Source organism: Streptomyces hygroscopicus subsp. hygroscopicus, from assembly GCF_030269125.1.
Taxonomy (GTDB): Bacteria; Actinomycetota; Actinomycetes; order Streptomycetales; family Streptomycetaceae; genus Streptomyces; species Streptomyces hygroscopicus_C.
Window position 1 is genome coordinate 1 of the sequence record NZ_BSSM01000012.1, and the last position, 57,387, is coordinate 57,387.

General features: G+C 72.0%; 53 protein-coding genes (1 of these 53 only partly in view). 41 read left to right on the top strand and 12 right to left on the bottom strand.

The window, feature by feature from the left end; genetic code table 11:
• The 3 genes from QSK45_RS24825 to QSK45_RS24835 form a co-directional block, all read left to right on the top strand.
• Positions 1-1,301, top strand: a 1,301-nt coding sequence (locus QSK45_RS24825; protein ID WP_285560514.1) for a vitamin B12 dependent-methionine synthase activation domain-containing protein, incomplete at its 5' end; no start/stop codon positions are given.
• 183 nt (positions 1,302-1,484) lie between these two features.
• The gene (locus QSK45_RS24830) at positions 1,485-2,186 is read left to right on the top strand and encodes an HAD family hydrolase (protein WP_285560521.1); all 702 of its coding nucleotides are present in this window, start codon (positions 1,485-1,487) and stop codon (positions 2,184-2,186) included.
• A 437-nt stretch (positions 2,187-2,623) separates the two neighbouring features.
• The gene (locus QSK45_RS24835; RefSeq protein ID WP_285560523.1) at positions 2,624-4,228 is read left to right on the top strand and encodes an ABC transporter substrate-binding protein; all 1,605 of its coding nucleotides are present in this window, start codon (positions 2,624-2,626) and stop codon (positions 4,226-4,228) included.
• 119 nt (positions 4,229-4,347) lie between these two features.
• On the opposite strand, the gene QSK45_RS24840 is transcribed toward QSK45_RS24835, so the two are convergent.
• Entirely contained in the window at positions 4,348-5,019 is a 672-nt protein-coding gene (locus QSK45_RS24840; protein ID WP_285560525.1) for a response regulator, read from the bottom strand.
• Between the two features lie 14 nt (positions 5,020-5,033).
• Positions 5,034-6,092, bottom strand: coding sequence for a RecB family exonuclease (locus QSK45_RS24845; RefSeq protein WP_490993615.1), 1,059 nt, complete (start codon positions 6,090-6,092; stop codon positions 5,034-5,036).
• 177 nt (positions 6,093-6,269) lie between these two features.
• Here QSK45_RS24845 and QSK45_RS24850 point away from each other — a divergent pair, with 177 nt between their 5' ends.
• The 3 genes from QSK45_RS24850 to QSK45_RS24860 all read left to right on the top strand — a co-directional run bounded on the left by QSK45_RS24850 (position 6,270) and on the right by QSK45_RS24860 (position 9,707).
• Positions 6,270-7,919 carry a site-2 protease family protein gene (locus QSK45_RS24850; protein ID WP_285560529.1) on the top strand — a complete coding sequence of 550 codons (1,650 nt, stop codon included), beginning with the start codon at positions 6,270-6,272 and terminating at the stop codon, positions 7,917-7,919.
• Positions 7,920-7,987: 68 nt separating this feature from the next.
• Positions 7,988-8,890: a tRNA (adenine-N1)-methyltransferase gene (locus QSK45_RS24855; protein ID WP_285560531.1), complete on the top strand. Its 903-nt coding sequence runs from the start codon at positions 7,988-7,990 to the stop codon at positions 8,888-8,890.
• Between the two features lie 235 nt (positions 8,891-9,125).
• Entirely contained in the window at positions 9,126-9,707 is a 582-nt protein-coding gene (locus QSK45_RS24860) for a hypothetical protein (protein WP_285560533.1), read from the top strand.
• 25 nt (positions 9,708-9,732) lie between these two features.
• On the opposite strand, the gene QSK45_RS24865 is transcribed toward QSK45_RS24860, so the two are convergent.
• Positions 9,733-10,035 (bottom strand): ferredoxin, encoded by a 303-nt coding sequence (locus QSK45_RS24865; RefSeq protein WP_285560535.1) that lies wholly within the window; start codon positions 10,033-10,035, stop codon positions 9,733-9,735.
• Positions 10,036-10,554: 519 nt separating this feature from the next.
• Between QSK45_RS24865 and arc the strand changes: the two genes are divergently transcribed.
• From arc to prcA, 6 genes are all read left to right on the top strand, one after another.
• Complete coding sequence (arc, locus tag QSK45_RS24870) at positions 10,555-12,321, top strand: proteasome ATPase (protein ID WP_285560536.1); 1,767 nt, start codon at positions 10,555-10,557, stop codon at positions 12,319-12,321.
• Positions 12,322-12,554: 233 nt separating this feature from the next.
• Positions 12,555-14,066, top strand: a complete 1,512-nt coding sequence (gene dop / locus QSK45_RS24875) for a depupylase/deamidase Dop (RefSeq protein WP_395482548.1) — start codon at positions 12,555-12,557, stop codon at positions 14,064-14,066.
• 172 nt (positions 14,067-14,238) lie between these two features.
• Positions 14,239-14,457, top strand: a complete 219-nt coding sequence (locus tag QSK45_RS24880; protein ID WP_011027899.1) for a ubiquitin-like protein Pup — start codon at positions 14,239-14,241, stop codon at positions 14,455-14,457.
• Positions 14,458-14,503: 46 nt separating this feature from the next.
• The gene (locus QSK45_RS24885; RefSeq protein ID WP_285560544.1) at positions 14,504-15,109 is read left to right on the top strand and encodes an endonuclease VII domain-containing protein; all 606 of its coding nucleotides are present in this window, start codon (positions 14,504-14,506) and stop codon (positions 15,107-15,109) included.
• A complete protein-coding gene (prcB, locus tag QSK45_RS24890) occupies positions 15,061-15,906 on the top strand; it encodes a proteasome subunit beta (RefSeq protein WP_285560547.1) in 846 nt (281 codons plus the stop codon). Before QSK45_RS24885 ends, prcB begins: the two co-directional genes overlap by 49 nt.
• Positions 15,907-15,969: 63 nt before the next feature.
• Positions 15,970-16,719 carry a proteasome subunit alpha gene (prcA, locus tag QSK45_RS24895; protein WP_285560549.1) on the top strand — a complete coding sequence of 250 codons (750 nt, stop codon included), beginning with the start codon at positions 15,970-15,972 and terminating at the stop codon, positions 16,717-16,719.
• A 61-nt stretch (positions 16,720-16,780) separates the two neighbouring features.
• On the opposite strand, the gene QSK45_RS24900 is transcribed toward prcA, so the two are convergent.
• The gene (locus QSK45_RS24900; protein ID WP_285560551.1) at positions 16,781-17,809 is read right to left on the bottom strand and encodes a LacI family DNA-binding transcriptional regulator; all 1,029 of its coding nucleotides are present in this window, start codon (positions 17,807-17,809) and stop codon (positions 16,781-16,783) included.
• Positions 17,810-17,930: 121 nt separating this feature from the next.
• Here QSK45_RS24900 and QSK45_RS24905 point away from each other — a divergent pair, with 121 nt between their 5' ends.
• The 16 genes from QSK45_RS24905 (at position 17,931) to QSK45_RS24980 (ending at position 34,535) form a co-directional block, all read left to right on the top strand.
• Positions 17,931-19,190, top strand: coding sequence for an MFS transporter (locus QSK45_RS24905; protein WP_285560553.1), 1,260 nt, complete (start codon positions 17,931-17,933; stop codon positions 19,188-19,190).
• A 9-nt stretch (positions 19,191-19,199) separates the two neighbouring features.
• Positions 19,200-20,561 carry a Pup--protein ligase gene (gene pafA, locus QSK45_RS24910; protein WP_285560555.1) on the top strand — a complete coding sequence of 454 codons (1,362 nt, stop codon included), beginning with the start codon at positions 19,200-19,202 and terminating at the stop codon, positions 20,559-20,561.
• A 149-nt stretch (positions 20,562-20,710) separates the two neighbouring features.
• Complete coding sequence (locus QSK45_RS24915; protein ID WP_285560559.1) at positions 20,711-21,712, top strand: FKBP-type peptidyl-prolyl cis-trans isomerase; 1,002 nt, start codon at positions 20,711-20,713, stop codon at positions 21,710-21,712.
• A gap of 85 nt (positions 21,713-21,797) precedes the next feature.
• Positions 21,798-22,169: an FKBP-type peptidyl-prolyl cis-trans isomerase gene (locus tag QSK45_RS24920; RefSeq protein ID WP_285560561.1), complete on the top strand. Its 372-nt coding sequence runs from the start codon at positions 21,798-21,800 to the stop codon at positions 22,167-22,169.
• A gap of 148 nt (positions 22,170-22,317) precedes the next feature.
• Positions 22,318-23,340: a helix-turn-helix transcriptional regulator gene (locus QSK45_RS24925; protein WP_285560563.1), complete on the top strand. Its 1,023-nt coding sequence runs from the start codon at positions 22,318-22,320 to the stop codon at positions 23,338-23,340.
• Between the two features lie 14 nt (positions 23,341-23,354).
• On the top strand, positions 23,355-24,374 hold the full coding sequence (locus QSK45_RS24930) for a helix-turn-helix transcriptional regulator (RefSeq protein WP_285560570.1): 1,020 nt from the start codon (positions 23,355-23,357) through the stop codon (positions 24,372-24,374).
• 133 nt (positions 24,375-24,507) lie between these two features.
• On the top strand, positions 24,508-24,801 hold the full coding sequence (locus QSK45_RS24935; RefSeq protein ID WP_285560572.1) for a hypothetical protein: 294 nt from the start codon (positions 24,508-24,510) through the stop codon (positions 24,799-24,801).
• 75 nt (positions 24,802-24,876) lie between these two features.
• Positions 24,877-25,071, top strand: a complete 195-nt coding sequence (locus QSK45_RS24940) for a hypothetical protein (RefSeq protein ID WP_046424376.1) — start codon at positions 24,877-24,879, stop codon at positions 25,069-25,071.
• 233 nt (positions 25,072-25,304) lie between these two features.
• On the top strand, positions 25,305-25,592 hold the full coding sequence (tatA, locus tag QSK45_RS24945) for a Sec-independent protein translocase subunit TatA (RefSeq protein WP_285560578.1): 288 nt from the start codon (positions 25,305-25,307) through the stop codon (positions 25,590-25,592).
• A gap of 45 nt (positions 25,593-25,637) precedes the next feature.
• Complete coding sequence (gene tatC / locus QSK45_RS24950; RefSeq protein ID WP_285560581.1) at positions 25,638-26,579, top strand: twin-arginine translocase subunit TatC; 942 nt, start codon at positions 25,638-25,640, stop codon at positions 26,577-26,579.
• Positions 26,580-26,674: 95 nt separating this feature from the next.
• Positions 26,675-29,527, top strand: coding sequence for a DEAD/DEAH box helicase (locus QSK45_RS24955; RefSeq protein WP_285560583.1), 2,853 nt, complete (start codon positions 26,675-26,677; stop codon positions 29,525-29,527).
• 315 nt (positions 29,528-29,842) lie between these two features.
• Positions 29,843-31,501, top strand: a complete 1,659-nt coding sequence (locus QSK45_RS24960; RefSeq protein ID WP_285560585.1) for an ATP-binding protein — start codon at positions 29,843-29,845, stop codon at positions 31,499-31,501.
• The gene (locus tag QSK45_RS24965; protein ID WP_046424381.1) at positions 31,498-31,902 is read left to right on the top strand and encodes a roadblock/LC7 domain-containing protein; all 405 of its coding nucleotides are present in this window, start codon (positions 31,498-31,500) and stop codon (positions 31,900-31,902) included. Before QSK45_RS24960 ends, QSK45_RS24965 begins: the two co-directional genes overlap by 4 nt.
• Positions 31,899-32,399, top strand: a complete 501-nt coding sequence (locus QSK45_RS24970; RefSeq protein WP_285560588.1) for a DUF742 domain-containing protein — start codon at positions 31,899-31,901, stop codon at positions 32,397-32,399. The genes QSK45_RS24965 and QSK45_RS24970 overlap by 4 nt, the downstream gene beginning before the upstream one ends.
• A complete protein-coding gene (locus QSK45_RS24975; protein WP_285560590.1) occupies positions 32,380-33,000 on the top strand; it encodes a GTP-binding protein in 621 nt (206 codons plus the stop codon). The genes QSK45_RS24970 and QSK45_RS24975 overlap by 20 nt, the downstream gene beginning before the upstream one ends.
• Positions 33,001-33,038: 38 nt before the next feature.
• On the top strand, positions 33,039-34,535 hold the full coding sequence (locus QSK45_RS24980) for a cytochrome P450 (RefSeq protein WP_490993616.1): 1,497 nt from the start codon (positions 33,039-33,041) through the stop codon (positions 34,533-34,535).
• Positions 34,536-34,544: 9 nt separating this feature from the next.
• Here QSK45_RS24980 and QSK45_RS24985 read toward each other — a convergent pair whose 3' ends face one another.
• On the bottom strand, positions 34,545-35,492 hold the full coding sequence (locus QSK45_RS24985; protein WP_285560592.1) for an RluA family pseudouridine synthase: 948 nt from the start codon (positions 35,490-35,492) through the stop codon (positions 34,545-34,547).
• Positions 35,493-35,686: 194 nt separating this feature from the next.
• On the opposite strand from QSK45_RS24985, the gene QSK45_RS24990 reads away from it, so the two are divergent.
• Both QSK45_RS24990 and QSK45_RS24995 read left to right on the top strand, forming a co-directional pair.
• A complete protein-coding gene (locus QSK45_RS24990; RefSeq protein ID WP_285560596.1) occupies positions 35,687-36,268 on the top strand; it encodes a GNAT family N-acetyltransferase in 582 nt (193 codons plus the stop codon).
• A 56-nt stretch (positions 36,269-36,324) separates the two neighbouring features.
• A complete protein-coding gene (locus QSK45_RS24995; protein WP_285560598.1) occupies positions 36,325-37,257 on the top strand; it encodes a 5'-nucleotidase in 933 nt (310 codons plus the stop codon).
• A 25-nt stretch (positions 37,258-37,282) separates the two neighbouring features.
• On the opposite strand, the gene QSK45_RS25000 is transcribed toward QSK45_RS24995, so the two are convergent.
• Complete coding sequence (locus QSK45_RS25000) at positions 37,283-38,128, bottom strand: siderophore-interacting protein (RefSeq protein ID WP_285560600.1); 846 nt, start codon at positions 38,126-38,128, stop codon at positions 37,283-37,285.
• 120 nt (positions 38,129-38,248) lie between these two features.
• Positions 38,249-39,178 (bottom strand): 5'-3' exonuclease, encoded by a 930-nt coding sequence (locus QSK45_RS25005; protein ID WP_285561043.1) that lies wholly within the window; start codon positions 39,176-39,178, stop codon positions 38,249-38,251.
• A 246-nt stretch (positions 39,179-39,424) separates the two neighbouring features.
• Between QSK45_RS25005 and QSK45_RS25010 the strand changes: the two genes are divergently transcribed.
• From QSK45_RS25010 to QSK45_RS25025, 4 genes are all read left to right on the top strand, one after another.
• On the top strand, positions 39,425-40,510 hold the full coding sequence (locus QSK45_RS25010) for a quaternary amine ABC transporter ATP-binding protein (RefSeq protein ID WP_285560602.1): 1,086 nt from the start codon (positions 39,425-39,427) through the stop codon (positions 40,508-40,510).
• Positions 40,503-42,317, top strand: coding sequence for an ABC transporter permease/substrate binding protein (locus QSK45_RS25015; protein WP_285560604.1), 1,815 nt, complete (start codon positions 40,503-40,505; stop codon positions 42,315-42,317). The genes QSK45_RS25010 and QSK45_RS25015 overlap by 8 nt, the downstream gene beginning before the upstream one ends.
• 409 nt (positions 42,318-42,726) lie before the next feature.
• Positions 42,727-43,299: a helix-turn-helix domain-containing protein gene (locus QSK45_RS25020; RefSeq protein ID WP_285560605.1), complete on the top strand. Its 573-nt coding sequence runs from the start codon at positions 42,727-42,729 to the stop codon at positions 43,297-43,299.
• 120 nt (positions 43,300-43,419) lie between these two features.
• Complete coding sequence (locus QSK45_RS25025) at positions 43,420-44,139, top strand: helical backbone metal receptor (protein WP_285560607.1); 720 nt, start codon at positions 43,420-43,422, stop codon at positions 44,137-44,139.
• Here QSK45_RS25025 and QSK45_RS25030 read toward each other — a convergent pair.
• A complete protein-coding gene (locus QSK45_RS25030; RefSeq protein WP_285560608.1) occupies positions 44,051-45,220 on the bottom strand; it encodes a TDT family transporter in 1,170 nt (389 codons plus the stop codon). The genes QSK45_RS25025 and QSK45_RS25030 overlap by 89 nt on opposite strands.
• Positions 45,221-45,291: 71 nt before the next feature.
• Between QSK45_RS25030 and QSK45_RS25035 the strand changes: the two genes are divergently transcribed.
• Positions 45,292-46,224, top strand: a complete 933-nt coding sequence (locus tag QSK45_RS25035; RefSeq protein ID WP_285560609.1) for a LysR family transcriptional regulator — start codon at positions 45,292-45,294, stop codon at positions 46,222-46,224.
• A gap of 389 nt (positions 46,225-46,613) precedes the next feature.
• On the opposite strand, the gene QSK45_RS25040 is transcribed toward QSK45_RS25035, so the two are convergent.
• Entirely contained in the window at positions 46,614-47,300 is a 687-nt protein-coding gene (locus tag QSK45_RS25040) for a gamma-glutamyl-gamma-aminobutyrate hydrolase family protein (protein ID WP_285560611.1), read from the bottom strand.
• Between the two features lie 106 nt (positions 47,301-47,406).
• Positions 47,407-48,144: a FadR/GntR family transcriptional regulator gene (locus QSK45_RS25045; RefSeq protein WP_285560613.1), complete on the bottom strand. Its 738-nt coding sequence runs from the start codon at positions 48,142-48,144 to the stop codon at positions 47,407-47,409.
• Positions 48,145-48,238: 94 nt separating this feature from the next.
• Here QSK45_RS25045 and QSK45_RS25050 point away from each other — a divergent pair, with 94 nt between their 5' ends.
• From QSK45_RS25050 to QSK45_RS25060, 3 genes are read left to right on the top strand one after another with little or no spacing between them, the layout of a single operon-like run.
• Positions 48,239-49,597: a glutamine synthetase family protein gene (locus tag QSK45_RS25050; protein ID WP_285560615.1), complete on the top strand. Its 1,359-nt coding sequence runs from the start codon at positions 48,239-48,241 to the stop codon at positions 49,595-49,597.
• A 46-nt stretch (positions 49,598-49,643) separates the two neighbouring features.
• A complete protein-coding gene (locus QSK45_RS25055) occupies positions 49,644-51,017 on the top strand; it encodes an aldehyde dehydrogenase family protein (protein WP_285560616.1) in 1,374 nt (457 codons plus the stop codon).
• Entirely contained in the window at positions 51,014-51,796 is a 783-nt protein-coding gene (locus QSK45_RS25060; protein WP_285560618.1) for a 3-oxoacyl-ACP reductase, read from the top strand. Before QSK45_RS25055 ends, QSK45_RS25060 begins: the two co-directional genes overlap by 4 nt.
• Before the next feature lie 44 nt (positions 51,797-51,840).
• On the opposite strand, the gene QSK45_RS25065 is transcribed toward QSK45_RS25060, so the two are convergent.
• The gene (locus QSK45_RS25065; RefSeq protein WP_285560620.1) at positions 51,841-53,043 is read right to left on the bottom strand and encodes an amino acid deaminase/aldolase; all 1,203 of its coding nucleotides are present in this window, start codon (positions 53,041-53,043) and stop codon (positions 51,841-51,843) included.
• A 1,317-nt stretch (positions 53,044-54,360) separates the two neighbouring features.
• On the opposite strand from QSK45_RS25065, the gene QSK45_RS25070 reads away from it, so the two are divergent.
• From QSK45_RS25070 to QSK45_RS25080, 3 genes are read left to right on the top strand one after another with little or no spacing between them, the layout of a single operon-like run.
• Positions 54,361-55,146, top strand: coding sequence for a hypothetical protein (locus tag QSK45_RS25070; RefSeq protein WP_285560626.1), 786 nt, complete (start codon positions 54,361-54,363; stop codon positions 55,144-55,146).
• Positions 55,143-56,345, top strand: a complete 1,203-nt coding sequence (gene mycP, locus QSK45_RS25075) for a type VII secretion-associated serine protease mycosin (RefSeq protein WP_285560628.1) — start codon at positions 55,143-55,145, stop codon at positions 56,343-56,345. The genes QSK45_RS25070 and mycP overlap by 4 nt, the downstream gene beginning before the upstream one ends.
• Positions 56,346-56,356: 11 nt before the next feature.
• On the top strand, positions 56,357-57,094 hold the full coding sequence (locus QSK45_RS25080) for an SseB family protein (protein ID WP_285560630.1): 738 nt from the start codon (positions 56,357-56,359) through the stop codon (positions 57,092-57,094).
• 1 nt (position 57,095) lies between these two features.
• Here QSK45_RS25080 and QSK45_RS25085 read toward each other — a convergent pair whose 3' ends face one another.
• Positions 57,096-57,387: the 3' portion of a DUF1844 domain-containing protein gene (locus QSK45_RS25085; RefSeq protein WP_046423594.1), read on the bottom strand. It continues 65 nt past the right edge of the window; only the last 292 of its 357 coding nucleotides appear in the window; its start codon lies beyond the right edge, outside the window; it ends in the stop codon at positions 57,096-57,098.

Genomic DNA, 57,387 nt, shown 5'->3' on the forward strand with positions numbered 1-57,387 from the left:
TGCTGGCCACCGTGCGCGGCGACGTCCACGACATCGGCAAGAACCTGGTCGACATCATCTTGTCGAACAACGGCTACAACGTGGTCAACCTGGGCATCAAGCAGCCCGTCTCGGCGATCCTGGAGGCCGCCGAGGAGCACCGTGCGGATGTGATCGGGATGTCCGGGCTGCTGGTGAAGTCCACGGTGATCATGAAGGAGAACCTGGAGGAGCTGAACCAGCGCGACCTGGCGGGCAAGTACCCCGTCATCCTGGGCGGGGCGGCGCTGACCCGGGCGTATGTGGAGCAGGACCTGCACGAGATCTACCAGGGCGAGGTCCGCTACGCCCGCGACGCCTTCGAGGGCCTGCGTCTGATGGACGCCCTGATCGGCGTCAAGCGCGGCGTGCCCGGTGCGAAGCTGCCCGAGCTGCGGCAGCGCCGGGTGCGGGCCACCCCGGTCGCCGAGGTGGCCGAGCGCCCGGAGGAGGGCCACGTCCGCTCCGACGTCGCCACCGACAACCCCGTGCCCGCACCGCCGTTCTGGGGCACCCGCGTCGTCAAGGGCATCCAGCTCAAGGAGTACGCGTCCTGGCTGGACGAGGGCGCCCTCTTCAAGGGCCAGTGGGGGCTGAAGCAGGTCCGCACCGGCGAGGGACCGTCGTACGAGGAACTCGTCGAGACCGAGGGCCGGCCCCGGCTGCGCGGTCTGCTGGACCGGCTCCAGACGGAGAACCTGCTCGAAGCGGCCGTGGTCTACGGCTACTTCCCCTGCGTGTCCAAGGACGACGACCTCATCGTCCTGGACGAACAGGGCAACGAGCGCACCCGGTTCACCTTCCCGCGCCAGCGTCGCGGCCGGCGCCTGTGCCTGGCCGACTTCTTCCGTCCCGAGGAGTCCGGCGAGACCGACGTCGTCGGCTTCCAGGTCGTCACCGTCGGCTCCCGCATCGGCGAGGAGACGGCCAGGCTCTTCGAGGCCAACGCCTACCGCGACTACCTCGAACTGCACGGCCTGTCCGTCCAGTTGGCCGAGGCCCTCGCCGAGTACTGGCACGCCCGCGTCCGCACCGAACTCGGTTTCGGTGGTGAGGACCCGGCCGACATCGAGGACATGTTCGCCCTGAAGTACCGCGGCGCCCGCTTCTCCCTCGGTTACGGCGCGTGCCCCGACCTGGAGGACCGCGGCAAGATCGCCACGCTGCTGGAGCCCGAGCGCATCGGTGTGCACCTCTCGGAGGAGTTCCAGCTCCACCCCGAGCAGTCCACGGACGCGATCGTGATCCACCACCCGGAGGCGAAGTACTTCAACGCCCGGTGAGTCCTCCACCCAGGGCATGACACAACGCCCTCGGGGCCCCCGCCGGGGTGCTTTTCGGCATACCCCGTCCCATGGGTGATAAACGAAGCGCATCGACGGGCGGAGTCGTACACTGGTCGGTCCACCGCAGGCCGGTTCCCGCATGGGAGCCGGCCTGATCGTCCCTCAAGGAGGTGCGCCCGGATGACCAGCACGGTCCCCGCGCTCGGAACCCGTTCGGCCGAAGGCTCCGCCCTGCAGGCGGTGCTCCTCGACATGGACGGCACCCTGGTGGACACCGAGGGCTTCTGGTGGGACGTCGAGGTGGAGGTCTTCGCCACCCTCGGCCACACCCTGGACGACTCCTGGAAGCACGTCGTCGTCGGCGGTCCGATGACCCGCAGCGCCGGCTTCCTCATCGAGGCCACCGGCGCCGACATCACCCTCGCCGAACTCAGCGTCCTGCTCAACGACGGCTTCGAGGACCGCATCAGCACCGGCCTGCCGCTCAAACCCGGCGCCGCCCGCCTGCTCGCCGAACTGCACCAGCACGGCATCCCCACCGCCCTCGTCTCCGCCTCCCACCGGCGCATCATCGACCGTGTCCTCACCGTCCTCGGCGCGCACCACTTCGCCCTGTCCATCGCCGGTGACGAGGTCACCCGCACCAAGCCCTTCCCCGACCCCTACCTCCTCGCCGCCACCGGACTCGGCGCCCACCCCGCCCGATGCGCCGTCGTCGAGGACACCTCCACCGGCGTCGCCGCCGCCGAGGCCGCCGGCTGCCGCGTCGTGGCCGTGCCCTCCCTCGCCCCCATCGGCCCGGCCGAACGACGCACCGTCGTCCCCTCCCTGGAACACGTGGACCTCGCATTTCTGCACAGCCTGATGACGGAAATGCCCTAGCCGTTCACCCAGCGTGCAATGGCCATTGGTCCGGGCAGTCAAATATCCACGGAAGTACATCCAGGGAAATTCGCGGCAAGCCCGCACGGCCGAATTCGACGGGCCCTTCGGATAGTTGACTGTGTGACGTTCGCCACCGTCACGGGCCTCGACAATGCCGGGCGAGTGTGCCGACCGGCCCGGTTCGACCAGGATCGGCGGGCCCTTGTGTCCCGATTGGTGAGACGCTGCACTAATCCTGCCGCTGTCGGGTTTTCGGTGTGTCCACGCCCGGTTTCACAGCGTGATGAGGGGTCAACTCACGCGCTTGTGAACGCCCCTCGGAGCGCGGACTAATCTCGTCGCGAGAACATCGCCGAAGAAACCCCCGTGTTCCGCCGCGCGCCACCCAAGCATGCCGGAAACACGGACCCGAACAGCTCTGGAGAAACCCCCGCATGAACCGCAAGACTTTGGTGCTGCCGGCGGTGGCCGGCCTGCTCACCCCGGTCCTCGCCGCGTGCGGCGGATCGGGCAGCGGGAGCAAGGGCGGCGACGCCATCGTCGTCGGCACCACGGACCGGTTCACCGTCACCAAGGACGCCCCCGCGCCCATCGACCCGGCCTACGCCTACGACGTCGGCACCTGGAACCTCCTGCGCCAGACCGTCCAGACCCTCATGGCCGAGCCCAAGGGCGAGGGCGACCCGGTCCCCGACGCCGCCGAAAGCTGCGGCTTCACCGACAGCGGCAGCGAGCGCTACGCGTGCAAGCTGCGCGAGGGCCTCACGTTCGCAAACGGCGACCCGGTGACCGCCCAGGACGTGAAGTTTTCCATCGAGCGCGCCCTGCACATCAAGGCCGACAGCGGTGTCTCCTCGCTGCTGAACACCATCGACACCATCGAGACGCAGGGTGACCGCGAGGTCGTCTTCCACCTCAAGACGGCCGACGCCACCTTCCCGTACAAGCTGTCCACCCCGGTCGCGGGCATCCTCGACCCCAAGGACTACCCGAAGGACTCCCTGCGCGACGGCTTCCACCTGGACGGCTCCGGCCCGTACACCTTCCAGGCCGAGGTCAAGGGCGACGCGATCGTCAGCGTCACCTTCGCCAAGAACCCCCACTACAAGGGGGCTCAGACGGTGCACAACGACAAGGTCGTGGTGCGCTCCTACGCCGACGGCGACGCCATGGGCGCCGCCATCGACAAGGGTGACATCGACGTCATGACCCGCACCATGTCGCCCGCCCAGATCCAGAAGCTGGACTCCGGCAGCGACGAGAAGGTCGACCTCGTCGACATGCCGGGCCTCGAAATCCGCTACCTCGCCTTCAACACCGGCGCGCCCACCGTGAAGTCCAAGGCCGTACGCCAGGCCATGGCCCAGCTCATCAACCGGGGCGAACTGGTCTCGAAGGTCTACGGCACCGAGGCCGAACCGCTGTACTCGCTGGTCCCGGCCACCGTCACCGGGCACTCCAACTCGTTCTTCAACAAGTACGGCAACCCCAGCGCCGCCAAGGCCAAGGACCTGCTGACCAAGGCCGGCATCACCACCCCGGTGAAGCTGACCATGCACTACACCACCGACCACTACGGCTCGGCCACCAAGCAGGAGTTCGAGGTCCTGCAGAAGCAGCTCAACGACAGCGGCCTGTTCGACGTCACCATCCAGGGCCACCCCTGGGAGACCTTCCGCCCGGCCGAGGAGAAGGGCCAGTACGACGTCTACGGCATGGGCTGGTTCCCGGACTTCCCCGACGCCGACAACTTCCTCGCGCCGTTCCTCGACAAGGACAACTTCCTCAACTCGCCGTACTCCAACAGCACCATCCAGCGCACCCTGATCCCGCAGTCCCGCCGCGACGCCAACCGCCTCTCGGCCGCGGACAGCCTCACCGCGATCCAGGACATCGTCGCGGACGACGTCCCGGTCCTCCCGCTGTGGCAGGGCAAGCAGTACATCGCCGCCCGCGACGACATCACGGGCGTCGCCTACGCCGTCAACTCCTCGTCCTCGCTGCAGCTCTGGGAGCTCGGCCGGGGCGTGGGCGGCTGACCCGCCGGCACGACACGGAAGGGGGCGCCCCTCTCCTCACGAGGAGAGGGGCGCCCCCTTCCGTGTCGCCGCCGTACCGAACGGGCTTCCACCGGCAGCCCGTCAGTGCCCTTCGCGGCCTACTGCGCGCCGGGCCGCACCAGACCGCTCTCGTACGCGTACACCGCCGCCTGCACCCGGTCCCGCAGACCCAGCTTGGTCAGCACATGCCCGACATGCGTCTTGACGGTCGTCTCGCTCACGAACAGATCCGCCGCGATCTCCGCGTTCGACAACCCCCGCGCCACCAGCTTCAGCACCTCCACCTCACGGTCCGTGAGCGTGTGCAGGGTGTCCGGAACCGGCTCCTCGCCCGAGGGCAGATGCGTCGCGTACTTGTCCAGCAGCCGGCGCGTGATGCTCGGCGCCAGCATCGCCTCGCCGCCCGCCACCACCCGGATCGCCTGCACCAGCTCGTCGGCGGGCGCGTCCTTCAGCAGGAAGCCGCTGGCACCGGCACGCAGCGCCTCCACCACGTACTCGTCCAGGTCGAAGGTCGTCAGCACCAGCACCTTCGCCGGACCGTCCCGCCCCGGACCACTGATCTGCCGGGTCGCCTCGACCCCGTCCATCCGCGGCATACGGATGTCCATCAGCACGACGTCCGGCTGCAGGGCCCGCACCTGATCGAGGGCCTGGAGACCGTCACCGGCCTCGCCCACGACCGCGAGATCCTGCTCGGCCTCCAGGATCATCCGGAAACCCGTACGCAGCAGGGGCTGGTCGTCGACCAGTAGGACGCGGATGGCCACGTGACACTCCTTCGCTAGTCCGCGCCCATTCTGCCCTGCGGCGCCTCGCCCGACTCCCGCGCCCTCACCGGCAGCGGATACGGCGGGGGAGTGCCCCCGAACTCCGGGCAGTGCGCCTGGTGATCGCACCAGCCGCACAGTTTCGTCGGCCGCGGCCGCCACTCGCCGCTCTCGGTGGCCTGCCGGATGGCGTCCCACAGCGCGCGCAGCCTGCGCTCCACCCGCTCCAGATCGGCGGGCGCCGGGTCGTACGTCAGCACGTCACCGCTGCCCAGGTACACCAGCTGAAGCCGGCGCGGCACGACGCCCTTCAGCCGCCACACCACCAGCGCGTAGAACTTCATCTGGAACAGCGCGCTCTCCGCGTACTCCGGCCGCGGCGCCTTGCCCGTCTTGTAGTCGACGATCCGCACCTCGCCGGTCGGTGCCACGTCCACCCGGTCGATGATGCCGCGCAGCCGCAGCCCCGACTCCAGCTCGGCCTCCACGAACAGCTCCCGCTCGGCCGGCTCCAGCCGCGTCGGATCCTCCAGCGTGAACCAGCGCTCCACCAGCCGCTCGGCCTCACCCAGCCACCGCGCCAGCCGCTGCCCGTCCGCATCGTCCGCGAACAGCTCCGCAAGCTCCGGGCGGCTCTCGCGCAGCCGGTCCCACTGACCCGGCACCAGCGACCTGGCCCGCGGCGCGGTCCGCTCCCCGGCGGGCGCGTCGAACAACCGCTCAAGCACCGCGTGCACCAGCGTGCCCCGCGTCGCCGCCTCGCTCGGCTTCTCCGGCAACCGGTCGATCACCCGGAACCGGTACAGCAACGGACACTGCATGAAGTCACCGGCGCGGGAGGGGGAGAGCGAGGTGGGCGCGACGGCCGGGCGCCTGCCGACGGCCTCGGCGGTTCCGGTGACGGCTGCCTCACCGGCCCCGGCGGCTCCACCGGCTTCGGCGGCCGAGGGGTCCGGCGCGGGCGAGGGGCTCGGTACGGCAGGGGGGCTCGGCGCCTCCGTCGCCGCCGCGGGCGGGTCCGTCGGCTCGGGGCCGCCCGGCGCGGCTCCCGCCTCCTCGAAGCTGGTGTCCATGTCCACAGACCATACGGCCCACCACCGACAGTGACCCGCCACCGGCTCGGGCGGACGCCTGACCAAGGGGAAATTCAAGGGGTGCCGGGGCGAAACGTGCCACCAAGGCCGCATACCATCGATCAGAGACCCTTCCGCCCCAAGAGGCGCGGAAGACGCTTCGAACGAGGGGACACCGTGGACGTGAGCGGCGCGAGCGGGCAGCCGCGGTCCGGCGACGACCAGCCGACCGACCACCCCGCAGTCCCAACGCCCCCCAGCCCCCCGGCACCCCCCGAGGGCGGCCCCGACACGGCAGCCCCGGCCGCCGAGGCCCCCGGGGCCGAGTCCGACGGCACGGACCGGCCGGACGTTCCGGAGGGCGCGGCCGCCCAGGACGACGACCGGACCGACCCGGCCGGTCGGGACGGCCGGCCCGGCCAGGACGGCCCCGCACCCGCCGACGGCCCGGCCTCCCGCCCGGCACCCCACCGCGAGCCCGACCCCGAGCCCGCGTCCGAACCGGAAACCCATCCCGAGCCCCACCGCGAGCCCGCGTCCGAACCGGAAACCCACCCCGAGCCCCACCGCGAGGCCGCGTCCGAACCCCACCCCGCCCCCCACCGCACCCTCGCCCACTCCGAACCCCCCGGCGGCCCCGGAATGGCCAAGGGCGAACCCCCGCGGCCCCCCAAGGAGCCCGGCGGAGGCATTCTCATGGGGCGGCCCTTCGGCGTGCCCGTGTACGTGGCGCCCAGCTGGTTCCTCGTCGCCGCGCTGATCACCTGGGTCTTCGGCGGACAGCTCGACCGGGTGCTCCCCGACCTGGGATACGCCCGCTACCTCGTGTCGCTCTTCTTCGCGGTCGCCTTCTACGCCTCCGTACTGGTGCACGAACTCGCCCACACCGTGGCCGCGATCCGCTTCAAACTCCCCGTCCGCCGCATCCAGCTCCAGTTCTTCGGCGGCGTCTCCGAGATCGAGAAAGAGGCCGAGACGCCGGGCAGGGAGTTCGTGCTGGCCTTCGTCGGCCCCCTGCTCTCCCTCGTCCTCGCCGGCCTCTTCTACCTCGCCATGAAGCCCGTCCAGGCCGGCACCGTCCCCGGCGTCCTCCTCGCCGGCCTCATGGTCTCCAACCTCATCGTGGCCGCCTTCAACCTCCTGCCCGGCCTCCCCCTCGACGGCGGCCGCATGCTCCGCGCCGTCGTCTGGAAGATCACCGGCAAACCCATGAGCGGCACCGTCGCCGCCGCCTGGGTGGGCCGCGCCCTCGCCGTCGCCGTCCTCGTCGGACTGCCCCTGCTCAACTCCTCCAGCACCTTCGGCGGCGGCACCGAGGACACCGGCGGCATGGACACCGTCACCGACGCCCTGCTCGCCGCCATCCTCGCCGCGATCATCTGGACCGGCGCCGGCAACAGCCTGCGCATGGCCAGGCTGCGCGAACACCTCCCCGAACTGCGCGCCCGCACCCTCACCCGCCGCGCTGTACCCGTCGAGACCGACACCCCCCTCTCGGAAGCCCTGCGCCGTGCCAACGCCGCCGGCGCCCGCGCCCTCGTCGTCGTCGACGCCGACGGCCGCCCTCTCTCCCTGGTCCGCGAGTCCGCCATCGTCGGCGTACCCGAGCACCGCCGCCCCTGGGTCCCCGTCAGCAGCCTCGCCCAGGACCTCACCGACGACATGCGCGTCTCCGCCGAACTCGCCGGCGAAGAACTCCTCGACGCCCTGCGCGCCGCCCCCGCCACCGAGTACCTCGTCGTCGAGCCCACCGGCGAGATCTACGGCGTCCTGTCCGCCGCCGACGTGGAACGCGCCTTCGTCAGGGCCATGGCCCGCCCCGCCTGACGGCAGGCGGCCCGCTCCCGTCCCTTCCGCGGGTCAAGCCCCCGGCAGGGACCCGGTAGGCTGGTCACATGTCCGAACCGACCGGTGCCGCCCGCAGGCGCGGGCCCTTCAAGGTCGGGGACCAGGTACAGCTGACCGACCCCAAGGGCCGCCACTACACGTTCACGCTCGAAGCCGGAAAGAACTTCCACACCCACAAGGGTTCCTTCCCGCACGACGAACTGATCGGTGCTCCCGAGGGCAGCGTTGTCCGCACCACCGGCAACGTGGCCTACCTCGCGCTGCGCCCCCTGCTCCCCGACTACGTCCTGTCCATGCCCCGCGGGGCAGCCGTCGTCTACCCGAAGGACGCGGGGCAGATCCTCGCCTTCGCCGACATCTTCCCCGGCGCCCGCGTCGTCGAGGCAGGGGTCGGCTCCGGCTCCCTCAGCAGCTTCCTGCTGCGGGCCATCGGCGACCAGGGCATGCTGCACTCCTACGAGCGCCGCGACGACTTCGCCGAGATCGCCCGGCAGAACGTGGAACGCTACTTCGGCGGCCCCCACCCCGCCTGGCAGCTCACCGTCGGCGACCTCCAGGACAACCTGTCCGACACCGACGTCGACCGCGTCATCCTCGACATGCTCGCCCCCTGGGAATGCCTCGAAGCCGTCTCCAAGGCGCTCGTCCCCGGCGGCATCCTGTGCTGCTACGTGGCCACCACCACCCAGCTCGCGCGCACCGTGGAATCCATCCGCGAGATCGGCTGCTTCAACGAGCCGACCGCCTGGGAGACCATGATCCGCAACTGGCACATCGAGGGCCTCGCCGTCCGTCCCGACCACCGCATGATCGGCCACACCGGCTTCCTGCTCACCGCCCGCCGCCTCGCCGACGGCGTCGAGCCCCCCATGCGCCGCCGCCGCCCCGCCAAGGGCGCCTACGGCGAGGACTACGCAGGACCCAACGCCGACGGCGGCACGGGCCGCTGAGCCACCCGCACCCGGCACAACACCAGGGCGCCGTGCCCCAGTTCCCCACCACACGCGGGAACTCGGTCACGGCGCCCCCTCGTTGACAGGGCGCCAGAACCCCGGACGGCCGGCGAGCCGCCCGCGCGGTCCCGCCACCACCGGAAATCCCGACCCCGCCGTTCCCCCGCACCACGACGTGTGGCACCATGGCTGGCCACCCCCCCCGGCACAGCCCTCACAGGAGACACTCCTAGTGCAGCAATCCGCCGTTCCGGAGCTCGCCCACACCCATACCCGCCCCATCCACTGGCTCGCCACAGCCACCGCCGTCGCCGGCGTCGTGGCCCTCTCCTCCCTCGTCCAGCCCGGATCGGCCACCGCCGCCCAGCCGGCCACGGGCACCAGAGCGGCCCACGCCCCCACGGCCGCCGCACCACCCGCCACCACCGGCGTCGCCTTCCCCCTGTCCTGCGGAACCGAGAAGGCCGTCGTCGTCAAGAAGGCCACCGGCGACCTCGACGGCGACGGCCGGCCCGAAACCGCCGCCGTCGTCCACTGCGACACCGCCATGGGCACCCCGCCCGACGGCGTCTACGTCCTCACCCGCGCCGCCGACGGCCACACCCCCCGCGTCGTCGCCACCCTCGTCGCCCCCGAGGACCGGCTCACCGTCACCGACTTCGCGATACACACCGGCACCGTCACCGCCACCCTGTTCGGCTACTCCTCCGACGCCGTGCCCCGCTGCTGCCCCGACACGAAAACCCCGGCAGCGTGGCACTGGAACGGCAAAACCTTCCTGCGCACCACACCGGCCGGGGCCCACAGCGTCTGACGACACGGCGTCCGGAAAACGCGGCTCACTCCGCGTCGGGACCGTACACCTCCACCCTGTCCGAAACCCTGCGCACATGGATGCACTCACCGGGGCACTCCCTGGCCGAGTCCACCACGTCCGTGAGCAACGGCAGCGGCACCGGCGTCGTCGCGCCCGGGGCCTGGAGCAGCTCGTCGTCCGCGCCCTTCACATAGGCCAGACCGTCGATGTCCAGTTCGAACACCTCCGGGGCATACTGGGCACAGATCCCGTCGCCGGTACACAGGTCCTGGTCGATCCAGACCTCCAGCGCCTCCCCGGCCGGGGCCTCCTGCTGCACGGTCATCTCTCCTGACATCGGTACGCCGCACCCCCGGCACAGCCCGTACCGGCCGGGACCACTCCAGCGGCAGTCGAACACGCCCGACCCTACCCCCGGCCCCCGGAACCGGCCGCCTCCGGCCACCCCGGGTTTCCGCCCCCGCCGGCTCGGGTACGAGCGCTCGACCAGGAACAGGACGCCCCACCCACCCGACGCACACTTCCAGCCAGGCCCACGATGACACCGCCAAGCCCGACCGTCGCTCTACGTGATGACCGTACGAGCGCCCTCCGGCCTGCCCGCGCAACCGCCCACCCCGGCCGGAGCCGACAACTCCGGCCACCCCCGAAGGGTTTCGACCACGCCAACCATGGAACAAGCCGCTTCCCCATCACGTTGAGTGGGTATCCCCTCCGTGCGAGGGAGTGCGCACCGGGTGACCGACGACACACCTTGACAGTCATTGTGATCTAGGGGTTTCAATCGACACCCACCCAGGTAGGGTCTGGAAGCGTCCAGCTCCCCTTGGAGGAGGTGAGGACCGTGGCAGCCCACGACGACGACATGAACCGCGGCATCCGCCCGGGACGCGGGTCCGACGACCCGGCCGGGCAGATCGCTTACCTTGAGCAGGAGATCGCCGTCCTGCGACGCAAGCTCGCCGACTCTCCGCGACACACGAGGATTCTCGAAGAGCGGATCGTCGAGCTGCAGACCAACCTGGCCGGCGTGTCCGCCCAGAACGAACGACTGGCCAACACCCTCCGCGAGGCCCGCGACCAGATCGTGGCCCTCAAGGAGGAAGTCGACCGGCTCGCCCAGCCGCCGGCCGGCTTCGGAGTCTTCCTGCAAGCCAACGAGGACGGCACCGCCGACATCTTCACCGGCGGCCGCAAACTCCGCGTGAACGTCAGCCCGAGCGTCGACCTCGACGAGATGCGACGCGGCCAGGAAGTCATGCTCAACGAAGCGCTCAACGTGGTCGAGGCCATGGAATTCGAGCGCGTCGGTGACATCGTCACCCTCAAGGAGATCCTCGAGGACGGCGAACGCGCCCTCGTCCTCGGACACACCGACGAAGAACGAGTGGTCCGCCTCGCCGAACCGCTCCTCGACGTCACCATCCGACCCGGCGACGCCCTCCTGCTCGAACCCCGCTCCGGGTACGTCTACGAGGTCGTCCCCAAGAGCGAGGTCGAGGAACTCGTCCTCGAAGAGGTCCCCGACATCGGCTACGAAGCCATCGGCGGACTCGGCAACCAGATCGAGGCCATCCGCGACGCCGTCGAACTGCCCTACCTCTACCCCGACCTCTTCAAGGAGCACGAGCTGCGCCCGCCCAAGGGCGTCCTGCTCTACGGCCCCCCCGGCTGCGGCAAGACCCTCATCGCCAAGGCCGTCGCCAACTCCCTCGCCAAGAAGGTCGCCGAGGTCACCGGCCAGGCCGCCGGCAAGAGCTTCTTCCTCAACATCAAGGGCCCCGAGCTCCTCAACAAGTACGTCGGCGAGACCGAACGCCAGATCCGCCTCGTCTTCCAGCGCGCCCGCGAGAAGGCCAGCGAGGGCACTCCCGTCATCGTCTTCTTCGACGAGATGGAGTCGCTCTTCCGCACCCGCGGCTCCGGTGTCAGCTCCGACGTCGAGAACACCATCGTCCCCCAGCTCCTCGCCGAGATCGACGGCGTCGAAGGCCTCCAGAACGTGGTCGTCATCGGCGCCTCCAACCGCGAGGACATGATCGACCCCGCCATCCTGCGCCCCGGCCGGCTCGACGTGAAGATCAAGATCGAGCGTCCCGACGCCGAGGCCGCCAAGGACATCTTCGGCAAGTACCTCACCGAGCGCCTCCCGCTCCACACGGAGGACCTCACCGAACACAGCGGCGACAAGAGCGCCACGGTCCAGGCCATGATCCAGACCGCGGTCGAGCAGATGTACGCCGAATCCGAGGAAAACCGCTTCCTGGAGGTCACCTACGCCAACGGCGACAAGGAAGTCCTCTACTTCAAGGACTTCAACTCCGGCGCCATGATCGAGAACATCGTGGGCCGCGCCAAGAAAATGGCGATCAAGGACTTCCTCGAAAAGGACCAGAAGGGCCTTCGCGTCTCCCACCTCCTCCAGGCATGCGTGGACGAGTTCAAGGAGAACGAGGACCTGCCCAACACCACCAACCCCGACGACTGGGCCCGTATCTCCGGAAAGAAGGGCGAGCGGATCGTCTACATCCGCACCCTCATCACCGGAAAGCAGGGCGCGGACACCGGGCGCTCCATCGACACGGTGGCGAACACCGGTCAGTACCTGTAAAAAGCGGGGCGGCTGCGGGTGCCCACGGCGGGTACCCGCAGCCGACTGCTTTTCTGGCCACGACCGGAGCAGGCAATGACGCGAATGATCTCCCCACCAGCGCAAAGGCGTTCTAGGCTCTTTCCTACCGCCGAGTCGCGCAGTGCGGGCACGGGCACCGCACACGCACCGGAGCGCCAGCGGTACGTGAGCGGCGCCCATCACCGAGGGTGCCGCCGGGCAAGGAGGGCCGCATGACCGTACGGCGAGTAATGGGCATCGAGACGGAGTACGGGATCTCCGTCCCCGGCCACCCCAACGCCAATGCCATGCTCACCTCGTCCCAGATCGTCAACGCCTACGCGGCGGCGATGCACCGGGCCCGCCGGGCCCGCTGGGACTTCGAGGAGGAGAACCCGCTACGCGACGCGCGAGGCTTCGACCTCGCCCGGGAGGCCGCCGACGCCAGCCAGCTCACCGACGAGGACATCGGCCTCGCCAACGTGATCCTCACCAACGGCGCACGGCTCTACGTCGACCACGCCCACCCCGAGTACAGCGCCCCCGAGGTCACGAACCCCCGCGACGCCGTCCTGTGGGACAAGGCCGGCGAACGCATCATGGCCGAGGCCGCCGAGCGGGCCGCACAGCTCCCCGGAGCCCAGCCCATCCACCTCTACAAGAACAACACCGACAACAAGGGCGCCTCCTACGGCACCCACGAGAACTACCTCATGCGGCGCGAGACCCCGTTCTCGGACATCGTGCGCCACCTGACGCCCTTCTTCGTCTCCCGCCAGGTCTTCGCCGGCGCCGGCCGCGTCGGCATCGGCCAGGACGGCCACGAGCACGGCTTCCAGCTCAGCCAGCGCGCCGACTACTTCGAGGTCGAGGTCGGTCTGGAGACCACCCTCAAGCGCCCCATCATCAACACCCGCGACGAACCGCACGCGGACGCCGAGAAGTACCGCCGGCTGCACGTGATCATCGGCGACGCCAACCTCTCGGAGATCTCCACCTACCTCAAGCTCGGCACCACCTCGCTGGTCCTCGCCATGATCGAGGACGGCTTCATCGCGGTCGACCTGGCCGTGGACCAGCCGGTCCGCACCCTCCACCAGGTCTCCCACGACCCGAGCCTCAAGCACCTGGTCACCCTCCGCAGCGGCCGCACGCTCACCGCCGTGCAGCTCCAGATGGAGTACTACGAGCTGGCCCGCAAGTACGTCGAGGAACGGCACGGAGCCGATGCCGACGAGCAGACCAAGGACGTCCTCGCCCGCTGGGAGGACACCCTCACCCGGCTCGAGAACGACCCCATGAGCCTCGCCGGCGAACTGGACTGGGTCGCCAAGCGCGAACTCATGGAGGGCTACCGCCGCCGGGACGGCCTCGACTGGGACGCCGCGCGGCTGCACCTGGTCGACCTCCAGTACGCCGACGTACGGCCCGAGAAGGGCCTGTACAACCGTCTCGCGGCCCGCGGCAGGATGAAGCGCCTGCTGGACGAGGCCGAGGTCGACAGGGCGCGTACGAAGCCTCCGGAGGACACCCGGGCGTACTTCCGCGGCCGCTGCCTGGAGCAGTACGCCGACGACGTCGCCGCGGCCAGCTGGGACTCGGTCATCTTCGACCTCCCCGGACGGGACTCCCTCCAGCGCGTCCCAACCCTGGAACCGCTACGCGGAACGCGAAATCACGTCAAGGAGCTGCTGGACCGCTGCCGCACCGCGGAAGACCTGGTCAGGGTCCTTTCGGGCGGGTGAGCGGGGCCAGGGGGGTACTCGGTGCGGTCCGCGGCGGCGGGTGGAAGTCCCGCCGCCCGGGAATCATCGAGATGGCCCCCGTACGTTGGAGGAAACTGCGGGGCCGATGTCGGACCCGGCTTGTAGGGTCTGATCATCACCGATCGGCAGGCTAACTGAGCGGGGTGAGGTTATGGCGACCAAGGACACCGGCGGCGGCCAGCAGAAGGCCACACGGTCCACCGAGGAGGTCGAGGAGCAGGCGCAGGACGCGCAGGCCTCGGAGGACCTCAAGGAGCGACAGGAGAAGCTGTCGGACGACGTGGACTCCGTCCTGGACGAGATCGATGACGTACTTGAGGAGAACGCAGAGGATTTCGTTCGGTCCTTCGTGCAAAAGGGTGGAGAGTAAAGGCGAATTGGTCGCCTAACCTTCGAAGCGAAGGTCGTGGGGGTGGATGGCCGAGGAGCCGAGAGCCAAGGAATGCGGGAAGTGCGGGCGGAACCTGCCTCTCGCGGCCTTCGCGAGGGACAGGAACCGGCGCGACGGTCTTCAGGTGTACTGCCGGGAGTGCGTGGCCGAGTACGGCGCCGCGCACTACCGGCGGCGCCGGCAGGCCGAGGGCAAGGCCGTCCGGCAGAAGGTGGCGGTCCCTGTCGGGCATAGGCGCTGCCCGCAGTGCCGAGAGGTGAAGCCCCGCTCCGAGTGGGAGCGGAACGCGTCCTCGTCCGACGGTTGGGCGAGCTACTGCCGCCCCTGCCGTGCCGGGCGGAACAGGGCCGGCTATCCCAAGCGCGCATACGGCCTCACCGAGACCGAACGCGACCTGCGCATCGCCTCCCGAGGCGGCGTCTGCTGCGTCTGTCTCGCGGCGCCGCCCGCACATGTGGATCACAGTCACGAGACGGGTAGGGTCCGTGGCGTACTGTGCTTCAGCTGCAACGCTGCGCTGGGGCAGTTCAAGGATCAGCCCGAGGTGATAAGGCGGGCTGCTGCATACGTGGAAGGAAACGTGTGGAAGCCAACACTCGTAGCACCGGGCGTCTACCAGCTGCCTTCCTGACGCCAGGATCCTCCTCCTTCATGGACTTCCTCGCCGGGCACCAGCCGGACATGCTGCCGGGCAATCGGCAGCTGCCGCCGACACAGGGGGTGATCGAGGCCCCGCACGGCACCACCATCGTGGCGGTGACCTTCCCCGGCGGCGTGGTGCTCGCCGGTGACCGCAGGGCCACCATGGGCAATGTGATCGCGCAGCGGGACATCGAGAAGGTGTTCCCGGCCGACGAGTACTCCGCGGTGGGCATCGCGGGCACCGCCGGTCTCGCCGTGGAGATGGTGAAGCTCTTCCAGCTGGAGCTGGAGCACTTCGAGAAGGTCGAGGGCGCCCAGCTGTCCCTGGAGGGCAAGGCGAACCGGCTGTCGACGATGATCCGCTCCAACCTCGGCATGGCCATGCAGGGCCTGGCCGTGGTGCCCCTGTTCGCGGGGTACGACGTGGACCGGGACAAGGGCCGCATCTTCTCGTACGACGTGACCGGCGGCCGTTCCGAGGAGCACAACTTCGCGGCGACGGGCTCGGGCTCGATCTTCGCCCGGGGTGCGATGAAGAAGCTGTTCCGTGACGACCTGACGGAGGAGCAGGCCGTCACGCTGGTGGTGCAGGCCCTCTACGACGCGGCCGACGACGACTCGGCGACCGGTGGTCCCGACGTCGCCCGCCGGATCTACCCGATCATCACCGTGATCACCGAGGACGGTTTCCGCCGGCTCACCGCGGAAGAGGCCGCCGAGATCTCCCGTTCGGTGCTCCAGCGGCGCCTGGAGGAGCCGGACGGCCCCAAGGCCGCCCTGCTCTGAGGCGGCGGCCCGGTTCTTGACAAGGTGATCACAGTGACCATGACAGAAAGGGACGGATAACCGGTGTCGACGCCGTTCTATGTCTCACCCCAGCAGGCCATGGCCGACCGGGCGGAGTACGCCCGCAAGGGCATCGCCCGTGGCCGCAGCCTGGTGGTCATGCAGTATGCCGACGGCATCGTGTTCGTCGGCGAGAACCCGTCCCGTGCGCTGCACAAGTTCAGCGAGATCTACGACCGGATCGGCTTCGCGGCGGCCGGCAAGTACAACGAGTACGAGAACCTGCGCATCGGCGGCGTCCGTTACGCCGACCTGCGTGGCTACACCTATGACCGGGACGACGTGACGGCCCGCGGTCTGGCCAACGTGTACGCCCAGACGCTCGGCACCATCTTCTCCTCGGCGGCCGAGAAGCCGTACGAGGTGGAGCTGGTGGTCGCGGAGGTGGGGGAGACCCCGGAGGGCGACCAGATCTACCGGCTGCCGCACGACGGTTCCATCGTGGACGAGCACGGTTCGGTCGCGGTGGGCGGTAACGCGGAGCAGATCAGTGGCTTCCTGGACCAGCGCCACCGGGACGGGATGAGCCTGGCGGAGGCGCTGAAGCTGGCGGTGCAGGCGCTGTCGCGGGACACCAACGGCAGCGAGCGGGAGATTCCGGCGGAGCGGCTGGAGGTCGCGGTGCTGGACCGTACGCGTCCGCAGAAGCGCAAGTTCAAGCGCATCGTGGGCCGCCAGCTGGCGCGTCTGCTGGAGGCGCAGGGCGAGGGTTCGGCTTCGGCGGGCTCGGAGGAGTCCGACGAGGCGGAGTGATCCGCCGCTTTCTTCGTCCCGGTGTGCCCCGGCCGTCATTCCGGCCGGGGCACACCGCCGTTCACGCGTGCGGCCGGGGCGTCCGTGGGGGCGCCGTGGAGCCTCGTACGACGAGTTCGACCGGGATGTCGCCCCCCGCGGGCTCGTGGCCCTCCAGGACGGCCAGCAGGGCGTGCATGCCGCGTTCGCCGAAGAGTTCGGCGTCGAGGTGGACGGTGGTGAGTTCGGGGTCGAGGGCGGTGGCGAGGGCGAGGTCGTCGATGCCGGTGACGGAGACGTCGTCGGGGACGCGCAGGCCGAGGCGGCGCAGGGCCTTGTAGGCGCCGGCGGCGAGTTTGTCGTCGTCGCAGACGATCGCGGTGGGGCGCGGCCCTGGGGTGGTGAGGGCGGTCTCGGCGGCGGCGCGGGCGCCCTCGATGGAGATGGGCGCGCGGGCGGTGCGGAGTCCGGTGCCGGGGACGGCGGCGAGGCGGGCGCCGAGTGCGCGGGCGCGGGCTTCGAAGGTCCAGGAGGGTACGTCGGCGGCGAGGTGGAGGATGCGGCGGTGACCGAGGCCGAGGAGGTGGTCGGCGACCTGGCGGATGCCGTCGGCGATGTCGAGGTTGACGGTGGCGGCGCCGGGGCTGCCGGTGGGGTCGCTGTCGAGCATGACGAGGGGGAGGCGGTCGCCGCGGATGGCGGTGAGGGCGTCGGCGGCCATGGAGGAGGCCAGGACGCCGTCGAGGGCGGCCTGGGCGGAGGCGAACGGGTCGCGGGCCGGACCGATGCCTTCGGGGGAGGGGTAGAGGACGACACCGAAGCCGTGCTCGGCGGCGACGCGGGCGGCGCCGGTGTAGACACCGGCGAAGAATTCCGTGGTGAGGGCGGGGACGACGAGCAGGACGGTGCGGGTGCGGCCGAGGCGGAGGTTGCGGGCGGCGAGGTTGGGCCGGTAGTCGAGGGCGCGGGCGGCTTGGCGGACGCGCTCGGCGGTGGCCTCGGAGACGCGGCCGCGCCATTTGTCGCCGAGGACGAGGGAGACGGCGGCCTGCGAGACGCCGGCCGCGTGGGCGACGTCCCGGCTGGTTGGGCGCGTGCTGCTGCGTGCCACTGGGGGCCTGCTCCTTCACCTGGACGCCTGAACAGCGCACATGGTACGTATGAGAGCGGAAGTTATACGTAACACCTGGGGCGTCGAGGCGCCCCGTGCGAGCCACGGGAGGCGCCGCGACATGGCCACGGGTTATCTGGAGATACTCCGGGCGCGGCATGCGCTGCGCCTGCTGACGGGCACGCTGGTGGGCCGGCTGCCGAACGCGACGGCCGCGATCGCCCTGGTGCTGTTCGTGCGCGCCTCGGGCGGCACGTACAGCCTGGCGGGCGCCCTGGCGGCGGTCTACGGCGTGGCGAACGCGGTGGGGCAGCCGGTGCTGGGCCGGCTGGTGGATCTGTACGGACAGCCGCGGGTACAGCTGCCCGCGGCCGTCCTCGCGGCCCTGTCGATGACGGTGTTCGCGTTCTCCGGCACCGATCCGCTGCCGCTCGCGTACGCGGCCGTGGCCGCGTCCGGGCTGTGCGCGCCACCGCTGGAGGGCGGCCTGCGGGCCCTGTGGCCGTCCGTGCTGCGCGGTGAGGAGCAGGTGCACTCGGCGTACGCGATGGACGCGGTGGCCCAGGAGGTCATGTTCACGGTGGGGCCGCTGCTGGTGACGCTGTGCGCGTCCGTGTGGGACGCGCGCGCGGCACTGCTGGTGCTGAACGTGCTGGGTGTGCTGGGCGCGCTGTCGGTGGTGGTGTCGGCGCCGTCGCGGGCGTGGCGGTCGGCGCCGCGGGAGGCGCACTGGCTGGGCGCGCTGCGTTCGCCGGGGCTGCTGGCGTTGCTGGGCGCGTTCCTGTTCGTGGGGATCGCGCTGGGTTCGATCACGGTGGCGTCGGTCTCGTACGCGGACGGTCATGGCGGTGACGCGGTGTACGGCTGGTTGATGGCGGGGCTGGGGCTGGGTGCGCTGGTGGGTGGCTCGGTGTACGGGGCGCGGCAGTGGGCGGGGGTGCCGGAGCGGCGACTGCGGGTGCTGGTGGCGCTTCTGGCGGTGTGTTATCTGCCCTTGATGCTGATGCCGGGCGCGGTGGCGATGGTGCTGCTGTCGGTGGTGTCGGGTGTGTTCCTCGCGCCGTGCATCGCGTGCGCGTTCATCCTGGTGGACCGGCACGCGCCGAGGGGTACGGTCACGGAGGCGTTCTCGTGGCTGGTGACGACGTTCACGGTGGGCGCGTCGGTGGGGACGGGGCTCGCGGGGCCGGTGGTCCAGGCCGGCGGCACCGTCTGGGGTTTCGCGGTGCCGGGCGCGGCGGGGGCGGTGTCGTTGCTGGTGTTGCTGGCGACGGGGCGGGTCCTCGCAGCTCCCGCGCGGGGGGCGGTGATTGCGGCTTCATCGGAAAATGATCCAAATCGTGCTGTCGAACCCCGTTTCAGCTCCACGGATCGGGCGTAATGTTCCCTCATGGACCGCCGCATTTTCGGGCTGGAGAACGAGTACGGCGTCACGTGCACGTTCAGGGGACAGCGCCGCCTGTCGCCTGACGAGGTGGCGCGGTACCTCTTCCGCCGTGTCGTGTCATGGGGCCGCAGCAGCAATGTCTTTCTGCGGAACGGCGCCCGGCTGTATCTCGACGTGGGCTCACATCCGGAATACGCGACACCCGAGTGTGACAATGTGATCGAACTGGTCACCCACGACAAGGCCGGCGAGCGCATTCTCGAGGGACTCCTGGTGGACGCGGAACGACGCCTGCACGAGGAGGGAATCGCGGGCGACGTCTACCTGTTCAAGAACAACACCGATTCGGCGGGCAACTCGTACGGCTGCCACGAGAACTATCTGGTGGCGCGGCACGGCGAGTTCTCCCGGCTCGCGGACATTCTGATCCCCTTCCTGGTCACGCGGCAGTTGCTGTGTGGCGCGGGCAAGGTGCTGCAGACTCCGCGGGGTGCCGTGTACTGCGTGAGTCAGCGGGCCGAGCACATCTGGGAGGGCGTGTCGTCGGCGACGACGCGTTCCAGGCCGATCATCAACACCCGTGACGAGCCGCACGCGGACGCGGAGCGTTACCGCAGGCTGCACGTCATCGTGGGCGACTCGAACATGTCGGAGACGACGATGCTGCTGAAGGTCGGCGCGACCGACCTGGTGCTGCGGATGATCGAGGCGGGCACGGTGATGCGGGACCTGACCCTGGAGAACCCCATCCGGGCGATCCGCGAGGTCAGTCACGACATCACGGGGCGGCGCAAGGTGCGTCTGGCCAGTGGCCGGGAGGCGTCGGCGCTGGAGGTGCAGCGCGAGTACTTCGACAAGGCCGTCGACTTCTGCGACCGCCGCGGTATCCGTACGGGTACGGTCGCGCGGGTCCTGGAGCTGTGGGGCCGCACCCTGGACGCGATCGAGACGGAGGAGCTGGACCGGATCGAGACCGAGATCGACTGGGTGATGAAGTACAAGCTCATCGAGCGGTACCGGGCCAAGCACAACATGACGATGTCGCATCCGCGGGTCGCCCAGATAGACCTCGCGTACCACGACATCCACCGTCGGCGCGGGCTGTACTACCTGCTGGAGAAGAAGGGCCAGGCGGCACGGGTCTGCAATGACGTGCGGATCTTCGAGGGCAAGTCGGTTCCGCCGCAGACGACTCGGGCACGGCTGCGCGGTGACTTCATCCGGCGGGCGCAGGAGCAGCGCCGGGACTTCACGGTCGACTGGGTGCATCTGAAGCTCAACGACCAGGCGCAGCGCACCGTGTTGTGCAAGGACCCGTTCCGTTCGGTGGACGACCGGGTGGAGAAGCTGATCGCCGGGATGTAGCGCTCGGACGGGCTCCGGGTGCGGAGGCGTCGCGGTGGTGGAGTGCCGCAGCGCCACACGGGCGTCGTGCGTTTCGCGTGCGGCGCCCGTGTCGGTCGTAGAGTTGCGCGCACGTCATCCGCAAGACCGACCGATTACGAGGCTCTTCCGTGCGCCGACGTTCGCTTCTCATCGCCGCCGTTCCCGCTGGACTGGTCACGCTCACCGGCTGTGGCGGCAAGTCCGGTTCGAATGAGGCCGGCGCGTCTCCGTCGCCCTCGGCGCCCAGCGCGCCGCCACCCAGGATCGTGGACGGTCCGCTGCCGGCGATCACGGCGGGTACGCGGTTCGGCGAGAAGCCGACGGTGGCCAAGGGTGAGGGGGCGCCGTCGAAGAACCTGGCGGTGCGGACGGTGGTCCCGGGCAGCGGTCGTACGGTCGCGGAGAACGACTTCATCAAGGCGGACTACCTCGGGCAGATCTGGGACACCGGCAAGGTCTTCGACAATTCGTACGACCGGCACGCGCCGCTGGTGATGCAGTTGGCCCAGGGCAGTCTGATCGACGGTTGGCGGTATGCGCTGATCGGGAAGAAGACGGGCAGCCGGGTGGAGATCGCGGTGCCGCCGACCTGGGGTTATGGCAAGGCCGGTAATCCGCAGGCGGGGATCAAGGGCACGGACACGCTGGTGTTCGTCATCGATGTGATCGATTCGTTCAACTCGAAGAGTTCGGCGCACGGCCGGGCCGTTCCGCAGAACGACGCGGCGCTGCCGAAGGTCGGCACGGTCACCAACGGCACGGTGCCGGTGGTGACCGTGCCGCACACGGACCCGCCGGGCAAGCTGGTCTCCACGTATGTGCTGGAGGGCGACGGTCCGGAGCTGAAGGCGGACCAGGCGGTGCTGTGCCAGTTCCAGGGGCTGGTGTGGGAGGGCGGCAAGACGTTCCAGCGGACCTACGGTTCGGGGCGGCTGAGCCAGTTCTCGCTGACGCAGATGCAGGAGACCGTCAAGGGTCTGGCGCAGGGGCTGGTCGGCAAGAAGGTGGGGAGCCGGGTGCTGGTCGTGGTGCCGCCGGAGCTGGGGTACGGCGACAATCCGCCGAGCGGCAGCCCGGTCGGCAAGGGGGCGACGCTGGTGTTCACGGTGGACATCCTGGCCGCGATGTAGCGAGGGGTGTCCGTGTCGGGCGGCGGGGGTGCGGAGATGAAAGACTGTCGCTGTTTCGTGTCGTACACAAGCAGGAGCTTTTGACGTGAGCATCGAGAAGCCCGAGATCGACTTCCCCGAGGGCGCGCCCCCGGCGGACCTTGAGATCAAGGACATCTGGGAGGGCGACGGGCCGGTCGCGCAGGCGGGTCAGACCGTCACCGTGCACTACGTCGGTGTCGCCTTCAGCACCGGTGAGGAGTTCGACGCCAGCTGGAACCGGAACGCCCCGTTCCGCTTCCCGCTGGGCGGCGGCCGGGTCATCGCGGGCTGGGACCGTGGTGTGCAGGGCATGAAGGTCGGCGGCCGTCGCCAGCTGACCATTCCGGCCCACCTCGCCTACGGCGACCAGAGCCCGACCCCGGCGATCAAGCCGGGCGAGACGCTGATCTTCGTGGTGGACCTGCTCGGGGTCTGAGCCGTACCCGAGCCATCGGCCGTTTCCGACCGGAGCCGACCGTCTGGGGCCCATGCCCGTCCGGGCATGGGCCCTCGGCTTTTGTCACCGCGCCCGGGAGCGGTACGGTCGACGGTCGGAAGCACAAAACAGAAGGCGAAGGGCGTCGATGGCCATTGCCAAGGCCGAGCGGCTGATGAACCTCGCGCTGTGTCTGCTCGGCGCACGACGGCCGCTGAGCAAGCGCGAGCTGCGCGACTCCATCGAGGCATACGTCGAGGCCGCGAGGCCGGGCAGGGGTGAGGCCGCGAGGCCGGGCAGGGGTGAGGCCGCGAGGCCCGAGAAGGCGGCCGGCAGCGACGACTCCTTCAACCGGATGTTCGAGCGCGACAAGGACGATCTGCGCGAGCTGGGGCTGGTCATCGAGACCGTCGAGAACATCGACGGCGAGATCGGCTATCTCGCCCGCCGTGACAGCAACCGGTTGCCGCCCATCACCCTGGACGCCGAGGAGGCCGCGGCCCTGGGCCTGGCCGCCAAGGTCTGGCAGCAGGCGAGGCTCGCCGGTGCCGCCAGTGGCGCCCTCCAGAAGCTGCGCGCCGCGGGGCTGCCCGAGGAGGTCGACCCGTACGAGGGGCACGCCGCGCTGGAGCCGCGCATCCCGGTGCACGAGGCCGCCTTCGAGCCGCTGATGCTGGCCTGCCGCGACCGCCGTCCGGTCCTGTTCGACTACCGCAAGGCCTCCGCGGCCCACCCCGAGCCCCGGCATGTCGAGCCGTGGGCGCTGGAGTGCTGGCGCGGCCACTGGTACCTGGCCGGCTTCGACCGGGGGCGGGGCGCCGAGCGTGTCTTCCGGCTGTCCCGGATCACCGGCAAGGTCCGCTCCCGCGGTACGGGGTTCACGGCGCCGGTGCCCGACGTGGTCACGGTGCGGGAGACCGTCGCGGGCTGGGCGGGCGAGACCGCGGACCGCTCGGCGCTGATCCGGCTGCGCTCCGGCGCCGGCTACCCGCTGCGGGCGAAGGCCGCCAAGGTGCGCGAACTCGGTGACGGCTGGGACGAGTTGGAGATTCCGTACGGGCACGGCCTGGATGCCTGGCTGGTGGAGTTCGGCCCCGATGTGGTGGTCGTGGAGCCGGCCGAGCTGCGGGCCGACGTGGTGGACCGGCTGCGCGCCGTGGCCAAGGGCTGAGGGGGAGCGGGACTGTGGCAGGCAAACCGGCCAGGGCCGTCAACGCCATCGACCAGACCCGGCGGATGCTGTCGCTGGTGACGTATCTGCGCGAGCGGCCGGGCGCCCGGATCGCGGACGTGGCCCGCGCCTTCGGGATCACCGAGGACGAGTTGGTCGCCGACCTCGATCTCCTGCCCATGTGCGGCACCAGCTTCCGCGGCGGCGATCTGCTGGACATCGACACCGACGGCGAGCGCATCTGGTGGCACAACCCGGCCGCGCTCGGCGAGGAGGCCGCCGAGCCGCTGCGCCTGGCCGCCGACGAGGCCACCGCCCTGCTGGTGGCCGCCCGCGCCGTCGCCACCCTGCCGGGTCTGCGGGAGGGCGACCGGCAGGCCCTGCTGCGTGCCACCGCCAAGGTGGAGACCGCGGCGGGCGAGGCCGCGGGCGCCAGCTCCCGGCTGTCGGTGACCTTCGAGTCCGAGGGCGGCGTCTTCGCCGACGTGGACCGTGCGATCTCCGAGCGCCGGCGGCTGTGGATCCGCTACTACTCCCCGGCCCGCGACGAGGTCACCGAGCGCGAGATCGATCCCATCCGCCTGGTCAGCGTCGGCCACACCTACGTCGAGGCGTGGTGCCGGCGTTCCGAGGCCCGGCGCACCTTCCGGCTCGACCGGGTCGCGGAGATCCGGGTCCTGGACGAGCCGTCCGCGCCGCCCGAGGTGGAGCTGCGCGACCTGTCCGAGGCGCTGGTCCAGCCGGCCGCCGAGGATCCCGAGGTGGTCGTCGAGGTCGGGCCGGGCGGCCGCTGGGTCGCCGAGTACTACCCGCACGACAGCGCCGAGGAGCTGCCCGACGGCGGGCTGCGCATCACCCTGCGCACCCCCGAGCCGGCCTCGCTGCGCCGCCTCGCGCTGCGCCTCGGCCGGGACGGCCGGATCGTCTCCCCGCCCGAGCTGGCCGACAGCGCCCGCCGTGCGGCCCGCGAGGCCCTGGCGGCGTACGACACTCCGCCGGGCCCGGTGCCGGACGCCGCCGGGGTGCGCGGATGAGCCGCCGGACGGCGGGGCCCGCCCGCTCCTTACGGTGGGAACGCTCCGGGCCGCTGGGCCGGGCGGGGCGGCGGGATGGCGAGCGACCGGCGGAACGGCCGGTGGATCGACCGGTGGAAGAGGAGTGACGGCTGTGAGCGAGACCACGGTGTCCGGTGCGAGCGGGGTGACGGTGGCGACCGCCTTCGCCGGGATGCGGGGCGTGGCCCCCGTGGTGTTCAGAGCCGGCTGCCCGGACTGCCGGGGCCGCTTCGAGCTGGCCGCGAGCGCGCTGCGCCTGGCCATCGGCGCGAGCCACCGGACCACGTTCTACTCCTTCACCTGTCCCGACTGCGGTGCCTCGGTGCGCAAACCGGCGGGGGAGCGCATCGTCGAGCTGCTCACCGACGGCGGGGTGCGCACCCTGCGGCTTCACTCGACGGTGTAGCCGGCCGCCGCTCGTGCCGGGGCCCCGGTGCGGCCGGGTGCGGCGCGGGCCGCCGGACGGTCTAGGCTCGGCGTCATGTTCTGGCCGATGTTCGCCGTAGCCATGGGGTTCCTGGGACTCGCCGTCCTGGGAGTACTCGCCGTCCGGGTGTTCGTGGAGGCGCGGCGCCTGGGGCGGCAGGTCGCGGACTCCGCGCAGCGCATCAACCGGGCCGCCGAGGACCTGGAGCGGTCGGCGGTGAGCGCGGCGCGGGCGGTGGACGCCCTGTGATGTCGTCCTGTGATGCGCTTTGGGTCACTTCGCCCTGTCACCTTGCCGCTTCGGCCAGGTACGCTGCTGGTCGCGGCCCGTAGATCGAGGCGCGGTCCGCAGAGCGGGAGTACGCACGGGGTGTGTCCGACGTTCACCCCCGGGCGATACGATCGCTGCCGGCACGATGGTCGGACATTTGTCCGGCCCGTCGGACAAGCCGTCGCCCCGCCTCAGTGAGAAGGTGAAGACTTATGTTCCGCAACGCACTTGAGCCGTGGCACCTGGTGCTCCTGGTTCTGGTCATCGTCCTCGTGTTCGGTTCCAAGAAGCTTCCGGACATGGCTCGTTCCCTCGGCAAGTCCGCTCGCATCCTGAAGAGCGAGGCCAAGGCGATGAAGGACGACGGCGGCAAGCAGAACGCCACCTCCGCCCAGCCCGCCGAGGAGCCGGCTCCCGCGCAGCGCACGATCCAGGCCGCGCCCGGTGACGTGACCAGCTCCCGCCCGGTCAACGAGCCGACCGACTCCGCCCAGCGCTGACGCGAGGACCGGGCACCGGTCCGCTGTACGAGATGAGGATGTGGGTTGCCCAAGTCCGCCCGCAAGGAGAGGGACCCCGAGGGGCGTATGCCGCTCGGGGATCACTTGCGTGAGCTGCGCAACCGGCTCACCAAGGGTGTCCTCGCGATCGTCGTCGTCACGATCGTGTCCGCCTTCTTCTACAAGGACATCATCGACTTCATCACCGCGCCGCTGCTGCGTTCGGTGGGCTGCCATCAGTCCTTCGGCGAGTTGTCGCAGGCGAAGAGCGACACCCACTGCGCGCACATCACGATCGGTGACCTGCTGGGCCCGTTCACGCTGGCGCTGAAGGCGTCGCTGACCGCCGGTGTGGTGCTGGCGTCGCCGGTCTGGCTCTACCAGCTGTGGGCGTTCGTCGCGCCGGGCCTGCACCGCCACGAGAAGAAGTACGCGTACGCGTTCGTCGGCTTCGGGGTGCCGCTGTTCCTCGGCGGCGGCTTCCTGGCGTACCACGTGCTGCCGGTGACGGCGAAGGTGATGATCGACCTCACCCCGAACGGGGTGGAGAACCTGCTGTCGCTGGACAAGCTGCTCGACCTGGTCACGCGCATGGTGGTGGTCTTCGGTCTCGCCTTCGAGATGCCGTTGCTGCTGGTCATGCTCAACCTGACGGGCATCCTCTCCGGGCGGCGCATGCTCGGCTGGTGGCGGGCCATGGTCGTCGGTATCGCCGCCTTCGCGGCGGTGGCCACCCCCGGCGCCGACCCGATGTCGATGCTGGCGCTGGCGGCGCCGATCTGGGCCCTGTTCTTCGTCGCGGTGGCCTTCTCGCTGCTCAACGACCGGCGCCGGGCCCGTCGCGCGGACGACGGACTGTCCGACGACGAGGCCTCGGAGCTGGACCTCACGCCCGAGGAGGTCGGCGAGGTGGAGTCCGTGAGCGCGAGCGCCGCCCCCGAGCTGCCGGGCAAGGACCACGTCAACGGCTACGACGACGTGACCTGACCCACACCGACGGGCGAGGCGTGATGCCCCCGGACCGGGTGACTCCCGGGCCGGGGGCATTCCTCTGCAAAGCCGGTCAGCGCACGTTCGGGATAATGATCGTCCTGTTGTCGGTGGGGCCCGGTACGCTCGAAAGCACGATGACAGAGGACCTCTCACCGGCCGAGCGGTACGCGGCGGCCCGCAGGCGGGCAGCCGAGCAGGCCACCGCGCTCGCGTCCTTCCGCGAGATGTACGACTTCGGCCTCGACCCCTTCCAGATCGAGGCCTGCCAGGCACTCGAAGCCGGTAAGGGCGTGCTGGTGGCCGCCCCCACCGGCTCGGGCAAGACGATCGTGGGCGAGTTCGCCGTCCACCTCGCCCTGCTCCAGGGCAAGAAGTGCTTCTACACGACGCCCATCAAGGCGCTCTCCAACCAGAAGTACTCCGACCTGTGCCGCCGCTACGGCGCGGACAAGGTCGGCCTGCTCACCGGCGACAACAGCGTGAACTCCGAGGCACCGGTGGTCGTGATGACCACCGAGGTGCTCCGGAACATGCTGTACGCGGGCTCGCAGACGCTCCTGGGCCTCGGCTACGTGGTCATGGACGAGGTGCACTACCTCTCCGACCGCTTCCGCGGCGCCGTCTGGGAGGAGGTGATCATCCATCTGCCCGCCTCGGTGACGCTGGTCTCGCTGTCGGCGACCGTGTCGAACGCGGAGGAGTTCGGCGACTGGCTGGACACCGTCCGCGGTGACACCGAGGTGATCGTCTCCGAGCACCGTCCCGTGCCGCTGTTCCAGCACGTGCTGGCCGGGCGGCGGATGTACGACCTGTTCGAGGAGGGCGAGGGCCACAAGAAGGCCGTCAACCCCGACCTGGTGCGCCTCGCGCGCATGGAGGCGACCCGGCCGTCGTACCAGGACCGCCGGCGCGGCCGGGCGATGCGGGAGGCCGACCGGGAGCGGGAGCGCCGGCAGCGTTCGCGGGTGTGGACGCCGGGCCGGCCCGAGGTCATCGAGCGCCTGGACGCCGAGGGCCTGCTGCCCGCCATCACCTTCATCTTCAGCCGCGCCGGCTGCGAGGCCGCCGTGCAGCAGTGCCTGTACGCGGGGCTGAGGCTGAACGACGAGGAGGCGCGGGAACGGGTGCGGACCCTGGTCGAGGAGCGCACCGCGCACATCGCCTCCGAGGATCTGCACGTCCTCGGGTACTACGAGTGGCTGGAGGGCCTGGAGCGGGGCATCGCCGCGCACCACGCGGGCATGCTGCCCACCTTCAAGGAGGTCGTGGAGGAGCTGTTCGTGCGCGGCCTGGTCAAGGCCGTGTTCGCGACCGAGACCCTCGCGCTCGGCATCAACATGCCCGCCCGCTCCGTGGTGCTGGAGAAGCTCGTCAAGTGGAACGGCGAGCAGCACGCCGACATCACGCCGGGCGAGTACACCCAGCTGACGGGCCGTGCGGGCCGCCGGGGCATCGACATCGAGGGCCACGCGGTCGTGCTGTGGCAGCGCGGCATGAGCCCCGAGCACCTGGCGGGGCTCGCGGGCACCCGTACGTATCCGCTGCGCTCCAGCTTCCGGCCGTCGTACAACATGGCGGTCAACCTGGTCGAGCAGTTCGGCCGGCACCGCTCGCGGGAGCTGCTGGAGACGTCGTTCGCGCAGTTCCAGGCCGACCGTTCGGTGGTCGGCATCACCCGGCAGGTGCAGCGCAACGAGGAGGGTCTCGCCGGTTACCAGGCCTCGATGACCTGTCACCTCGGCGACTTCGAGGAGTACGCGCGGCTGCGGCGCGAGCTGAAGGACCGGGAGACGGAGCTGGCGCGGCAGGGTGCCCACCAGCGGCGGGCCGAGGCCGCCGTCGCCCTGGAGAAGCTCAGGCCGGGCGACGTGATCCATGTGCCGACGGGCAAGTACGCGGGCCTCGCGCTGGTGCTGGACCCCGGCCTGCCCGCGGGCCGCTCCAACGGACATCGCGGGTACGACCACCAGGACGGGCCGCGCCCGCTGGTGCTGACGGCCGAGCGGCAGGTCAAGCGGCTGGCGTCGATGGACTTCCCGGTGCCGGTGGAGCCGTTGGACCGGATGCGGATCCCGAAGTCGTTCAACCCGCGCTCGCCGCAGTCGCGTCGGGACCTGGCGTCCGCGCTGCGCTCCAAGGCCGGGCACATCCCGCCGGAGCGGGCCCGCAAGAAGCGCTCGCAGGCGGCCGACGACCGGGAGATCGCCCGGCTGCGCACCGCGCTGCGCGCGCATCCCTGCCATGGGTGCAACGACCGGGAGGACCACGCCCGTTGGGCCGAGCGCTACCACCGGCTGCTGCGCGACACCTCGCAGCTGGAGCGCCGTATCGAGGGCCGTACGAACACCATCGCGCGGACCTTCGACCGGATCGTCGCGCTGCTGACCGAGCTGGACTATCTGCGCGGCGACGAGGTCACCGAGCACGGCCGGCGCCTCGCGCGGCTGTACGGCGAGCTGGACCTGCTGGCCAGCGAGTGCCTGCGCGAGGGTGTCTGGGAGGGCCTCGCGCCCGCCGAACTGGCCGCGTGCGTCTCCGCGTTGGTGTACGAGGCGCGGCTCAGCGACGACGCGCTGGCGCCCAAGCTGCCGTCCGGGAAGGCGAAGGCCGCGCTGGGCGAGATGGTGCGGATCTGGGGTCGGCTCGACGGCCTGGAGGAGGACTTCCGCATCAGCCAGACCGAGGGCGTGGGCCAGCGTGAGCCCGATCTCGGCTTCGCCTGGGCCGCCTACATGTGGGCCTCCGGCAAGGGCCTGGACGAGGTGCTGCGCGAGGCGGACATGACCGCGGGCGACTTCGTGCGCTGGTGCAAGCAGGTGATCGACGTGCTGGGGCAGATCGCCGCGGCGGCGCCCGGAGCGGGCTCGACCGTGCCCAAGGCCGCGCGCAAGGCCGTCGACCAGTTGCTGCGCGGCGTGGTGGCCTACTCGTCGGTGGGCTGACCGGCACCTTCGCGACAACCGGCTCATCCTTCGGGGTGAGCCGGTTCTCGTATGCCCGCGCATCCTGACCGAACGTGTTCGAACGGCAGCTCAGCGTGCAAATGGGGCCGAGCGTACTCCTGGTGCGGGGGTGATTTCAGGCGGTCGCTGAATATGACACGGCGATGATCCGGTCGGACTAAGCTCGCCCGCAGCGCACCAAGTTGAGGTAATTCGCACGCTTGTTCCCCAATGTGTCGAAGATCCGGTCTGTGCCATGAATCTTCCCCCCGAAAACTCTCCCGACACCCAGCCGATCCGTCCCAGAAGGCATCCATGGTGAGTGTTCCGAAGCCGCCCGGTCGCCGGGAACGTCCCTACGCCCGCGTCCTGTTGCCGCCCGCCCTGGTGATGGCCGCGGCGAGCGGTGGCGCCGTCGCCCTGGTGCCCGCGCCGGCACGGGTCGCCGTCGGCCTGTGCGGGGCCCTCGCCGTGCTGCTGGTCCTCGCCACCGGGGCCGAGGCCGCCCGACGCGGGCGCAGGCTCCGCGAGGAGCAGGCGGCGCACGCCCGTGACACCGCCTACCTGGAGGAGCGGCTCGCCGACCACGAGGCCCTGGTCCACCGCTTCGCCACCGACATCCTGCCGTGGGGCTTCGCCCGGCTGTCGCGCGGCGAGATGCTCCGCGACGTCATGACGAACGTCTACGACGCCGACCCGGACCTGCGCGTCCTGCCCGAGGCCTACCGCGAGATGACCCGGGTCGCGCTGCGCGGCGTCGACCACGAGATCACGATGAGGATCGCCACCGAGCGCTCCTTCGTCAGCATCGCCCGCCGCGTCCAGGCCATCGTCCACCAGCAGGCCGTGGAACTGAGGGAGATGGAGGAGGACCACGGCCGCAACCCCGAGGTCTTCGACGACCTGCTGCGCCTGGACCACGGCAGCTCGCTGATCGGCCGCCTCGCCGACACCATCGGCGTCCTCGGCGGTGGCCGCCCCGGCCGCCAGTGGCCCCTGCCGGTCTCCCTCTACAGCACCCTGCGCGGCGCCATGTCCCGGATCCTGGACTACCACCGCATCCACCTGGCGTCGATCTGCAACATCAACATCAAGGGCACCGCCGTCGAGCCGGTCATCCACGCCGCGGCCGAACTCTTCGACAACGCCACCCGTTACTCGCCGCCCACCACGAAGGTGCACGTCACCGCCGTCGAGGTGCAGACGGGCATCGTCATCGAGATCGAGGACGCCGGGGTCAGCCTCAACGAGGAGTCCCGGATCCGCATCGAGAAGATGATCGAGGACGCCAAGAACGGCGACGACGCGCACAACCTCGGCGACAACCCGCGCCTCGGCCTCGCCGTCGTCGGGCGGCTGTGCAAGCAGTTCGACATGGAGGTCTCGCTGCGCACCTCCGCGTACGGCGGTCTGCGCGCGATCCTCATCGTGCCGCGCGTGATGACCACCACCGAGCCCGGCGTCGGCGTCGCCCACGGCATCGGCGCGACCGGCATCCCGATGCCCGAACTCGGCGCCGTCGAGGGTCCCAAGCGCCGCCCGAAGAAGCGCCGTCCCACCAGCCCCAAGATCCCCGCCGGGATCTCCATGGAGGACGACGTTCCCGAGGTCACCGAGTGGACGGCGGGCGGGCTGCCGCAGCGCCGCAGCCGGGTGAAGACCCCGCTGAGCAGGCGCTGGGCCGAGGAGGCCGCCATCGAGCGGGCCGAACGCGAGGGCCGCCCCACCGTCTGGTCGCAGACCCGTCAGGAACCCGAGCCCGCGCGGGAGACGGACCCCGAGCGCAAGAAGCTCGCCGAACGCCCGCCGGGCATGTGGATCGACGACTTCTTCGACGGACTGCGCAAGGGCATGCCCGAGGACGCCACCGCCCCCGAGCTGACCGACTTCACCCTCCACCCCACCAAATACCTCCACCTGATCGATGACGCGGCCGCCCCCACCGAGGCCGACGACGAGGGGACCATCCAGTGATCCAGCAGCGAGGCAACTTCGACTGGATGCTCAAGCAGCTCAACGACGGGGTTCCGGGCATCGAGATGATCGTGGTGCTCTCCTCCGACGGCCTGCGCATCGCCCGCTACGGCGGCGATCCCGACGCCGCGGACCGGGTGGCCGCCGCCTGCGCGGGCCTCCAGAGCCTGGCCGGCGCCATCATCCAGGAGATCCCCGGCGCGGGCGAGATGAAGGTCGTCGTCGTGGAGATCGAGGGCGGCTACTTCTACCTGATGAACGCGGGCGCCAACGCCTACCTCGCCGTGCTCGCCGACGTCACCTGCGAGCCGGGCCGGATGAGCGGCATGATGCGCGACCTCGTGGTGCGGATCGGGGCCCATCTCACCAGTCCGCCCCGGCGGGACGGGCAGACCGTATGACCCCTCCACGACGCAAACGGCGCCGGCCGGACCCGCCGTTCCCGCCGCCGACGTCCGCGCCGCAGCCGCGGTTGGGACCGCCCCCGCCCGCCGAGCGGCCCGACGGCCGGAACCCGCACGGCACGGCGGACGGCCGGAGCCCGCACGGCACCGCGGACGGGCAGCCTCCGCCCCGCAACCCCGAGCGGCTCTACGCCGTCACCGGGACCGCCGACGGCGGCCGCGCCGAACTCGACCTCGTGACCCTGATCGTGGCCCGCCGCACGCCCCCGCCCGGGGCCTCACCGGAGCACACGGCGGTGCTCGGCCTGTGCGCCGCCCCGCTGTCCCTGGCCGAGCTGTCGGCCTACCTCTCCCTGCCGTTCAGCGCGATGACGGTACTGATCACGGAGATGATCACGGCCGAACTGGTGCAGGCGCGCGCCCCGGTCACCCGCCGGGCGGCCCCCGATCGTTCCCTCCTCGAAGCGGTGATGCATGGACTTCAACGGCTCTGACACGATCCCCGGACCGCGCGCCGCGGACCAGTTGCCGCACACGGCCCAGGCCGCGGTGAAGATCGTGATCGTGGGCGGCTTCGGCGTCGGCAAGACGACCATGGTCGGCTCCGTCAGCGAGATCAAACCGCTGACCACCGAGGAGACCATGACGCAGGCCGGCATCGGGATCGACGACGACTACGGCTCCGAGTCCAAGACGGCCACCACCGTCGCCATGGACTTCGGCCGGATCAGCATCACCGACAAGCTGGTGCTCTACCTGTTCGGCACCCCGGGACAGGAACGCTTCTGGTTCCTGTGGAACGGCCTGTTCGAGGGCGCTCTCGGCGCGGTCGTCCTGGTCGACACCCGGCGCCTGGAGGTCAGCTTCGACGTCATGGGCCGCCTGGAGGAACGCGGTGTGCCCTTCGTCGTGGCCGTCAACTCCTTCCCGGACGCTCCCCGTCACCCCGTCGAGGAACTGCGCGCCGCGCTCGACCTGACCCCGGAGATCCCGATCATCGAGTGCGATGTGCGCCGCCGGGCCTCCAGCAAGGACGTGCTGCTCACCCTGATGCGGTTCCTGCACTCGCTCGCCCTCTCCGGCGCCCTCACCTGACCCACCTTCGCTGTTCTTCCCGTTCCGGAGCGATCACTGTGACGCCTGAACCCCAGCCTCCGACCGGCACGTCCCCGGCCGGCACCCACGCCCCCCTGTCCGGTCCGCCGCCCGGCTGTCCCGCGCACGGCCCCGGTCCCCAAGGACCGCACCGGCTCTACGGCCCCGACGCGGAGGACCTGGACGACCTCTACGAACGGCTGCGCGAGCAGTACGGCCCGGTCGCCCCCGTACTGCTGCACGACGACGTACCGATGTGGGTGGTGCTCGGGCACGCCGAGAACCTCCAGGTGGTGCGCAGCCCCTCGCAGTTCACCCGCGACAGCCGGATCTGGGCCCCGCTGCTGGACGGCCGGGTCAAGCCGGACCACCCGCTGATGCCGCACATCGCCTGGCAGCCCATCTGCTCCCACGCCGAGGGCGACGAACACCTGCGGCTGCGCGACGCGGTCACCTCGGCCATGGCCACCATCGACCACCGCAGCGTCCGCCGGCACATCGGCGGCCACACCCAGCACCTGGTCAACGGCTTCTGCGAGCGCGGCCGCGCCGACCTGGTCGCCCAGTTCGCCGAGCATCTGCCGATGGCGGTGCTGTGCGAGATCCTCGGCATGCCCGAGGAGTACAACGACCGGATGGTGCAGGCCGCCCGGGACGCCCTCAAGGGCACCGAGACCGCCAACCAGAGCCATGCCTACGTCATGGACGCGCTGAGCCGGCTCGCCCTGCGCCGCCGCGCCCGGCCCGAGGACGACTTCACCAGCCACCTCGTCACCCACGAGGCCGGGCTCAGCGACGACGAGGTCCGCGAGCACCTGCGGCTCGTGCTGTTCGCCGCCTACGAGGCCACCGCCAACCTGCTCGCCAACGCGCTGCGCATGGTCCTGACCGAACCAGGGTTCCGCGCCCGGCTCAGCGGCGGGCAGATGACCGTGCCGGAGGCGATCGAGCAGTCGCTGTGGGACGAGCCGCCGTTCAGCACCGTCCTCGGCTACTACGCCAAGCAGGACACCGAGCTGGGCGGTCAGCGCATCGCCAAGGGCGACGGGATACTGTTCGCGCCCGCGCCGGGCAACATCGACCCCAGGGTGCGGCCCGATTTGTCCGCGAGCATGCAGGGCAACCGCTCCCATCTCGCCTTCGGCGGCGGCCCGCACGAATGCCCCGGGCAGGACATCGGCCGCGCCATCGCCGACGTCGGCGTCGACGCCCTGCTGACCCGGCTGCCGGACGTCCGACTGGACTGCGCCGAGGAGGACTTGCGCTGGCGGTCCGCCATCGCCTCCCGGCATCTGGTCTCGCTGCCGGTGCGGTTCGAACCCAAGCCGCAGCAGGACACCGACATGCCGCCGCGCGCCTACGCGGACCCGGGCCTGCCCGCCGATCTGCGGCTGCCCGCCCAGCGCCGGGAGTCGCGGGGCACGGCGCTGCCGGCCGCCGTACCGGCGGCCCGGCCCGCGCCGCCGCCCGCCGTGGTGCCCGATCCGGTACGGGGGCCCTGGCAGCGGTTGCTGCGCTGGTGGCGCGGCGAGTGAGGGGGCGGGTCAGCCCGCGGCCCACCGGCTCGGGGAGGACCAGGCCGGCAGGGTGCGCCCGCTGGTGAAGGCGTGCGCGGCGCCGGTGACCGGATCGGTGAACTCCAGTGTCCGCGCGAGCAGTTGCAGGGGGCGGCGGAAGTCGCCGGCCGGCACCGGCGGGGTCACCTCCGGATAGAGCGGGTCGCCGAGTATGGGCACGCCGAGCGCGTTCATGTGGACGCGCAGCTGGTGGGTCTGCCCGGTGCGGGGGAGCAGGCGGTACCGGCCGAGCCCGTCCCGCCGCTCCGCCAGCTCCACCCTGGTCTCGGCGTTGGGCTCGCCCTCGACCTCCCGGGCGGCCTGCACCCCGCGCTCCTTCACGATGCGGCTGCGCACCGTGCGGGGCAGGGCGAGCGTGGCGTCGTACGGTGCGACCGCCTCGTACTCCTTGCGCACCCGCCGGTCGCCGAACAGCGTCTGGTACGCGCCGCGTTCCTCGGGCCGCACGGTGAACAGCACCAGCCCGGCGGTGAGCCGGTCCAGGCGGTGCGCGGCGGTCAGCGTCGGGACGCCCAGTTCGTGCCGCAGCCGGGCGAGCGCGGTCTGGGTGACGTGCGTGCCGCGCGGGGTGGTGGCCAGGAAGTGCGGCTTGTCGGCCACGACGATGTGCTCGTCCCGGTACACCACCGGCATCGGGAACGGCACGGGCACCTCGGCGGGCGGCTCGCGGTGGAACCACACGAACATCCCCGGCCGGTACGGCGTGTCCGCCGGCACCGCCCGTCCGTCGGCCCCCACGATCTCCCCGGCCTCGAACATCGCCTCGATCACCCCGGGCCCGGCACCGGTGAGCCGCGCCACGAGGTGCTCGCCCACGGTGGTCCACGCGCCGCCCGCGGGCAGCCGTACCCGCACGGGGTCGACCCCGTGGCGCTGGGGGAGCGGGGCGGGTGGCGGCGGTGTACGGCGTCTCACCTGGTCAAGGGTACGAGGGGGAGGACGGCTGGGGCGTGGTGGTCGGCGGCGGTGCGAAGGGAGCGGTCAGGGGCGCGGGGCGCGTGACCGGCACGGGTGGAGCGGCGCCGGCGGGGTGTCCGGTCACGGGTGCGAGGGGTGGGTGTCGTAAAACGACTGGGGAGCGGGGCCCTCGGAGCGGCAGTATGTGGATCATGCCAATGCTCACCAGTCCGGTGCTGACCCCCGGCGCCCTCGCCCGTACCGAGCAGCCCGTCGTCCCGACCGGTGACGGCCTCGTGCTGCGCCCCTGGCAGGCGGGGGACGCGCCCGCCGTGCACGAGGCTTTCCAGGATCCGCTGATGCACCGGTTCCACGGCAAGTCCTGCGACTCCGAGGACGAGGCCGCGGGGTGGATCAACCAGTGGCGCGAGGCGTGGCCCGGTGAGCGGGAGGCGCAGTGGGCGGTGGTGGAGGAGGACAGCGGGCTGCTGATGGGAAGGGTCGCGCTGCGGCAGATCGAGCTGGCCGACGGCATGGCCGAGCTCGCGTACTGGACCGTGGCGCGGGCCCGCGGCCGTGATGTCGCCACCCGGTCGGCGGCGGCCCTGACGCACTGGGCGTTCGAGGAGATCGGCTTCCACCGGCTGGAGTTGATGCACTCCACCGCCAACGAGGCGTCCTGCCGGGTCGCCGTCAAGGCCGGTTTCGTCCCGGAGGGCACCCGGCGCCAGGCCTATCTGCACCCCGACGGCTGGCACGACATGCACCTGCACGCCCGGGTGCGCGGGGACTGAGACCACGGGGGCGGCCGTGCGGTGCCGTCGCGGCGGCCGGTGTGAAGATGGGACGCATGCCTGCCTATGACCTCGCGAACCGGCTCGTCGTCGGTGTCGCCTCCAGTGCCCTGTTCGATCTGCGCGAGTCCGACGGGGTGTTCAGGGAGCAGGGCGAGGAGGCCTACCGGGCCTACCAGGAGGAGAACCGGGACAACACGCTGCTGCCCGGGGTGGCGTTCGCGTTCATCCGCAGGCTGCTGTCGCTCAACGACCTCGGGGAGCCGGGCGATCCGCTGGTCGAGGTGATCATCCTCTCCCGCAACGACCCCGACACGGGGCTGCGGGTCATGCGCTCGATACAGGCCCATGAACTCGCCATCAGCCGGGCCGTGTTCATGCAGGGCCGGTCCCCGTACACGTTCATGCCGGCGCTGAACATGTCGCTGTTCCTCTCGGCGAACGGCGACGACGTGCGGGAGGCCGTCGCGGCGGGGCTGCCCGCGGGGCACGTGCTCGGGGCGGCGTACCCGGACGACGCGGCCGACCGGGAGCTGCGGATCGCGTTCGACTTCGACGGGGTGCTCGCCACCGACGCGGCCGAACAGGTCTACCAGTCGGAGGGGTTGGAGGGGTTCCGGGCGCACGAGACGCGCAACGCGGCGACCCCGCACGACGCGGGACCGCTGCGTGACTTCCTCGCGGGGGTGAACCGGATCCAGAACCGGGAGGAGGAACGGCGCAGGACCGACCCGGAGTACGCGGTGCGGGTGCACGTCTCCATCGTGACCGCGCGCAACGCCCCGGCGCACGAGCGGGCCGTGAACAGCCTCAAGCAGTGGGGCGTGCGGGTCAACGGCGCGTTCTTCCTCGGCGGGATAGACAAGGGCGCCGTGATGAAGGTCCTGGACCCGCACATCTTCTTCGACGACCAGGTGACGCATCTGGAGAGCACGGCGCGGACGACGCCGAGCGTGCACGTGCCGTTCGGCAGGATCAACGCGCGCTGAGGCCGAGGGCTCCTCGCCGCACGGTTCAGGCGGCCGCCGTGTCGCCCTCCTGCTCCGCCTCTATACGGGCGTTCCACTCGCGCTTGGACGCCTGCCAGCCGTCCTCGTTGTGACCGAGGCGCCAGTAGCCGGAGATCGAGAGGTCCTCGCGCGGGATCTGGAGTTCCACCCGCAGCATCCGGCGCAGCTCCTTCACGAAGCCGGCCTCGCCGTGCACGAAGGCGTGCAGGCGGCCCTCGGGGAACTCCAGGGCCCGCACGGCCTCCAGCAGGGCGGCGCCGACCGGCCGGTCCCCGCGGTGCAGCCAGACGACCTCCGCGGCGGAGTCGATCTTCTGCTCCTCCTCGGGCCCGGACACCTCCACGAAGGCGTGGGCGCGGGCGCCCGCGGGCAGCGCCTCCAGGGCGCGGGCGATGGCGGGCAGCGCGCTCTCGTCACCGGCGAGCAGGTGCCAGTCGGCGTCCGGATCGGGGGCGTAGGCGCCGCCGGGGCCCATGAAGCGCAGCGTCTCGCCGGGCCGTACCCGCCGCGCCCAGGGGCCGGCCAGGCCCTCGTCGCCGTGGATCACGAAGTCCAGGGTCAGCTCGCCGTGTTCGGCGTCCCAGTCGCGCACGGTGTAGGTCCGGGTCACCGGCCACTGCTCGCGCGGGAACCCGGCGCGGATCCGCTCCAGGTCGAAGGGCTCCGGGTAGGTCACGCCCGCCGGGCCGAACAGGAGCTTCACATAGTGGTCGGTGCAGGTGTCCGCCGCGAAGCCGGCGAGTCCGTCGCCGCCGAGCACCACGCGCTGCATGTGCGGGGTCAGCCGCTCGGTGCGTACGACCCGGGCGGTGTGGATCCTGCGCGGCTTTCGTTCCGGACGCTCTGCCATCACGGCCTCCTGCGGAATGGTTAGGTATACCTAAGTTAACATCTCTCCTTCTGGCCCGATCTTCCTTCGCTCTTCAACGGCCGCCCTTTGCTGGAATATTGCCGATCGGGCGGCCCCGCCTCACGCGCCGAGCGTGGTCAGCAGCCGCTGCAGGGAGCCGCCCAGGCCCCACCGGGCCGCCAGCTCCTGGAGGGCCGCCGGGTCGCGCGGGGCTCCCGGCAGCGCGGTGTCCACGTCCGGCAGCGGCACGTCGGCGGCCACCCGCACCACCTTCGGCGCCACCGCGACGTACGGCCGGGCCTCGGTCAGCCGCCGCCGCTGCGAGGGCGTGAGCCTGGCCTCCGGATCGTCCACGGCCGCCATGATCCCGGCCAGGTCGCCGAACTCGGCGAGCAGTTTGGCGGCCGTCTTCTCGCCGATCCCCGCCACGCCCGGCAGTCCGTCGCTCGGGTCGCCGCGCAGCAGCGCCAGGTCCGCGTACCCCCGTCCGCCGACGCCGTACTTCTCGCGCAGCACCGCCTCGTCGGTCACCTGGAGGGTGCCCACGCCCTTGAGCGGGTACAGCACCCGGATCCCGCGCCCGTCGTCCACCAGCTGGTACAGGTCGCGGTCGCCGGTGACGATGTCGACCGGGCCGGCGGCGCGCGCGGCGAACGCGCCGATCACGTCGTCCGCCTCGTAGTGGGCGACCCCGACGCGGGCGATGCCGATCGCGTCCAGCACGGACTCGATGACCGGCACCTGCGGGGCGAGGGTGTCCGGCACCTCCTCCGCGTCCGGCTCGCCGGTGTGCTCCTCGGCGACCCGGTGCGCCTTGTAGGTGGGGATCAGCTCGACCCGCCACTTCGGCCGCCAGTCGGCGTCCATGCAGGCCACGAGGTGGGTGGGCCGGTGGTCCCTGACCAGCCGGTCGATGAAGTCCAGCAGTCCGCGCACGGCGTTCACCGGGGTCCCGTCCGGCGCCTTCACGGAGTCGGGGACGCCGAAGTAGGCGCGGAAGTACAGCGAGGCGGTGTCGAGGAGCATGAGTCGTCCGGTCACGCTCCGCATCATGCCGTACGCCACCGACAGTCACCCCGGCCTCACGCCCGCGCACCGTCCGTCCGGGAACGCGTTGCGCGACGCGCACCGCGGTGAGCCCGGCCACTTGTGAGTTTGCCTCCGTTTGACCTGGGCAGGCGCGCCGCCGGGAGCGGAGTGGCGCGCTTTTCGACGGTCGGTGCCCCCGGGCGCCGGCTTTCCTACGGTCGAACGGCCCTTCGTCTCCTGTCCCTGTTCCCGAGGCAAGAGGTACGCGTGCGAGCCAGGCTTGAGGCGGAGCACCTGTTCAAGGTGTTCGGCAGACGACCGGACGAATCAGTGGAGCGCCTGCGGAAGGGCGCCGACCGGGAGGAGCTGCGCGCCGACGGCACCACGGCCGCCGTGATCGACGCCTCCTTCCGCGTCGAGGCCGGCGAGATCTTCGTCGTGATGGGCCTGTCGGGTTCCGGCAAGTCCACCCTCCTGCGGATGCTCAACGGCCTGCTGGAGCCGACCGCGGGCAGTGTGCGCTTCGACGGCGAGGAGCTGGCCGCGCTCGGCGAGCACGGGCTGCGCGAGCTTCGCTCCAGGAAGATCAGCATGGTCTTCCAGCACTTCGCGCTGTTCCCGCACCGCAGCGTCCGTGACAACGCCGCCTACGGCCTGGAAGTGCAGGGCGTGCCCCGCGCCGAGCGCGAACGCCGCGCCGACGAGGCGCTCGCCCTGTGCGGCCTGGCGGGCTGGGAGAAGTCCTGGCCCGACGAGCTGTCCGGCGGCATGCAGCAGCGTGTCGGCCTCGCCCGCGCCCTCGCCACCGACGCCGACCTGCTGCTCATGGACGAGTCCTTCAGTGCCCTGGACCCGCTGATCCGCCGCGACATGCAGGACCAGCTCCTGGAGCTTCAGAAGACGCTGAAGAAGACCATCGTCTTCATCACCCACGACCTCAACGAGGCCATGCGCCTGGGCGACCGCATCGCCGTCATGCGGGACGGCCGCATCGTGCAGACCGGCACCGCCGAGGACATCCTGCTGCGTCCGGAGAACGACTACGTGGCCTCCTTCATCCAGGACGTCGACCGCTCCCGGGTGCTCACCGCCGCCGCCGTCATGGACACCGGGCCGCGCGGCGACGAGGCCGACTGCGGCTGCGAGACCGCGACGCCCGAGACGCCCTTCGGCGAGCTGTGCGCGATCAGCGCCCGGCTGTCCCACCCGGTCGCCGTCCTCGACGCCGACCGCACCCTCGTCGGGGTCGTGCCCCGGCAGCGCCTGCTGGGCCTGCTCGGAGGCGGACAGGGCGAGCCGACCGCCTGCGCCGGCTCCGGCGAGGACGGGAAGAAGGTGACCGCCCGTGCCTAGGGTCCCCCTCGGCGACTGGGTCGACTCCGGTGTGAACTGGCTGGTCGGCCACCTCTCCTGGCTCTTCGACGCCGTCAAGGCCGTCATGGAGGGCATGTACGACGGCATCGACGCCGTCCTCGGCTCCCCCGCGCCCCTGCTGATGGCGGGCATCCTCGCCGTCATCGCCTGGTGGTTGCGCGGCCTGCCGGCCGGTGTGCTCGCCTTCGCCGGGTTCGCCCTGGTCGACTCGCTGCAACTGTGGGACCAGGCGATGTCCACGCTCGCCCTGGTCCTCGTGGCCACCGTGATCGCCCTGGCGGTCTCGATCCCGCTGGGCATCTGGGCGGCCCGCTCCAAGGCGGTCGGCGCCGCCGTGCGGCCCGTCCTGGACCTGCTCCAGACCATGCCCTCGATGGTCCTGCTGATCCCGGCCATGCTCTTCTTCGGGCTCGGCACCGCGGCCGGCGTGGTCGCCACCCTGATCTTCGCGCTCGCCCCCGGCGTGCGCATGACCGAGCTGGGCATCCGCCAGGTCGACCCCGAGCTGGTCGAGGCCGCCGAGGCGTTCGGCACCACCCGGCGCGACATCCTGTGGCGCGTCCAGCTGCCGCTCGCCCTGCCGACCATCATGGCCGGCGTCAACCAGGTGATCATGCTGGGCCTGTCCATGGTCGTCATCGCCGGCATGGTCGGCACCGGCGGCCTCGGCGGCGCCGTGAACGAGGCCATCGGCCAGCTCGACATCGGCTACGGCTTCGAGGCCGGCGTCGGCATCGTCGTCCTCGCCGTCTACCTCGACCGCATCACCGGCGCCCTCGGCACCCAGCTGTCCCCGCTCGGCCGCAGGACCGCCGCCAAGGCTCCCCGGCGCGCGTGGGAGTACCGGCCGCGCCCGGCCGTCGCGGTCGTCGGGATCGTCGTCCTGGCGCTCGTCGCGGGCGGCGTCGGCGTCTTCGGCTCCGCCGGCACCACCTCCGCGGCCTCCGGCACCGACGTCGGCAAGGGCAAGGAGATCAGGATCGGCTACATCCCCTGGGACGAGGGCATCGCCTCCACCTTCCTGTGGAAGGAGATCCTCCAGGAGCGCGGCTTCAAGGTCACCACGACCCAGTACGCGGCCGGCCCGCTCTACACCGGCCTCGCCACCGGGCAGATCGACTTCGAGACCGACTCGTGGCTGCCGACCACGCACGCCGAGTACTGGAAGAAGTACGGCAAGCGGCTCGACGACCTCGGCAAGTGGTACGGCCCGACCTCCCTGGAGCTGTCCGTCCCCTCGTACGTGAAGGACGTCGACTCCCTGGCCGATCTCAAGGCACACGCATCCGAGTTCGGCGGGAAGATCGTCGGCATCGAGCCCAGCGCCGGCGAGATGAGCCTGCTCAAGACCAAGGTCCTCAAGGAGTACGGCCTCGACGGCGCCTACCGGGTGATCGACGGCTCCACCCCGGCCATGCTCGCCGAGCTCAAGCGCGCCTACGCCAAGAAGGAGCCGGTCCTCGTCACCCTGTGGTCCCCGCACTGGGCCTACAGCAGCTACGACCTGAAGAAGCTCCGGGACCCCAGGCTCGCCTGGGGCGAGGGCGACGGCGTGCACACCCTGGCCCGCAAGGGCTTCGCCGGGGACAACCCGCGGGTCGGCCGCTGGCTGAAGGACTTCTCCATGACCGAGAAGCAGCTCACCGGCCTGGAGGCGCGGATCCAGCGGGCCGGCAAGGGCAAGGAGCAGGACGCGGTCCGCGCCTGGCTGCGCGAGAACCCCGGCCTGGTCGACAAGTGGGCGCCGGTCTCCGGCGGCCACGCGCAGAGCCGGGCGGCCGGGTGACCTGACCGATCCGGACCGCCACCCGAGGGGCGGACGGCACCGTACGACGATGGGGTACGGGGCCGTCCGCCCCTCGCGGCGTCCTCCCCGCGACCCCTGACGTTTCCCCTACGGGAAGAATCCGGCCAATCACCCAGCGTGATGACTCCTGCTGCTGGGCATGTTCATCCCCAGGGAGGAAGTATCGGGGGACCACGGGAAAGGCCCTGGACACTGGCGCGAACCGTGAGGGTAGGGGCTCGTCGGCGGGTCGGGGATGTGACACGCGCGTGAAACCGTTTGCCGAACATGCGTAGGGTGCAGTGAAGCCACGGCGGATCCGGGAGAGCGACGCCCGCAGCGGGCACTCGGGGAGTGGCGGGAAAAGCGACACGGGAACGCACGACGATCGAGGGAGGGAGCCGGAGCGATGGGTGACCACAAGGAGCAGCAGCCCGTACGGGTGGGCGCGGCGGTCCGGCGGCGTCGGCGCGCCCTGGAGTTGACCCTCGCGGTCGTGGCCGAGCGCACCGGCCTGTCCGTGCCCTTCCTCAGCCAGGTGGAGAACGACCGGGCCCGGCCCAGCCGCACCTCTCTGGAGAAGCTGGCCGACGCGCTGCGCACCACGGCCGTCGAACTCCTCGCCGCGGCGGACCCGGCGGCCACCGTCGACCTGGTGCGCGCCGAGCCCCTCGCGGACGGCGACTTCGCCCCCCGCACCCGCAACCTGGTCCGCGGCCACCACCAGCTGCACGCCTCCGAGTTCACCGGCGACCACGACGCGGGACGCGAGTTCCAGCATCGCAACGACGAGTTGATGTACGTCGCCGACGGCGCGGTCGAGATCGAGGCCGAGGGGCGCGCGTACCGCCTCGGCCGCGGCGACACGCTGTACCTCACGGGCGGGGTGCGGCACCGGTGGCGGGCGACGGTGCCGGACACGCGGATCATCGTGGTGGCGGTGGCGGAACACATCGAGGCCGTGCAGGACCGGTATCGCTGAGCGTCGTACGGGAGGGTGCGTGAGGGAGCGTATGAGGCGTCGTGCGGGCGCGGGGCCGAGGCAGCCGGCCGGGTGTCACCCCGCGCCCCTTCGGGGCGCCGTGCCGGGCGGGGGCGAGTGATGCGCGTCGTCTCCCTCGTGCCCTCGCTCACCGAGGCCGTCGCCGAGACGCTGCCCGGAGCGCTCGTCGGGGCCACGGACTGGTGCGGCCGGCCGGAGGACCTGGACGTCGTCCGGATCGGCGGGACCAAGAATCCCAAGGTCGAGCGCATCGTCGAGTTGGCGCCCGACCTGGTGATCGCCAATGAGGAGGAGAACCGCGTCCCGGACCTCGACGCGCTGCGTGCGGCCGGCCTCGGGGTTCTGGTGACCGAGGTGCGGACCGTGCCCCAGGCGTTCACGGAGCTGGCGCGGGTGCTGGACGCGTGCGGGGCGCCGGGGCGGCCGGGCTGGCTGCGGGAGGCGGAGGCCGCCTGGGGCGCGCTGCCGGAGCCGGCGCGGCGCCGGACGGCGGTCGTACCGATCTGGCGCAGGCCCTGGATGGTCGTCGGCCGGGACACGTTCGCCGGTGATGTGCTGGCCCGCCTGGGCGTCGACCATCTGTACGCCGCTCATCCCGAGCGCTACCCCCGCGTACCCCTGGAGGAGCTGCGAGCCGCCGAGCCGGACCTGGTGGTGCTCCCGGACGAGCCCTACCGCTTCACCGCCGACGACGGCCCAGAGGCCTTCCCCGGTCTCGACTGCGCGCTGGTCAGCGGGCGGTACCTGACGTGGTACGGACCGTCTCTGGCGCGGGCGCCGCGGGTCCTGGCCGAGGCCCTGCGAGCAGCTCACCGCTGAGCAGCCCGCGCGCGGTGCCGGTCGCCGCCGCGAGCCAGGCCGCGACCAGCAGGACGTACAGCGCGACGGCCAGGGTCTGGTAGGCGGTGAGGGACGTGTGCCGGGCGAGGGCGGCCGCGCCGGTGACGCAGGTGCCCACCGGGAAGGTGGCGCCCCACCAGGTCATCGCGAACCCCATGCCCTGCCGCCGGGCCCGGACCAGGTGCGCCACGGACAGCGCCAGCCACATCAGCGCGAAGCCCATCACGGGCACGCCGTAGAGCACCGAGAACAGGGCGAGTCCGTGCGCGGAGGAGCTGGGCACGACGCCGGGCGCGGCGTTCGCGATCGAGCCGACGGCGGTGGTGGACTGCCCGAGCGGGCCGAGGACCAGGAACAGGGTCGGGGTGAGGGCCAGCGGCAGCGGGCCCGAGGTGATCAGCCGGCCGAGGACCAGCGGCAGCATCAGCAGCGTGGCGAACAGGCTCAGACCGAACATCGCCAGACAGGCCAGCAGCAGGGTCTCCCGGGGCTGGCCGGGCGGCAGGTGCGGCACGAGCAGCGGGCCGAGCGCGGCCGACACCATCGGGGCGACCAGAGGCAGCAGCCAGACGGGGGAGGCCTGGGAGGGGTCGATGCGGTGCCGTACGGACATCAGGTACGGCACGGCCACGGCCGCCCACAGCCCGATCGCCGTCCCGGCCGTGTACAGGACGGTGTCCAGGGCGACGGCCGCCTGCGTGCCGAGCCAGTCGTGCCCCGCGGTCAGCGCGCCGCCGCCCACGGCCAGCAGGGCCATGGAGAGGCAGCCGTAGAACGGGGCCATCGCCGGGTCGAGGAGGTGGGCGCGGGCCTGGTCGCGGTGGTGGACCCAGTGCAGGGTGCGGGCCGCCAGCAGGGTCACCAGCATCAGCAGCGACAGCACCCAGACCGCCGCGAGGATCGTGTGCGCCCCGGCCGGCAGGTCCACCGGCAGCGTGATGCCGGCGGTGCCGACGGCGGCGGTGCCCATGACGGAGGCGTACCAGTTGGGCCCGAGGTGGCGGACCAGGGCGGCGCGGGGCGCGCGCGTGGCGGGGAGCGGCGGGGCAGCGATGACCATGGCACCCACCGTGCCTCCGGGTATCGGTCCTGACCAGGGAGTTCCCCTCTATGAGGGCATAAGCTGGTCTTATGAGTGAGACGGAGGGGTCCCGGGAGCAGGGCGAGGGCACGGAGTCGTTGGCGCACCGGGTGCCGGATCTGGCGGCGTTGGAGCTGTTGCTGGCGGTGGCGCGGCTCGGGAGTCTCGGGGCGGCGGCGCGGGAGGTCGGGATCACGCAGCCGGCGGCCAGCAGCCGTGTGCGGTCCATGGAGCGGCAGCTCGGGGTGGCCCTGGTGGACCGTTCGCCGCGCGGGTCCCGGCTCACCGACGCTGGCGTGCTGGTGACGGACTGGGCGCGGCGGGTGGTGGAGGCGGCGGCGGCGTTCGACGCGGGGGCGCGGGCGTTGCGGGACCGGCGGGACTCGCGGCTGCGGGTCGCCGCGAGCATGACCATAGCCGAGTACCTGCTGCCGGGCTGGCTGCTCGCGTTGCACGCCGAGCGCCCCGACACGGCGGTGTCGCTGCTGGCCGGGAACTCGGCGAAGGTGGCGGAGCTGCTGCTCGGCGGGGACGCGGATCTCGGGTTCGTGGAGGGGCTCGCGGTGCCGAAGGGGCTGGACGCGGTGGTGATCGGGCACGACCGGCTGATCGTCGTGACGGCGCCGGGGCATCCCTGGGCGCGGCGCAGGCGGCCCGTGTCGCCGAAGGAGCTGGCCGGGACGCCGCTGATCCTGCGGGAGCGGGGGTCGGGGACGCGGCAGGTCCTCGACGCGGCGCTCGGGGGGCTGGCCCGGCCGCTGATCGAGCTGTCCTCGACGACGGCGGTGAAGGCGTCGGCGGTCAGCGGGGCCGGGCCGTCGGTGCTGAGTGAACTGGCGGTGCGGGAGGAACTCGCCCTGCGGCGCCTGGTCGCTGTTCCGGTGGACGGCGTCTCGCTGCGGCGGGACCTGCGGGCGGTGTGGCCGACCGGGCACCGGCCGACGGGCCCGGCGCGGGACCTGTTGTCCCTGACGCGGGCCTGAGCCGCGGCGGGCGGCGCCGCGCGGGCCGGGGCACCGCGGTTCGCGGGGGCGGCGGGGAGCTGTGGGACGAGCGGCATGGGGCCCGTAGTCGTCGATCGGACCCGGTTCCGGCGGTGCCTCGCGTCGACTTGCCGTCACTACCGGGTCCTGCCTCACTCGTGGGTCCGCGTGGGCCGGGGCACCGCGGTTCCCGACGAGCGGCACGTGGGCCGCAGCCGTCCACCGGACCCGGACCCGGTTCCGGCGGTGCCTCGCGTCGACTTGCAGTCACTACCGGGTCCTGCCTCACCCGTGGGTCCGCGTGGGCCGGGGCACCGCGGTTCCCGACGAGCGGCACGTGGGCCGCAGCCGTCCACCGGACCCGGACCCGGTTCCGGCGGTGCCTCGCGTCAACTCGCCGCCATCACCAGGCCCTCCATCACCCGCAGGTCCTTCCCCATCTCCGGATGCCACTGCACCCCCACCACCCAGCCCTGCTCGGCCGGCAACTCCACCGCCTCCACCGTGCCGTCCTCCGCGTGGGCGGAGGGTATGAGGTCGCGACCGAGGCGGGACACGCACTGGTGGTGGTAGGTGGGGACGGAGGTGGCCTCGGGGACGAGGGAGGCGTACCGGGTGCCCGGGACCGGCTTCACCGGGTGCGTGCCGAAGACGCCGACCACCTCCGCGTGGCCCTCCATGTGCTGGACCAGCGTCCCGCCGAGGGCCACGTTCAGGAGCTGCATGCCCCGGCAGATCCCCAGCAGCGGCGTGCCGGAGGCCAGCGCGGCGTCGATCAGGGCGAGTTCCCAGGCGTCGCGCGCCGGGGCCGGGGGGCCCGTGCGGGCGTCGCGGTCGGCGCCGTAGTGCACCGGGTCCACGTCCGGGCCACCCGCGACGACGAGGCCGTCGAGCCGGGCGACCGCCGCCGCGGCCAGCTCGGGCCCGTCCGGCGGCAGCATGCACGCGAGCCCTCCGGCCCGCTGCACCAGCCGTGGGTACGCGGCCGGCAGCAGCGCGGCGTCCAGCTCCCAGACCCCCCACCGGGTCCCGGCCTCCAGATACGTGCTCACGCCGATCAACGGCCGTTCGCTCACTCCACCCTCCCAGAACTCGCAGAACTCGCAGAACTCGCAGAACTCCGGAAACTCCCGGAACTCCCGGCAATCAAAAGGTTTACGGAGATACCTTTGCAGAGGCCGCTCATGTCAGGAAGCCCCGCAGCAGTGCCGCCGTCCCCGCGCAGTGCTCCCGCATCATCTCCCGCGCGCCGTCCGCGTCCCCGTCGAGCACCGCCTCCACCAGCGCGGTGTGCTGCCGCTGGGAGTGTTCGAGGTTGCGCACCAACAGCGGGATGCAGTCCAGCAGCTCGTTGACCGTGGCCCGCACCGCCGCGTACTGCGCGGTCAGGGTGGGCGAGCCGCACAGCTCGGCCAGGGTCAGATGCAGGAGCGTGTCCAGGCGCCGGTAGTCGGCGAGCGGCGCGTCGTGCGTGTCGGCCAGCGCCTCCCGGAGCCGCTGTGCCTGCTCGTCCGTGAGCCCGTGCGCCGCGCACAGCCCCGCCGCCCCCACCTCCAGCACCTCGCGGAAGCGCAGCACGTCCTCGACGTCCACCTCGGCGATCCGCCGCCGCAGCTCGTCCTCGCCGCCGGCGTCCGCTCGCGGCAGCACGAACGTTCCGCCGTACCGTCCGCGCCGCGCCTCCACCAGGCCCTGGTCCTGGAGGACCTTCAGCACCTCGCGCAGCGTCACCCGGCTGATCCCCAGCCGCTCCGCCAGCTCCCGCTCCGCGGGCAGCCGTTCGCCGCCCGGCACCAGGCCGAGCCGGACCACCTGGAGGATCTGTTCCAGGGCCTCCTCGAAGCCGTTGCCCGCGCGCACCGGCCGCAGCACCGGCGCGAGCCGGTCGCCCACCCCGTGCGACTCCGTGTGAGACGACATCCGCCGCACCCCCTTCCCAAGCAATGGTTCCCCGCAATACCTTATGGCTCCCGGCCCGGCCGAAGAAGCGCGAAGGCGCCCAAGGAGGCTTTCCGTGGCAGACCGCACAGCCCCGCTTCCCGTCGAGGAACTCCACGCGCTCGTGGCGAGCGGTGAGATCGACACTGTCGTCCTGGCGTTCCCCGACATGCAAGGGCGCCTGCAGGGCAAGCGGTTCGCCGCTCGCTTCTTCCTCGACGAGGTCCTGGAACACGGCACCGAGGGCTGCACCTACCTGCTCGCCGTCGACACCGAGATGAACACCGTCGACGGCTACGCCATGTCCTCCTGGGAGCGCGGTTACGGCGACTTCGCCATGCGTCCCGACCTCGCCACCCTGCGCCGCATCCCCTGGCACCCCGGCACCGCCCTGCTCGTCGCCGACCTCGCCTGGGACGACGGCACCCCGGTCGTCGCCGCCCCGCGGCAGATCCTGCGCCGCCAGCTCGACCGGCTCGCCGAACTCGGCTACACCGCCCAGGTCGGCACCGAGCTGGAGTTCATCGTCTTCAAGGACAGCTACGAGCAGGCGTGGGACGCGGGGTACCGGGGGCTGACCCCGGCCAACCAGTACAACATCGACTACTCGATCCTCGGCACCGGCCGCATCGAGCCCCTGCTGCGCCGCCTGCGCAACGACATGGCGGGCGCCGGCCTCACCGTCGAGTCCGCCAAGGGCGAGTGCAACCCCGGCCAGCACGAGATCGTCTTCCGTTACGACGAGGCCCTCACCACCTGCGACCAGCACGCCCTGTACAAGACGGGCGCCAAGGAGATCGCCGCCCAGGAGGGCGTCTCGATCACCTTCATGGCCAAGTACAACGAGCGCGAGGGCAACTCCTGCCACATCCATCTCTCGCTCACCGACGCCGACGGCACCAACGCCATGGCCGGGCCCGACGGGATGTCCGAGGTGATGCGGCACTTCCTCGCCGGACAGCTCGCCGCCCTGCGCGACTTCTCCCTGCTGTACGCCCCGAACATCAACTCCTACAAGCGGTTCCAGCAGGGCTCCTTCGCCCCCACCGCCGTCGCCTGGGGCCACGACAACCGCACCTGCGCCCTGCGCGTGGTCGGCCACGGCCGCTCCACGCGCTTCGAGAACCGGCTCCCGGGCGGCGACGTCAACCCCTACCTCGCGGTCGCCGGACTGGTCGCCGCGGGCCTGTACGGCATCGAGCACGAGCTCGAACTCCCCGAGCCCTGCCCCGGCAACGCCTACACCGCGGGCTTCGAGCACGTCCCCGCCACCCTGCGCGAGGCCGCCGAGCTGTGGGAGAACAGCCCGATCGCCAAGGCCGCCTTCGGCGACGAGGTCGTGGCCCACTACCGCAACATGGCCCGCGTGGAGCTGGGGGCCTTCGACGCCGCGGTCACCGACTGGGAGCTGCGCCGCTCCTTCGAACGCCTGTGAGCACACCCGCATCCCGCCGGTCCGCACGCCCGTGAAAGGTCGATCCGTGTCCGACTCAGACGAGTTGAAGGTCCTCAACCCCGCGACGGAGGAGATCGTCGCCACCGTCCCCGCCGCCACCGCGGAGGACGTCGACGCCGCCGTCCTACGGGCCGCCCGCGCCCAGAGCCGGTGGGCCGCGCTCGCCCCCGCCGACCGGGCCCGGCTGCTGCGCCGCTTCGCCGACACCGTCGACGCGCACCTGGAGGAACTCGCCCGCCTGGAGGTCCGCGAGGCCGGGCACACCCTCGGCAACGCCCGCTGGGAGGCCGGCAACGCCCGGGATCTGCTCCAGTACGCGGCCGGCGGCGCCGAACGCCTGCTCGGCCGGCAGATCCCGGTCCCCGGCGGCTGGAACGTCACCTTCCAGGAACCCCTGGGCGTCATCGGCGTGATCGCCCCCTGGAACTTCCCCATGCCGATCGCCGCCTGGGGCTCCTTCCCGGCGCTCGCCGCGGGCAACGCCGTCGTCCTCAAACCCGCCGAGACCACCCCGCTCACCGCGCTGCGCCTGGCCGGACTCGCCCTGGAGGCGGGCCTGCCCGAGCACCTCTTCCAGGTGCTGCCGGGCCACGGCCACACGGCCGGACGCGCCCTGGTGGACCACCCGGACGTCGCCAAGATCGTGTTCACCGGGTCCACCCGCACCGGGCGCGAGATCATGGAGCGCTGCGCCCGGCTGGTCAAGCCGGTCACCCTGGAACTCGGCGGCAAGAGCCCCAACGTGGTCTTCGCCGACGCCGACCTGAAGAGCGCCCTCGACCCCTTCTCCTTCCTGGACAACGCGGGCCAGGACTGCTGCGCCCGCACCCGCGTCCTCGTCCAGGAGACGGTCCTCGACGAGGCGCGCGAGCTGCTCGCCGACGCGCTCGCCGCCGTGGTCGTGGGCGACCCGGCCGACGAGAAGACGCAGATGGGACCGCTGATCTCGGCGGCGCAGCGGGACCGCGTACGGTCGTACGTCCCCGACGGCGCCCCCGCCCTGCGCGGCAGCGCCCCCGACGGTCCCGGCTTCTGGTTCCCGCCGACCGTCCTGACGGGGGAGCGGCACGACGGCCCGGCCGCCCGGGAGGAGATCTTCGGACCCGTCGCCGTCCTGCTGCCCTTCAGCGACGAACAGGACGCCGTCCGCCTCGCCAACGACACCCCCTACGGACTGTCCGGCTCGATCTGGACCCGCGACCTCGGCCGCGCCCTGCGCGTCTCCGGTGGCGTCCGCGCGGGCAACCTGTCCGTCAACTCCCATTCCAGCGTCCGCTACTGGACCCCGTTCGGCGGCTACAAGCAGTCCGGCATCGGCCGGGAACTCGGCCCCGACGCCCTGACCGCCTTCACCGAAACCAAGAACGTCTTCATCAGCTCGGAGGGCCCCGCACAGTGACCGACAACAGTGTTTGCCGCCGCCTCGTCGGCCGTACCGCCGTCGTGACCGGAGCCGGCAGCGGCATCGGCCTCGCCACCGCCCGCCGCCTCGCGGCCGAGGGTGCCCACGTCGTCTGCGCGGACGTGGACGAGGTCCGCGGCAAGGCCGCCGCCGACGAGGTGGGCGGGCTCTTCGTCGAGGTCGACGTCACCGACCCGGAGCAGGTCGAGGCGCTGTTCAGGACGGCGTACGACACCTACGGCAGCGTCGACGTGGCCTTCAACAACGCGGGCATCTCCCCGCCCGACGACGACTCCATCCTGGAGACCGGCCTGGAGGCATGGAAACGCGTCCAGGAGGTCAACCTCACCTCCGTGTACCTGTGCTGCAAGGCCGCGATCCCGTACATGCGGCGCCAGGGCAAGGGCTCCATCATCAACACCGCGTCCTTCGTGGCCCGGATGGGCGCCGCCACCTCCCAGATCTCGTACACCGCGTCGAAGGGCGGCGTCCTCGCGATGTCCCGCGAACTCGGCGTGCAGTTCGCCCGGGAGGGCATCCGGGTCAACGCGCTGTGCCCCGGGCCGGTCAACACCCCGCTGCTCCAGGAGCTGTTCGCCAAGGACCCGGAGCGGGCCGCGCGACGGCTCGTGCACATCCCGGTGGGCCGGTTCGCCGAGGCCGAGGAGATCGCCGCCGCCGTCGCCTTCCTGGCCAGCGACGACTCCTCCTTCGTCAACGCCACCGACTTCCTGGTGGACGGGGGCATCGCGGGCGCGTACGTGACGCCCCAGTAGGCCCCCGGCCACCGAGTCCCCGGGCGCCCGGAGCCCCGGAGTCCTCAGAGGAACGTGTGCCCCTCGCCCCGGTAGGTGGGCACGGTCGCGGTCACCTCGTCGCCCTCGACGAGGTGCAGCGACGGGAAGCGTTCGCACAGCTCGCCCGCCTTGGCGTGCCGGAACCACACCCGGTCGCCGACGAGCAGATCGTCGGCGGGCGAGCCGAGCAGCGGGGTCTGCACCTCGCCGGCGCCCTCCTGGGGGTCGTACGCCAGCCCCTCCGGCAGGTACGGCACCGGCAGCCGGTCGGGCCCCGCGGCGCCGGAGGCGGGGTAGCCGCCGCCGAGCACGGTGACGACGCCCACGCCCGGCCGCCGTACCACCGGCAGCGCGAACAGCGCCGCCGGACGGCCGCTGAAGGACGTGTAGTTGTCGAACAGCCGCGGCACGTACAGCCCGGAACCGGCCGCGATCTCGGTGACCGCGTCCTCGGCGGCGGTGTGCTGCACACTGCCGGTGCCGCCGCCGTTGACGAACTCCAGGTCCGGCACGACGGCCCGCACCGCGCGCACGGCCGAGGCCCGCCGTTCGGCCAGTTCCCGCCGCGCGGCGGCCTGCATCAGCCGGATCGCCCGTGACCGCAGCGGCCGCCCGGCGACCGCGTCGCCGACCCCCGCGATGTGGCCCTCGTAGGCCATGAGTCCGACGAGCCGGAAGCCGGGGCGCTCGGCCACCACCCGTGCGAGGGCCGCCAGCCGGCCCGGGGAGTGGAGCGGGGAGCGGCGGGCGCCGACCCGCACGCGTCCGCCGAACAGCTTCAGCGAGGTGTCCAACTCCAGGCATACGCGGACCACTTCACGTCCGCCGTCGCGGGCGGCGTCGATGAGGTCGAGCTGGGCGGGGTCGTCCACCATCACGGTGACGGCGGCGGCGAGTTCGGGATCGCCGGTCAGCTCGGCGAAGCCGGACCGGTCGGCGGAGGGGTAGGCCAGCAGGATGTCGTCGAACCCCGAGCGCGCCAGCCACAACGACTCGGGCAGCGTGAACGACATGATCCCCTGGAAGCCGTCCCTGGCCAGGACGCGCTCCAAAAGGGCACGGCAGCGAACGGACTTGCTCGCGACCCGGATCGGTTTGCCACCGGAACGGCGGACCAGATCGGCCGCGTTGGCGTCGAAAGCCTCCAGGTCCACGAGCGCCAGCGGCGCTTCGAGATGGGCGGTGGCCCGGTCGTACCGGGCCCGGTCGGCGGCACGCGCAGTCATGCCGGAAGCCTGCCAGAAGGGATTACCGCAGGGTAGGGGGATGTTCCGGGCAAGTGCCCCGGCCTCCCGTACTGGTTCCGCCCCGGCCCCCGACAACCCGTAGAGTGACGCGCACGTACGACGGACCCGCCCGGGATGCCGGTCCGGCCGTACGGGTACGAGGAGAGACGGCCCGGGTCGCGAGGAAACGGGGAACGCATGACCGCGGAAGCACGCCACGCCTCCGTACCACCGGTTCCCTCGTCCTCGTCCGCCCCTGCCGCGGGCGCGAGTCGGGGCGCGGGCAAGGGCGTCCCGGGTACGGCCGGGCCGACCGGTGCGGGGAGCGTGGACGACGCGCGGGCCGCCGGCGCCGGCCGCCTCACCGCGCGGAGCGCCGACGTGCCGCCGGGGGAGGACCCCGACGAGGAGCCGTCCGTCTTCACCCCGCGCCCCTCGGCCGACGGCGACGGCCCCTGCGGCGCGCCCCAGGACCGTACTTCCCGCCGCCTGCCCGTCCCCGAAGCGACCGACCCCGTCAGCCCGCCGCCGCCCCCGGCCTCGGCGCGCTTCCCGGACGCGCCCCCGCGCGGTGCCGGTGCGCGCGGGCGGCGCCCCGGCCGTACGGGAGGGGCGGGTGCGGGCGTTCCCGCGCGCGCCGGGGACGCTGGGGCGGCGGCTCCCGCGCGCGCCGGCGGCAGCGGTGTGACCGGTTCGGGACGACCCGAGCGTGGCGGCTCGGCCGCTCCGACCCCGCCGACTCGGAACCCGGGTCGGCGGTCGGGGCGGCCGGAGGCACCTGCGGAGATCGCTGCCGAGACGACGACCCCTCTGCGCCCGGTTCCGGTGACCGTGGACGTGCGGGGCGTGGGTGGCGGTTCGGGTTCCGGTGGGGCTGGTTCGGTCGGTCTGGGTCGGCGGTCGGGGCGGCCGGAGGTACCCGCGGAGATCGCTGCCGAGACGACGACCCCTCTGCGCCCGGTTCCGGTGACCGTGGACGTGCGGGGCGTGGGTGGCGGTTCGGGTTCCGGTGGGGCTGGTTCGGTCGGTCCGGGTCGGCGGTCGGGGCGGCCGGAGGTACCCGCGGAGATCGCCGCCGAGACCACGACCCGGCTCCGCCCCGCGCCTCCGGCCGCGGACGCGCGGGGTGCCGGTGGCGCGCGCGGGCCGGTGCCCGGTCGCCCCGGGGCCGGTCCCGACCGGCCGGCCGCACCGTCCCGCGGCCCGCATGACCTGACCCCGTCCGTCCCCGGGCCCGCCCACCCCCCGCGCCCCGGCCGGCCCGCCACCCTGTGGAACACCCCCGCGCCCCTCGGGCAGAGCGCGGCGCGGCCCTTCGTGACGTTCGGGGAGCCCGATCTGTTCCGGGAGCGCGGGCGGGGGCGGGCCGTGGCCGCCGGGGTCTGCCTGGTGCTCGGACTCGGGCTCATCGGCGGCGCCGCGGCCGGGAGTTGGATCGCCGGGGGGCACGGGGGCGGCGGCCCGCAGGGGTTCGCCGCGGCCGCGCCGGCATGGCACAGCGTGCCCGTCGACCAGCTGTTCCCGCCCGTCGTGCGGGGCGCCGGGGACGGGCCCGGCGGGGCGGACCGGACGTGGACGCGGGTGGCCGTCGCCCCGGACAGCGGGTGCGCCGACGCGTTCGACCCGTTGCTGGAGAAGGTGCTCGCCGACGTCGGCTGCCGACGGCTCCTGCGCGCGACCTACACGGACGCCACCCAGAGCTATGTGACCACCGTCGGGCTGCTGTTCACCAAGGCCGACCCCGCCGCCATGACCGCGCTCGCCACCCGCTTCCGCACCCAGCACCTCGCCGAACGCCCCGACCTGATGCCGCGCCCGTACGCCGCCGAGAACACCCTCGCGGCCGGGTTCGGGGACGACCAGCGCGCCACCTGGACCATCTCCGTGCGCTCCGACACCCCCGTCGTCGTGTACGCCGTCTCCGGCTGGGCCGACGGCCGCGGTGTCGACACCCCGCAGCCCGCCGCCGACGCCGTGCGTTCCGGCGCCACCACCCCGCAGGCCCAGTCCGGCCTCGGCAACGAGGCCCGCGGCCTGTCCGAACAGATCGAACGGCGGCTGCGTCGGACCGTCGGTGACCCCGCCACGAAGAGACCCTCATGAAGCGTGCCTCCGGGGCCGCGGTGAGCGCCCTGCTCGCCGGCGCCCTCGCCCTGCTGCCGTCCGCCGCCGCGCACGCCGACGGCATCCGCGCCCAGCAGTGGGGCCTGTCCGCCCTCCGCCTCGACCAGGCATGGCGCACCACCAGGGGCCAGGGCGTCACCGTCGCCGTCCTGGACACCGGCGTCCAGGAGGACCATCCCGACCTCGTCGGCAACGTGCTGCCCGCCAAGGACATGATCGGCTTCGGGGCCCGGCCCGGTGACCGCACCTGGGGACGGCACGGCACCGCGATGGCCGGCATCATCGCCGGACACGGCCACGGGCCCGGCGGCTCCGACGGCGTCATGGGCGTCGCCCCCGAGGCGAGGATCCTGCCCGTGCGGGTGATCCTTGAGGACAGCGACCCCGCCCGCGCCAAGGCCCGCACCACCCGCGGCACCGCTCTCGCCGACGGCATCCGCTGGGCCGCGGACCACGGCGCCGACGTCATCAACCTCTCCCTCGGCGACGACTCCGCCTCCGCCCACCCGGATGCCGGCGAGGACGAGGCCGTGCAGTACGCCCTGAAGAAGGGCGTGGTCGTCGTCGCCTCCGCGGGCAACGGCGGCGACAAGGGCGACCACGTCTCCTACCCGGCCGCCTACCCCGGCGTGCTCGTCGCCACCGCCGTGGACCGCTACGGCACCCGCGCCGCCTTCTCCACCCGCCGCTGGTACGCCGCGGTCAGCGCGCCCGGCGTCGACGTCGTCATCGCCGACCCCGACCACAAGTACTACGAGGGCTGGGGCACCTCGGCCGCCTCCGCGTTCGTCTCCGGTGTGGCCGCGCTGATCAAGTCCGCCCACCCCGGGCTCGGTCCGGCCCAGATCAAGAGGCTCCTGGAGGACACCGCCGACGACCCGCCGGCCGGCGGCCGCGACGACTCCCGCGGCTTCGGGACGATCGACCCGGTGGCGGCCCTGAAGGCGGCCGACCGCCTCGAACCGGGGAAGCCGGCCCCGGTGTCGTACCCCCGGAAGTACTTCGGCCCCGGCCCGGACGCCCCCAAGGCCACCGGCTCCGCCTCCGACTGGGCGGCCCCCCTCGCGGGCGGCGCCGGCGGGGTGCTGCTGGTCGCGGGCGTGATCCTGTGGCGCGGGCGCAGGCAGCCGCTCCAGGAGCACCGGGCCGCCGCTCCACCCGGCCGTACCCCCCGATAGGGTCGGTGACCGTGGCGAACAAGAACATCCCCGACCCCGGCTACTCCGACGACGACGGTTCCGCCGACCCCCGGCTCGGCGCCGCGCTCGCCGCGTGGGCCGAGGACCGCACCGCCGTGGGCCCGGTCCTGGCGGCGCTGAAGGGCGCCCGACTGCTGGTGCCGGTGGTCGCCGTCCTGGGCGAGGTGGAGGAGGACGAGAACGGACTGCGCCGCGAGAAGACCAGCGACATGGCGGTACCGACCCTGAAGGCCGGGAACCGCACCGCGCTGCCCGCCTTCACCTCCACCGACTCCCTCGCCCGCTGGGACCCCGCGGCCCGCCCGGTCGCCGTACCCCTGCACCAGGCGCTCCAGGCCGCGGCGCACGAGAAGGCCGACACGGTCGTGCTGGACCTCGCGGGACCGGTTCCGTTCGAGCTGACGGGGCCCGCGCTGCTCGCCCTCGCCGAGGGCCGCACCAGCACCGACCCGCTCGCCGACCCGGCCGTGACCGAGGCCGTGCGCGCGGCGGTGGCGGCCGAGCCCGCCGTGCGCCGCGCCCATCTCGTCCCCGGTCAGGCCGACGGCACCCTCGCCCTCGTCCTCGACCCGTCCGCCGCGCCCGCCGAGACCGCCCGCGCGATCGCCGGCCGGCTCGCCGCCGACGAGACGCTGAGGGCCCGCCTGGTGCGCGGCCTCGACCTGGCACTGCTGCCGGCCGGGACGACGCCTCCGGGCGAGCCCCTGTACGTGAAGGAGAAGGATTAGGTCAGCCGTAGACCGGGCCGGTGTACTTCTCGCCCGGACCCTGGCCCGGCTCGTCCGGGACGATCGAGGCCTCGCGGAAGGCCAGCTGGAGCGACTTCAGGCCGTCGCGCAGCGGGGCCGCGTGGAAGGAGCTGATCTCGGTCGCGCCGCCGTCCAGCAGGCCGGCGAGGGCGGTGATCAGCTTGCGGGCCTCGTCCAGGTCCTTGAACTTGTCGCCCTCCTCGCTGAGCCCGAGCTTCACGGCCGCGGCGCTCATCAGATTGACGGCGACCGTCACGATCACCTCGACGGCG

What these genes read in the sequence shown, in the direction of transcription:
- QSK45_RS24830 (WP_285560521.1), top strand. Translation starts at nt 1,485, where the DNA reads ATGACCAGCACGGTCCCCGCGCTCGGAACCCGTTCGGCCGAAGGCTCC.
- QSK45_RS24835 (WP_285560523.1), top strand. Translation starts at nt 2,624, where the DNA reads ATGAACCGCAAGACTTTGGTGCTGCCGGCGGTGGCCGGCCTGCTCACC.
- QSK45_RS24845 (WP_490993615.1), bottom strand. Translation starts at nt 6,092, where the DNA reads ATGGACACCAGCTTCGAGGAGGCGGGAGCCGCGCCGGGCGGCCCCGAG.
- QSK45_RS24855 (WP_285560531.1), top strand. Translation starts at nt 7,988, where the DNA reads ATGTCCGAACCGACCGGTGCCGCCCGCAGGCGCGGGCCCTTCAAGGTC.
- QSK45_RS24865 (WP_285560535.1), bottom strand. Translation starts at nt 10,035, where the DNA reads ATGACCGTGCAGCAGGAGGCCCCGGCCGGGGAGGCGCTGGAGGTCTGG.
- dop (WP_395482548.1), top strand. Translation starts at nt 12,555, where the DNA reads ATGACCGTACGGCGAGTAATGGGCATCGAGACGGAGTACGGGATCTCC.
- QSK45_RS24880 (WP_011027899.1), top strand. Translation starts at nt 14,239, where the DNA reads ATGGCGACCAAGGACACCGGCGGCGGCCAGCAGAAGGCCACACGGTCC.
- QSK45_RS24885 (WP_285560544.1), top strand. Translation starts at nt 14,504, where the DNA reads ATGGCCGAGGAGCCGAGAGCCAAGGAATGCGGGAAGTGCGGGCGGAAC.
- QSK45_RS24905 (WP_285560553.1), top strand. Translation starts at nt 17,931, where the DNA reads ATGGCCACGGGTTATCTGGAGATACTCCGGGCGCGGCATGCGCTGCGC.
- pafA (WP_285560555.1), top strand. Translation starts at nt 19,200, where the DNA reads ATGGACCGCCGCATTTTCGGGCTGGAGAACGAGTACGGCGTCACGTGC.
- QSK45_RS24925 (WP_285560563.1), top strand. Translation starts at nt 22,318, where the DNA reads ATGGCCATTGCCAAGGCCGAGCGGCTGATGAACCTCGCGCTGTGTCTG.
- QSK45_RS24940 (WP_046424376.1), top strand. Translation starts at nt 24,877, where the DNA reads ATGTTCTGGCCGATGTTCGCCGTAGCCATGGGGTTCCTGGGACTCGCC.
- tatA (WP_285560578.1), top strand. Translation starts at nt 25,305, where the DNA reads ATGTTCCGCAACGCACTTGAGCCGTGGCACCTGGTGCTCCTGGTTCTG.
- QSK45_RS24955 (WP_285560583.1), top strand. Translation starts at nt 26,675, where the DNA reads ATGATCGTCCTGTTGTCGGTGGGGCCCGGTACGCTCGAAAGCACGATG.
- QSK45_RS24960 (WP_285560585.1), top strand. Translation starts at nt 29,843, where the DNA reads ATGGTGAGTGTTCCGAAGCCGCCCGGTCGCCGGGAACGTCCCTACGCC.
- QSK45_RS24970 (WP_285560588.1), top strand. Translation starts at nt 31,899, where the DNA reads ATGACCCCTCCACGACGCAAACGGCGCCGGCCGGACCCGCCGTTCCCG.
- QSK45_RS24975 (WP_285560590.1), top strand. Translation starts at nt 32,380, where the DNA reads ATGGACTTCAACGGCTCTGACACGATCCCCGGACCGCGCGCCGCGGAC.
- QSK45_RS24990 (WP_285560596.1), top strand. Translation starts at nt 35,687, where the DNA reads ATGCCAATGCTCACCAGTCCGGTGCTGACCCCCGGCGCCCTCGCCCGT.
- QSK45_RS24995 (WP_285560598.1), top strand. Translation starts at nt 36,325, where the DNA reads ATGCCTGCCTATGACCTCGCGAACCGGCTCGTCGTCGGTGTCGCCTCC.
- QSK45_RS25000 (WP_285560600.1), bottom strand. Translation starts at nt 38,128, where the DNA reads ATGGCAGAGCGTCCGGAACGAAAGCCGCGCAGGATCCACACCGCCCGG.
- QSK45_RS25005 (WP_285561043.1), bottom strand. Translation starts at nt 39,178, where the DNA reads ATGCGGAGCGTGACCGGACGACTCATGCTCCTCGACACCGCCTCGCTG.
- QSK45_RS25020 (WP_285560605.1), top strand. Translation starts at nt 42,727, where the DNA reads ATGGGTGACCACAAGGAGCAGCAGCCCGTACGGGTGGGCGCGGCGGTC.
- QSK45_RS25025 (WP_285560607.1), top strand. Translation starts at nt 43,420, where the DNA reads ATGCGCGTCGTCTCCCTCGTGCCCTCGCTCACCGAGGCCGTCGCCGAG.
- QSK45_RS25030 (WP_285560608.1), bottom strand. Translation starts at nt 45,220, where the DNA reads ATGGTCATCGCTGCCCCGCCGCTCCCCGCCACGCGCGCGCCCCGCGCC.
- QSK45_RS25035 (WP_285560609.1), top strand. Translation starts at nt 45,292, where the DNA reads ATGAGTGAGACGGAGGGGTCCCGGGAGCAGGGCGAGGGCACGGAGTCG.
- QSK45_RS25045 (WP_285560613.1), bottom strand. Translation starts at nt 48,144, where the DNA reads ATGTCGTCTCACACGGAGTCGCACGGGGTGGGCGACCGGCTCGCGCCG.
- QSK45_RS25065 (WP_285560620.1), bottom strand. Translation starts at nt 53,043, where the DNA reads ATGACTGCGCGTGCCGCCGACCGGGCCCGGTACGACCGGGCCACCGCC.
- mycP (WP_285560628.1), top strand. Translation starts at nt 55,143, where the DNA reads ATGAAGCGTGCCTCCGGGGCCGCGGTGAGCGCCCTGCTCGCCGGCGCC.